This is a genomic window from Coprococcus hominis (ex Arizal et al. 2022) (assembly GCF_040094675.1).
In the GTDB taxonomy this organism is placed as follows: Bacteria; Bacillota; Clostridia; order Lachnospirales; family Lachnospiraceae; genus Coprococcus_C; species Coprococcus_C hominis.
The window spans coordinates 57,672-115,342 of sequence record NZ_JBBNHG010000024.1 but is presented as its reverse complement, the minus strand read 5'-3'; the positions used below and the strand labels follow the sequence as shown (position 1 = coordinate 115,342).

66 protein-coding genes (2 of these 66 cut by a window edge) are annotated in these 57,671 nt (G+C 43.1%); all 66 read left to right on the top strand.

Annotated features, from left to right (window positions below; translation table 11 throughout):
- A protein-coding gene (locus tag AAAT93_RS03015) for a hypothetical protein (RefSeq protein ID WP_196019762.1) crosses the window boundary here: on the top strand, positions 1-701 show its final stretch. It extends 703 nt beyond the left edge of the window; only the last 701 of its 1,404 coding nucleotides appear in the window; its start codon lies beyond the left edge, outside the window; it ends in the stop codon at positions 699-701.
- Positions 702-703: 2 nt separating this feature from the next.
- Positions 704-1,018: a hypothetical protein gene (locus AAAT93_RS03010; protein ID WP_227572733.1), complete on the top strand. Its 315-nt coding sequence runs from the start codon at positions 704-706 to the stop codon at positions 1,016-1,018.
- A 119-nt stretch (positions 1,019-1,137) separates the two neighbouring features.
- Entirely contained in the window at positions 1,138-2,151 is a 1,014-nt protein-coding gene (locus AAAT93_RS03005; protein ID WP_227572734.1) for a hypothetical protein, read from the top strand.
- Between the two features lie 29 nt (positions 2,152-2,180).
- Positions 2,181-2,588, top strand: a complete 408-nt coding sequence (locus tag AAAT93_RS03000; RefSeq protein WP_021984460.1) for a GerW family sporulation protein — start codon at positions 2,181-2,183, stop codon at positions 2,586-2,588.
- A gap of 77 nt (positions 2,589-2,665) precedes the next feature.
- Positions 2,666-2,806 carry a hypothetical protein gene (locus AAAT93_RS02995; RefSeq protein WP_178017149.1) on the top strand — a complete coding sequence of 47 codons (141 nt, stop codon included), beginning with the start codon at positions 2,666-2,668 and terminating at the stop codon, positions 2,804-2,806.
- A gap of 12 nt (positions 2,807-2,818) precedes the next feature.
- A complete protein-coding gene (locus AAAT93_RS02990) occupies positions 2,819-3,805 on the top strand; it encodes a DHH family phosphoesterase (protein WP_021984461.1) in 987 nt (328 codons plus the stop codon).
- A gap of 1 nt (position 3,806) precedes the next feature.
- Complete coding sequence (locus tag AAAT93_RS02985) at positions 3,807-4,472, top strand: GTP pyrophosphokinase (protein WP_021984462.1); 666 nt, start codon at positions 3,807-3,809, stop codon at positions 4,470-4,472.
- 54 nt (positions 4,473-4,526) lie between these two features.
- A complete protein-coding gene (locus tag AAAT93_RS02980; protein ID WP_117781389.1) occupies positions 4,527-5,093 on the top strand; it encodes a flavin reductase family protein in 567 nt (188 codons plus the stop codon).
- Positions 5,094-5,233: 140 nt separating this feature from the next.
- Positions 5,234-6,778 carry a YifB family Mg chelatase-like AAA ATPase gene (locus tag AAAT93_RS02975; RefSeq protein ID WP_227572735.1) on the top strand — a complete coding sequence of 515 codons (1,545 nt, stop codon included), beginning with the start codon at positions 5,234-5,236 and terminating at the stop codon, positions 6,776-6,778.
- A complete protein-coding gene (dprA, locus tag AAAT93_RS02970; RefSeq protein ID WP_227572736.1) occupies positions 6,768-7,910 on the top strand; it encodes a DNA-processing protein DprA in 1,143 nt (380 codons plus the stop codon). Before AAAT93_RS02975 ends, dprA begins: the two co-directional genes overlap by 11 nt.
- Positions 7,911-8,154: 244 nt before the next feature.
- Positions 8,155-9,090, top strand: coding sequence for a hypothetical protein (locus tag AAAT93_RS02965; RefSeq protein ID WP_021984466.1), 936 nt, complete (start codon positions 8,155-8,157; stop codon positions 9,088-9,090).
- Entirely contained in the window at positions 9,071-9,271 is a 201-nt protein-coding gene (locus AAAT93_RS02960; RefSeq protein WP_432705874.1) for a hypothetical protein, read from the top strand. Before AAAT93_RS02965 ends, AAAT93_RS02960 begins: the two co-directional genes overlap by 20 nt.
- A 51-nt stretch (positions 9,272-9,322) precedes the next feature.
- Positions 9,323-10,012, top strand: a complete 690-nt coding sequence (locus AAAT93_RS02955) for a response regulator transcription factor (protein ID WP_227572741.1) — start codon at positions 9,323-9,325, stop codon at positions 10,010-10,012.
- On the top strand, positions 9,988-11,253 hold the full coding sequence (locus tag AAAT93_RS02950) for a sensor histidine kinase (protein WP_255669570.1): 1,266 nt from the start codon (positions 9,988-9,990) through the stop codon (positions 11,251-11,253). The genes AAAT93_RS02955 and AAAT93_RS02950 overlap by 25 nt, the downstream gene beginning before the upstream one ends.
- A 172-nt stretch (positions 11,254-11,425) precedes the next feature.
- Positions 11,426-12,100, top strand: coding sequence for an ABC transporter ATP-binding protein (locus tag AAAT93_RS02945; protein ID WP_118371786.1), 675 nt, complete (start codon positions 11,426-11,428; stop codon positions 12,098-12,100).
- On the top strand, positions 12,097-14,541 hold the full coding sequence (locus AAAT93_RS02940; RefSeq protein WP_227572743.1) for an ABC transporter permease: 2,445 nt from the start codon (positions 12,097-12,099) through the stop codon (positions 14,539-14,541). Before AAAT93_RS02945 ends, AAAT93_RS02940 begins: the two co-directional genes overlap by 4 nt.
- Positions 14,542-14,814: 273 nt before the next feature.
- Positions 14,815-15,558 (top strand): hypothetical protein, encoded by a 744-nt coding sequence (locus AAAT93_RS02935; protein ID WP_227572745.1) that lies wholly within the window; start codon positions 14,815-14,817, stop codon positions 15,556-15,558.
- A 96-nt stretch (positions 15,559-15,654) separates the two neighbouring features.
- Complete coding sequence (locus AAAT93_RS02930; RefSeq protein WP_118016915.1) at positions 15,655-16,071, top strand: GNAT family N-acetyltransferase; 417 nt, start codon at positions 15,655-15,657, stop codon at positions 16,069-16,071.
- 32 nt (positions 16,072-16,103) lie between these two features.
- Positions 16,104-16,730, top strand: coding sequence for an alpha/beta fold hydrolase (locus AAAT93_RS02925; protein ID WP_195540625.1), 627 nt, complete (start codon positions 16,104-16,106; stop codon positions 16,728-16,730).
- A gap of 160 nt (positions 16,731-16,890) precedes the next feature.
- Positions 16,891-17,406 carry a helix-turn-helix domain-containing protein gene (locus AAAT93_RS02920; RefSeq protein ID WP_227572747.1) on the top strand — a complete coding sequence of 172 codons (516 nt, stop codon included), beginning with the start codon at positions 16,891-16,893 and terminating at the stop codon, positions 17,404-17,406.
- A gap of 231 nt (positions 17,407-17,637) precedes the next feature.
- Positions 17,638-17,802, top strand: a complete 165-nt coding sequence (locus tag AAAT93_RS02915) for a hypothetical protein (protein ID WP_021985355.1) — start codon at positions 17,638-17,640, stop codon at positions 17,800-17,802.
- 234 nt (positions 17,803-18,036) lie between these two features.
- Positions 18,037-20,091, top strand: a complete 2,055-nt coding sequence (gene topA / locus AAAT93_RS02910) for a type I DNA topoisomerase (protein WP_227572748.1) — start codon at positions 18,037-18,039, stop codon at positions 20,089-20,091.
- 118 nt (positions 20,092-20,209) lie between these two features.
- The gene (gene flgB / locus AAAT93_RS02905) at positions 20,210-20,608 is read left to right on the top strand and encodes a flagellar basal body rod protein FlgB (protein WP_021985357.1); all 399 of its coding nucleotides are present in this window, start codon (positions 20,210-20,212) and stop codon (positions 20,606-20,608) included.
- Positions 20,609-20,665: 57 nt separating this feature from the next.
- Entirely contained in the window at positions 20,666-21,106 is a 441-nt protein-coding gene (gene flgC, locus AAAT93_RS02900) for a flagellar basal body rod protein FlgC (protein WP_021985358.1), read from the top strand.
- 21 nt (positions 21,107-21,127) lie between these two features.
- Positions 21,128-21,475 carry a flagellar hook-basal body complex protein FliE gene (gene fliE, locus AAAT93_RS02895; protein ID WP_021985359.1) on the top strand — a complete coding sequence of 116 codons (348 nt, stop codon included), beginning with the start codon at positions 21,128-21,130 and terminating at the stop codon, positions 21,473-21,475.
- A gap of 26 nt (positions 21,476-21,501) precedes the next feature.
- Positions 21,502-23,103 carry a flagellar M-ring protein FliF C-terminal domain-containing protein gene (locus tag AAAT93_RS02890; protein WP_021985360.1) on the top strand — a complete coding sequence of 534 codons (1,602 nt, stop codon included), beginning with the start codon at positions 21,502-21,504 and terminating at the stop codon, positions 23,101-23,103.
- A gap of 4 nt (positions 23,104-23,107) precedes the next feature.
- A complete protein-coding gene (gene fliG / locus AAAT93_RS02885) occupies positions 23,108-24,127 on the top strand; it encodes a flagellar motor switch protein FliG (protein WP_021985361.1) in 1,020 nt (339 codons plus the stop codon).
- On the top strand, positions 24,120-24,947 hold the full coding sequence (locus AAAT93_RS02880; protein ID WP_147341787.1) for a FliH/SctL family protein: 828 nt from the start codon (positions 24,120-24,122) through the stop codon (positions 24,945-24,947). Before fliG ends, AAAT93_RS02880 begins: the two co-directional genes overlap by 8 nt.
- 63 nt (positions 24,948-25,010) lie before the next feature.
- Positions 25,011-26,321 carry a flagellar protein export ATPase FliI gene (gene fliI, locus AAAT93_RS02875; protein WP_195540644.1) on the top strand — a complete coding sequence of 437 codons (1,311 nt, stop codon included), beginning with the start codon at positions 25,011-25,013 and terminating at the stop codon, positions 26,319-26,321.
- 17 nt (positions 26,322-26,338) lie between these two features.
- Positions 26,339-26,809, top strand: coding sequence for a flagellar export protein FliJ (gene fliJ / locus AAAT93_RS02870; protein ID WP_021985364.1), 471 nt, complete (start codon positions 26,339-26,341; stop codon positions 26,807-26,809).
- On the top strand, positions 26,796-27,533 hold the full coding sequence (locus tag AAAT93_RS02865; RefSeq protein ID WP_021985365.1) for a MotE family protein: 738 nt from the start codon (positions 26,796-26,798) through the stop codon (positions 27,531-27,533). Before fliJ ends, AAAT93_RS02865 begins: the two co-directional genes overlap by 14 nt.
- Before the next feature lie 43 nt (positions 27,534-27,576).
- Complete coding sequence (locus AAAT93_RS02860) at positions 27,577-28,980, top strand: flagellar hook-length control protein FliK (protein ID WP_227572752.1); 1,404 nt, start codon at positions 27,577-27,579, stop codon at positions 28,978-28,980.
- Between the two features lie 25 nt (positions 28,981-29,005).
- Positions 29,006-29,575, top strand: coding sequence for a flagellar hook capping FlgD N-terminal domain-containing protein (locus AAAT93_RS02855; protein ID WP_021985367.1), 570 nt, complete (start codon positions 29,006-29,008; stop codon positions 29,573-29,575).
- 37 nt (positions 29,576-29,612) lie between these two features.
- Positions 29,613-30,002, top strand: a complete 390-nt coding sequence (locus AAAT93_RS02850) for a TIGR02530 family flagellar biosynthesis protein (RefSeq protein WP_196019783.1) — start codon at positions 29,613-29,615, stop codon at positions 30,000-30,002.
- A gap of 83 nt (positions 30,003-30,085) precedes the next feature.
- Positions 30,086-31,492, top strand: coding sequence for a flagellar hook protein FlgE (locus AAAT93_RS02845; protein ID WP_227572758.1), 1,407 nt, complete (start codon positions 30,086-30,088; stop codon positions 31,490-31,492).
- Between the two features lie 153 nt (positions 31,493-31,645).
- On the top strand, positions 31,646-31,864 hold the full coding sequence (locus AAAT93_RS02840; RefSeq protein ID WP_021985370.1) for a flagellar FlbD family protein: 219 nt from the start codon (positions 31,646-31,648) through the stop codon (positions 31,862-31,864).
- 11 nt (positions 31,865-31,875) lie between these two features.
- Positions 31,876-32,667: a motility protein A gene (locus tag AAAT93_RS02835; protein ID WP_021985371.1), complete on the top strand. Its 792-nt coding sequence runs from the start codon at positions 31,876-31,878 to the stop codon at positions 32,665-32,667.
- A complete protein-coding gene (locus AAAT93_RS02830) occupies positions 32,667-33,515 on the top strand; it encodes an OmpA/MotB family protein (protein WP_021985372.1) in 849 nt (282 codons plus the stop codon). The genes AAAT93_RS02835 and AAAT93_RS02830 overlap by 1 nt, the downstream gene beginning before the upstream one ends.
- A gap of 12 nt (positions 33,516-33,527) precedes the next feature.
- On the top strand, positions 33,528-34,046 hold the full coding sequence (locus tag AAAT93_RS02825) for a flagellar basal body-associated FliL family protein (RefSeq protein WP_021985373.1): 519 nt from the start codon (positions 33,528-33,530) through the stop codon (positions 34,044-34,046).
- A gap of 27 nt (positions 34,047-34,073) precedes the next feature.
- Positions 34,074-35,054, top strand: coding sequence for a flagellar motor switch protein FliM (gene fliM, locus AAAT93_RS02820; RefSeq protein ID WP_021985374.1), 981 nt, complete (start codon positions 34,074-34,076; stop codon positions 35,052-35,054).
- A 6-nt stretch (positions 35,055-35,060) separates the two neighbouring features.
- Positions 35,061-36,197, top strand: a complete 1,137-nt coding sequence (fliY, locus tag AAAT93_RS02815) for a flagellar motor switch phosphatase FliY (RefSeq protein ID WP_117781249.1) — start codon at positions 35,061-35,063, stop codon at positions 36,195-36,197.
- 18 nt (positions 36,198-36,215) lie between these two features.
- Positions 36,216-36,578 carry a response regulator gene (locus tag AAAT93_RS02810; protein ID WP_021985376.1) on the top strand — a complete coding sequence of 121 codons (363 nt, stop codon included), beginning with the start codon at positions 36,216-36,218 and terminating at the stop codon, positions 36,576-36,578.
- 1 nt (position 36,579) lies between these two features.
- Positions 36,580-36,978 carry a flagellar biosynthetic protein FliO gene (locus AAAT93_RS02805; RefSeq protein ID WP_021985377.1) on the top strand — a complete coding sequence of 133 codons (399 nt, stop codon included), beginning with the start codon at positions 36,580-36,582 and terminating at the stop codon, positions 36,976-36,978.
- Positions 36,979-36,986: 8 nt separating this feature from the next.
- Positions 36,987-37,823 carry a flagellar type III secretion system pore protein FliP gene (gene fliP, locus AAAT93_RS02800; RefSeq protein WP_021985378.1) on the top strand — a complete coding sequence of 279 codons (837 nt, stop codon included), beginning with the start codon at positions 36,987-36,989 and terminating at the stop codon, positions 37,821-37,823.
- 23 nt (positions 37,824-37,846) lie between these two features.
- The gene (fliQ, locus tag AAAT93_RS02795; protein ID WP_021985379.1) at positions 37,847-38,116 is read left to right on the top strand and encodes a flagellar biosynthesis protein FliQ; all 270 of its coding nucleotides are present in this window, start codon (positions 37,847-37,849) and stop codon (positions 38,114-38,116) included.
- A 6-nt stretch (positions 38,117-38,122) separates the two neighbouring features.
- The gene (gene fliR, locus AAAT93_RS02790) at positions 38,123-38,893 is read left to right on the top strand and encodes a flagellar biosynthetic protein FliR (protein WP_021985380.1); all 771 of its coding nucleotides are present in this window, start codon (positions 38,123-38,125) and stop codon (positions 38,891-38,893) included.
- 1 nt (position 38,894) lies between these two features.
- Positions 38,895-40,028, top strand: a complete 1,134-nt coding sequence (flhB, locus tag AAAT93_RS02785) for a flagellar biosynthesis protein FlhB (protein ID WP_021985381.1) — start codon at positions 38,895-38,897, stop codon at positions 40,026-40,028.
- A gap of 44 nt (positions 40,029-40,072) precedes the next feature.
- Positions 40,073-42,115: a flagellar biosynthesis protein FlhA gene (flhA, locus tag AAAT93_RS02780; RefSeq protein ID WP_117781248.1), complete on the top strand. Its 2,043-nt coding sequence runs from the start codon at positions 40,073-40,075 to the stop codon at positions 42,113-42,115.
- Positions 42,105-43,397: a flagellar biosynthesis protein FlhF gene (flhF, locus tag AAAT93_RS02775; protein ID WP_021985383.1), complete on the top strand. Its 1,293-nt coding sequence runs from the start codon at positions 42,105-42,107 to the stop codon at positions 43,395-43,397. The genes flhA and flhF overlap by 11 nt, the downstream gene beginning before the upstream one ends.
- A complete protein-coding gene (locus tag AAAT93_RS02770) occupies positions 43,397-44,278 on the top strand; it encodes a MinD/ParA family protein (RefSeq protein ID WP_021985384.1) in 882 nt (293 codons plus the stop codon). Before flhF ends, AAAT93_RS02770 begins: the two co-directional genes overlap by 1 nt.
- Before the next feature lie 45 nt (positions 44,279-44,323).
- A complete protein-coding gene (locus tag AAAT93_RS02765) occupies positions 44,324-45,037 on the top strand; it encodes a flagellar brake protein (RefSeq protein WP_021985385.1) in 714 nt (237 codons plus the stop codon).
- On the top strand, positions 45,021-46,103 hold the full coding sequence (gene cheB, locus AAAT93_RS02760; RefSeq protein WP_021985386.1) for a chemotaxis-specific protein-glutamate methyltransferase CheB: 1,083 nt from the start codon (positions 45,021-45,023) through the stop codon (positions 46,101-46,103). Before AAAT93_RS02765 ends, cheB begins: the two co-directional genes overlap by 17 nt.
- Entirely contained in the window at positions 46,094-48,181 is a 2,088-nt protein-coding gene (locus AAAT93_RS02755) for a chemotaxis protein CheA (RefSeq protein WP_021985387.1), read from the top strand. Before cheB ends, AAAT93_RS02755 begins: the two co-directional genes overlap by 10 nt.
- 15 nt (positions 48,182-48,196) lie before the next feature.
- Complete coding sequence (locus AAAT93_RS02750) at positions 48,197-48,652, top strand: chemotaxis protein CheW (RefSeq protein ID WP_021985388.1); 456 nt, start codon at positions 48,197-48,199, stop codon at positions 48,650-48,652.
- Positions 48,653-48,667: 15 nt separating this feature from the next.
- Positions 48,668-49,291 (top strand): chemotaxis protein CheC, encoded by a 624-nt coding sequence (locus tag AAAT93_RS02745; RefSeq protein WP_021985389.1) that lies wholly within the window; start codon positions 48,668-48,670, stop codon positions 49,289-49,291.
- Positions 49,284-49,769, top strand: a complete 486-nt coding sequence (locus AAAT93_RS02740; RefSeq protein WP_021985390.1) for a chemotaxis protein CheD — start codon at positions 49,284-49,286, stop codon at positions 49,767-49,769. Before AAAT93_RS02745 ends, AAAT93_RS02740 begins: the two co-directional genes overlap by 8 nt.
- A gap of 16 nt (positions 49,770-49,785) precedes the next feature.
- A complete protein-coding gene (locus AAAT93_RS02735) occupies positions 49,786-50,052 on the top strand; it encodes a hypothetical protein (RefSeq protein WP_021985391.1) in 267 nt (88 codons plus the stop codon).
- Positions 50,053-50,077: 25 nt separating this feature from the next.
- Positions 50,078-50,842 (top strand): FliA/WhiG family RNA polymerase sigma factor, encoded by a 765-nt coding sequence (locus tag AAAT93_RS02730; protein WP_117781246.1) that lies wholly within the window; start codon positions 50,078-50,080, stop codon positions 50,840-50,842.
- Between the two features lie 10 nt (positions 50,843-50,852).
- A complete protein-coding gene (locus tag AAAT93_RS02725) occupies positions 50,853-52,457 on the top strand; it encodes a DUF342 domain-containing protein (protein WP_227572761.1) in 1,605 nt (534 codons plus the stop codon).
- 27 nt (positions 52,458-52,484) lie between these two features.
- Positions 52,485-52,790: a hypothetical protein gene (locus AAAT93_RS02720; protein WP_021985394.1), complete on the top strand. Its 306-nt coding sequence runs from the start codon at positions 52,485-52,487 to the stop codon at positions 52,788-52,790.
- Positions 52,791-52,806: 16 nt separating this feature from the next.
- Entirely contained in the window at positions 52,807-53,529 is a 723-nt protein-coding gene (locus tag AAAT93_RS02715; protein WP_021985395.1) for a DUF6115 domain-containing protein, read from the top strand.
- Entirely contained in the window at positions 53,529-54,089 is a 561-nt protein-coding gene (locus AAAT93_RS02710; protein ID WP_117781244.1) for an endolytic transglycosylase MltG, read from the top strand. The genes AAAT93_RS02715 and AAAT93_RS02710 overlap by 1 nt, the downstream gene beginning before the upstream one ends.
- A 202-nt stretch (positions 54,090-54,291) precedes the next feature.
- Entirely contained in the window at positions 54,292-55,032 is a 741-nt protein-coding gene (gene rpsB / locus AAAT93_RS02705) for a 30S ribosomal protein S2 (RefSeq protein ID WP_021985397.1), read from the top strand.
- 27 nt (positions 55,033-55,059) lie between these two features.
- Complete coding sequence (gene tsf, locus AAAT93_RS02700) at positions 55,060-55,998, top strand: translation elongation factor Ts (RefSeq protein WP_118373327.1); 939 nt, start codon at positions 55,060-55,062, stop codon at positions 55,996-55,998.
- A gap of 78 nt (positions 55,999-56,076) precedes the next feature.
- A complete protein-coding gene (locus AAAT93_RS02695) occupies positions 56,077-56,727 on the top strand; it encodes an HAD family hydrolase (RefSeq protein ID WP_021985399.1) in 651 nt (216 codons plus the stop codon).
- A gap of 121 nt (positions 56,728-56,848) precedes the next feature.
- Positions 56,849-57,671, top strand: partial view of an ABC transporter ATP-binding protein gene (locus tag AAAT93_RS02690; RefSeq protein WP_118544952.1) — the beginning only. 938 nt of this gene lie beyond the right edge of the window; 823 of the gene's 1,761 nt are visible here — the first part of the coding sequence; its start codon is at positions 56,849-56,851; its stop codon lies beyond the right edge, outside the window.

Sequence of the window (57,671 nt, the reverse complement as noted above, 5' to 3'; positions counted from 1 at the left end):
TCACGCTGCCGGAGTTTGAAGATTTGACGAAGCGTCTGAATCAGGCTGCGACGATCATCAACAACGAAGTGTCAGCGTTTATGCTGTTACAGGAAGTCATAAATGATGTGTATACGATCCTACTTACGATTGATGCAGCATATGAGAAGAACGAAGAAGATGTACCGGGGTATGCAGCAGCACTTCGCATTATCAAGGCGTGTGTAAAGGCAGAGACGATCGATCAGTTACCGGATGAGGTGATGGATGAGTTTTTCACAATCGAAGGTGTGCAGGAGCGCGTGTATGAATCTATCGTGATATTGGAAGCAGTGCTGGATGAGATTCGCGTTGGAAAAGCCGAGCAGATTGAAAGCCTTGCACTGACAGAGACATTTGACCGTCTGGATAAGGTAAGCAAGCTGCTTTCTACAAGCTTGTTTATTGATCTTGACAAGGTTTCTAGAAAGACAGAAACCGCAGATCATGCGTATATCACAGCAAAGAAGGAAGCACTTGTAAAGGAACTTGGCGATTTGTTTTCGAGTGTGAAGAGACCGGTTTACCGTAGTATGATGTGTAAGCTTCTTGCTGCAATGCCGATCTTCATGAATACACAACAGGAGATCCGGGATTATTTTGATTATGTAATTGAGAATTGTAAGGATGACAGCGAACTTATGGCATGTAATAAGCTGATTTCAGAGATGATAGAGGAGTAATCGTGATTTTTGCTGATAAATGTTATACATACAATCTTACAGAGCGAAAACAGGCACGGATCAGGAAAAGGATCAGGCGGCATAAGCCTGTCAGGAATCTGTATGTGATCGTGTTGCCGTTATTGCAGGATGGATTGCTGGAGATTTATCCATATAATCAGTTGTTACAAAAACCATACAGGAAGATAGATTCCCGGATACGGGTTGTCGGCTTTGCAAGAGGCAAAGAAGTGGCAGAACAGCTCGTATTGCAGATCATACAGGATATGTATGATGAAACCGGGGAAGAATGGAAGGTAGAGGATTTTTTCTTTTGATTGAAGTGAAAGAACCACAGGTAGGAGTAAGGTAAGGAATGCTGCATGTATTGTTACTTATTTTAAAAATAATCGGATGGATCCTCCTTGGTATCATAGGATTGCTTCTCTTGCTTGTGATGCTGATTTTATTTTGCCCGATCCGGTATCAGGCAGATATCTCGTATCAGGGTGGGAAGACATTACAGGCAAAAGCAAAGGTACGGTATCTGATCTTAAGTGTCCGGGTGTTGTATGACCAGAGCCGGGAGAAGGATAAACTGAAACAGGAGATACGGCTGTTATGGTTTAGGCTTGGAAAGAAGAAGGCAGAAGAAGCAGAGCGTGAGGTGGAACATCTCGCTGATGAGGGATTCGACGACGCGTGGGATGATATCGACGTGGATGAGGACGATGATGCAATCTGTGAGAAGCCGGTAAAGCGAAAGGATAGTATAGAAAATAGTTCACAGAAGATAATAAGTGAATCGGAGAAAACGGATGAGTCAGATGGGACTATTACAGAGATTCCGACGATACCACTTCCAGAGACAGACATAAATGAGGATGATATAGAAACAAAGACAGAGGAAGCACCAGAGCATGAAATCTTTGATCTGGACGAACCGGACGATCTGTCGGAAGAAGAAAAGAAGCAATCGGGCAGATTGAAGATATTGTGCCGGAAGGTGTGGGAGAAGATTAAGAAAGTCTGGACATTTGTGATAAATCACACACCAGGAAAGGTCGCAGAGCGTGTGACTGACAAGATCGAGAAAAAGACAGCGACTGCGAAGAAAAAGCTCCGGCGATTGCAGAAGTTCTGGAATCTGTCGTGTACGGTAAAGACACGTGAATATCTGAAAAAATATATTCCGCGGACATTGAAACATATTTTGCCACGCAAGGTAAAGGGCTATGTGCATTACGGCATGGATGAGCCATACAAGACCGGGCAGGTGACCGGATATTTGAGCTTACTGCCGTTTGTATATCAAAAAGGGCTGTCAATGCAGCCGGATTTTGAACAGAAGGTGTTGGAACTGGATGTGAAGCTGAAAGGCCGAATCCGGCTTGGATATCTGCTCCGGATTGTCTTGAATATCAATATCTGGAGGACACTAAAAGTTGCAAAGAAAGTAATGAATCAGTAAGATAATATAGAAATTGGAGGTAATGAGTGATGGCAAATGATTTTAATCAGACAGTTGGTTCTTTATTTCAGGGGATGGATTCCCTGCTTACAACGAAGACAGTTGTTGGCGAGCCAACGAAGGTAGGCGATACAATTATTTTACCATTGGTGGATGTGAATTTTGGTGTAGCTGCCGGTGCATTTGGCAAAAACGGCGGTTCCAACTCTGCTGGAGGCGGAATGGGCGGTAAGATGTCTCCAACTGCGGTACTTGTGATCCAGAACGGACATGCGAAGATGATTCCAGTCAAGCAGGGTGACACGGTAAGCAAGGTGATCGACATGATTCCAGAGGTTGTCGATAAGATTGCAACAGCCATGGGTAAGAAAGCAGATGTGGATATTGACAGCCCAGAAATCAAAGAAGCGATTGATCAGGCAAGTGAGAATAACTAGGATTTGAACGAAATTACGTCTTTTCACTCCGTTTGTCTCATAGTATGTAGTAGAACAAATATGATGAAGAGGCGGCATTGAAGGCATTATTTGGATATTCGATTTTATTTATGGCGATTGGCATGATACTTTCGTATTTTGTCAGTGGGTTTTGCGAGTTTGTTTTAGTGACGGCAATGCTTATCTTAGCGTATGTATTGCTGTGCTTTGATTGTTAACAGGAGGCGCAAGTGGCAGAAGAAAAACAGAAGGCGTTGATTGAACTTCTGAGAGGACATAAGGTATATTTACAGACACATAATTTCCCGGACCCGGATGCGATATCGAGTGCATTTGGCTTGAAGCGATATCTGGAATATTATGGAATTACATCGACCATCTGTTATGTCGGCAGTATTGACCGGTTTAATACAAGAAAGATGATGGATACGTTTGGCATCGAGATTTATTCGTATGATGACATCCCGGACATGCAGGCGGAGGACTATATCGTGCATGTCGATTGTCAGAAACCGAATGCAAATACGACAGATCTTCTGGGCAATGAGGTGGCATGTGTCGATCATCATCCGGTGTTTGTGAAGACAGAGGATTACAAGTTCGAGGATATCCGTATTGTTGGTGCCTGTGCCAGCATTGTTGCGTCGTATTTTCAGACAAGCGGTGTGCCGATGGATGAGGATGTTGCGACCGCACTTGCTTATGGAATCAAGATGGATACGGCAGATTTTGTGCGTGGAACAACCGCGTTTGATATGGATATGATGGCATATCTGTTCGATTATATCAGTACGGAAAAACTGAACAGTATGTATAATTCCACGATAGAATTTCAGGATCTGAAGGCGTATGGTGCGGCAATCGAGCATATCGAAGTGTTTGATTATGTTGGATTCACCTACATTCCATTTGAGTGCCCGAATTCCCTTGTTGCGATCATATCGGATTTTATTTTGTCCTTGGATGTGGTCGATGTAGCCGTTGTCTACTCTATCAATTCGGATGGCATTAAATTCTCTGTGCGCAGTGAGCGGGCAGATGTGGATGCAGGAAAACTAATCTATCAGGCGTTGGATGGAATTGGTTCCGGTGGTGGACATGCTGCGATGGCAGGTGGATTTGTCAGCCATGAAGCACTGAATAAGATCGGCAGAGATTATGACCGGAAATTAAAGGAATTATTTATGAAAACGATTCGTAAGAATAGAGGTGTGTAACATGAACGGGAGTACAGATATGAGTATGGAGCTTCTGATGAACTCCGACAACCCGGAAAAGGTGCTGCAGACGATGCAGCCATTTATAGAATCTATGATGCACTATGAGTGTGCGTTGATGGAGATTGAGACAAAGCTGAAGGTGTTGAATACTGAGTTTGCATCACAGTATAATCGAAATCCGTTTGAGTCAATCCGGTGCAGATTGAAAAAACCACTCAGCATCGTGGAGAAGATGAAACGAAAAGGTCTGGAAATCTCGATAGAAAATATCGAGGAGAACCTGACGGATATCGCAGGTGTACGTGTGATCTGTTCGTTCCCGGAGGATATATATACGGTATCAGAGCTTTTGACAAAACAGGACGATATCCGGGTTGTATGTGTGAAGGATTACATACGGAATCCAAAGCCAAACGGATACCGAAGTCTGCATCTGATTGTGGAGATTCCGATTTTCTTGTCAAATGAGAAAAAATATATGAAAGTCGAAGTGCAGTTTCGGACAATCGCGATGGATTTCTGGGCGAGTCTTGATCATAAGCTCAAGTATAAGAAGGACAATCTGAAGCATCCGGAGATTATTGCGAAGGAGTTAAAAAAGTGCGCGGATACGATTACGGCGATGGACTACAAGATGCAGGAGATCCGGAGTCTGCTGGAATAACGGAATGATTGTATTTTGATTTACCTGAATAGATAAAAAAACAGGAGGCAGAAAATGGCAAAACAGGTTTGGAAACCGGGAAATATGTTGTATCCGGTACCGGCGGTTATGGTGACAACCGGTGATGGAAATGGAATCGATGACATTATCACGATCGCATGGACGGGAACCATCAATTCCGATCCACCGATGGTATCGATCTCTGTACGAAAGTCAAGATATTCACATGAATTACTTACGAAAAACGGAGAGTTCGTCATCAATTTAGTGACGAAGGATCTGTGCTATGCGATGGATTATTGTGGTGTGAAATCAGGCAGAGATGTAGATAAATTCGCGGAGATGAAGATGACGAAGGGCAAGGCACAGACAGTGTCGGTACCTGTCATTGAAGAAAGCCCGGTCAATATTGAGTGTAAGGTCACACAGGTAATTGAGCTTGGCTCCCATGATATGTTCTTAGCTGAGGTAACAGCCGTACTTGCGGATGAGAAATATATGGATGAGACAGGAAAGTTTGACCTGAATAAGACAGATTTGATTGCATATTCCCACGGACAGTATTTTACGCTTGGTGATTATGTTGGCAAATTCGGATACAGTGTACAGAAAAAGAAATAAGTATTGATAAATAGTGGTACCTATCATAGAAAAGAACATTTGCAACGTTCACAAAAGTTTCAGACTTTGTTCGTTGACAGATGTTCTTTTCTTTTATACTATAAACTTGGTCAGCGCCCTTGGAGAAGAAGGGAGCGAATATGTTTAGTAAAGTAAAAAGCTGTGCGGTTCACGGTGTGGACGGACGGATGATCGATGTGGAGGCAGATGTGAATGATGGTCTGCCTGTATTTACCATGGTTGGATATCTGTCATCGTCTGTCAGGGAGTCATCGGAACGCGTGCGGACTGCGCTTAAGAATTCAGGCTTTCATTTGCCACCGAAGCGCATCACAATCAATTTATCCCCGGCAGATATGAGAAAAGATGGTTCCGGATATGACCTTGCGATTGCAACAGCCGTGCTGCTGTCACTTGGCGTAACAGCAGAATTACCGATGGAACAGACGTTGGTGCTCGGAGAACTGAGCCTGGACGGATCGATAAAAGCGATTCCGGGCGTTCTTCCGATGGTTATCTGCGCCAGAGAAGAAGGTATGACAAGCTGCATTGTTCCAAAAGAAAATGTGCAGGAGGCTGCTTTGGTGCAAGGGATATCCGTTATAGGTGTTTCAAGCCTGCAGGAGACCATGGAGTATATCCAGGGAATAAAAGAATATGACAATACGAATGTCAGGAAACCGGCTGTGGATACATCGGAATATCTGTATGATATTGATTTTTCTGATGTAGTAGGACAGGAAAGCATCAAGCGGGGGATGGAGATTGCTGCGGCTGGATTTCATAATGTGTTGTTAACCGGTGCAGCCGGCGCAGGGAAATCCATGCTCGCGAAGCGTCTGCCGACGATCCTGCCGCAGATGAGCTTCGAAGAAAGTCTGGAAGTGACAAAGATATACAGTGTCGGAGGGATGTTACCGCCGGAAGGGGGATTGATCCACAGGCGTCCGTTCCGGGCACCACATCACACGATCTCGGAATATGCACTGATCGGTGGCGGCAGGGTTCCGACACCGGGGGAGGTGAGCTTTGCGCATTACGGTGTGCTGTTTTTAGATGAACTTCCGGAGTTTTCCAAACCTGTGTTGGAGGTGCTGCGCCAGCCGTTAGAAGACCGGAGAATCCGAATATCGAGAGTACAGGCATCGTATGAATTCCCAGCGGATTTTATGTTTGTGGCGGCGATGAATCCATGTCCATGTGGAAACTACCCGGATTATAGGAGGTGCAGCTGCACGGAACAGCAGATCCGCCGCTATCAAAGTAAGGTAAGCGGACCATTGCTTGACCGGATCGATATCCGGATGGAGGTTAAAGGCGTAAAGCAGGAGGCACTTTTCTCCAAACAGAAAACAGAAGCTTCGAAGACAATCCGGGCACGAGTGGAACAGGCAAGACAGATGCAGAAGGATCGGTTTGCCGGAACCGGACTGTTGTTTAATTCACAGCTTGATGGAAAAAATCTGGAGGAATATATCAAGTTGTCTGCGGAAGGAAAAAGGCTGGTGCTTCAGCTGTTTGAAGAACAGGAATTATCTGTGCGAGGTGTGCACCGCGTCTTGAAGCTTGCCCGCACAATCGCGGATCTGGCTGGCAGTGAAGAGATTGAAAATGCACATCTGCAGGAAGCGGCATTTTACCGCAATCAGGATGTATTTGCAAAGGAGGTTCTGTATGGAAACTAGAAGTGAGATGGCAAGGCTTTGGCTATATGGAAATCATGAGATATCATCAAAAGTAAAATATTATCTGATTCTACGGTACGGTACGGCCGAGCAGGCTATGGAGCAATCGGTACCGGAGCTTGAGAAGGAGCTGGCGAAGCAATTTGAACCGGCGGAATATCAGACGCTTTTACTTCGCAAAAATACAAATTATCTGGATGAAGTATACGGACGATTAAAGGAACGAAACATCCGAATCTTATATCCGGGGCATCCGTTATACCCGGAGAAGCTTACAAATATCTACGATAAACCGGAGATTTTATTTGCGCGTGGCAAAATTCGGGAGAGCATCAATTATTATAATCAGTCGGTTGCGATTGTGGGTGCACGCAATGCAGATACATACTGTAAAGAAACGACACGTATCTTCGCGAGGGAGCTTGCGAAGGCAGGAATCCAGATTGTGAGTGGACTGGCCAGGGGTATCGATGGTCAGGCACATCGCGGCTGTCTGGAAGCAGGCGGCTATACGATCGCAGTGCTTGGCTGTGGAATCAATGTCACATATCCGCGCGAGAATATCGAGTTATTTGCACAGATCGAAGAACGTGGATTGATTCTGTCCGAATATTGTCTGGATGTACCGCCGCTTGCATTTCAATTTCCGCTCAGGAATCGGATCATAAGCGGACTGTCGGATGGTGTATTAGTATCCTGTGCCAAGAAGAAAAGCGGTTCTCTGATTACAGCAGATCTGGCACTTGATCAGGGAAAACAGGTGTACGCTCTGCCGGGCAGAGTATTAGATGCATTCAGTGAGGGTACAAACCACCTGATTCAGATGGGTGCGATGTGCGTGACAAGACCGAAGGATATCCTGCTTGATCTGTGGGGAGAGGAACGCCTGAATATGGATGATGTTAGCGGTGCTGCATCCGGTAGTGCTGAAAAACAAAGTGAAACGCGGGATAACCTGACAGCCGCAGAACGGACCGTATATGACCTTCTAGGCTTAGATCCCGTGCATGTGGATGATGTGATCGCACAGGCAAGACTCGGTGTATCGACGACAATCAGTGTGCTGTATGAGCTGGAGCGGCGAAACTTGATCAAGCAGCCGGTGCGAGGGTATTATATATGGAGTTTATGAAGAATGATAGCTGTATTTAATATGCTAGATTTATGAAAACGCGCAACACTGTCGCACGTTTTCATAAATTAGTTCTTTTGTATCGCAGAAATATGACATAAGATATGGGTATGCAAAGCTGCCGATATAAGGTATAATAAATGAATTAAGTTTAACAATCGAAGTTTGAAGGAGCGACAATATATGAAGTATTTATAATTCCGTTTTGCCGGACTGAAAAATCAAGTGTAGGAGGATACATGACATGAAATATACGAATAAGCATATAAAAGAAGAATACAAATTAAATCAAATAGGGCGGACAATTGGAATGATCCTCTTAGTGATAGGAATATTATTGGTGGGATTTGGAATGATTCAGACAAAGAGAAAGATGGATTATGTCCGACCATTTGAACTGGTATTACAGGAAGAATCCAATCCTGCGAATCAGACAGCATATATTGATATTATCCGGGTACCGGAGAAGTTGGCGGAAAATAAATATGAAGGATATTACCTTGTAACAACCGCTGAGGAAAGCTATATTGTAGAGATGCAACCGGAACAGTTCGTAGATTTGAAGCAGAGAGTGGAAGAGAACGGTACGGCAAGAGTGGAAGGCATGACGAAAGTTGTGATTGATGAGAATGTAAAAACAATCGTAAGTGCGTATATCAATCACAAATTTATTGCTATACGTATGACGAAGCTTACCTATGGAAAAATACTCAAGGAAGGATATTTTGTGAATCTGGATATCGGCGGCATCTTAATATTGATTGGAATTTCGATGGTATTCATACAGGTGCGTGCGATAAAAAAATACAGACATCCATTGGCAGAGCAGATTGACGAAGAATGTAATCAGCCGGAAGCTCTCTGGTTTAATGATTTTAGAATATATTTGACAAAGAGCTTTCTTGTATCTGTATATGGTGGAAAGTTGACTGCGCTGGATCTGGCAAAGGTACAAATGATAAGACTGTTCGAAACAGGGAAGGGGAGTTTGAGTGTTATCACCTTGGAGGTGACGACAACAGAACAGGAGAAAATAACTGTCAGCGAGAATGAATGGTCATTTTTTACAATGAATGAAGAAGAGATTACTTATCTGACAGATGTATTCGGCAAAAGAAATATTGAATTTGTTTGTGAGATTCAACCGGATGAAGAAATCGATGAAGACGAAGAGTTTTGAAATGGAAAACATGCATAGGAATTATGCAAAGGATAAAAGGAATAAGTTGCTCTTGAACGTATACCAAAAGAACGCACGGGCAATATCCTTTTATAAGAGAGAAGGATTTGAGATTCAGCATAGTGGCTTAGATGAGGCTACCGGAGAAAAGGATTATGTAATGACATGGCAACACAAATAGACGAAGCTTACCGATGGAAATATATAGTTAATAAAGAGAGGTGCATATGCTATGCCCGGTATACTCGTGGTTGAAGATGATGAAAATTTAAATCGTGGGATTACATTTTCACTGAAAAAATCCGGATATGAGGTATTTTCAGCAGAATCAGTGAAGAAAGCGAAAAGAATTGCAAGTGATAATCATGTGGATGTTACCATTTGTGATGTGAATCTTCCGGATGGGAATGGACTGGAATTGGTAAGGTGGATGAGATGCAATTATAATACATACATTATCTGCCTTACAGCACTAGATCAGGAGATGGATCAGGTCATGGGATATGAAGCAGGGGCAGATGATTATATTACAAAGCCGTTTAGTCTTTCGGTACTTCTTTTGAAAATAGAAGCACATTTCCGCCGCAGACAGGAGAAGACGGAAGCTGGAAAGATGATTTCGGGAGATATCGTATTTATCGCAGGAGAAATGAAAGTCCTGATAAAGAGTCGTGAAATCAGTCTGACAAAAACGGAGTTGAAAATGCTGACTTTTTTTCTTCAGAATCCGAAACAGATTCTTTCAAAAACACAAATATTGGAAAATGTGTTTGATCTGGAAGGGGATTTTGTGGATGAAAATACAATCGCTGTCAATATCAGAAGACTCCGTGAGAAAATTGAAGACAATCCGGCTGCACCGGTCTATATAAAGAATATCAGAGGTCTTGGGTATATATGGAATCAGGAGGTACGGCGGTGACAAAGAGATATCGCAAGAAAATCTCAGTAGTGCCTTCCTTGGTATTGCCTGTCATAGTATTGTTTGCAATATTAAATTGCTTTACCACGTATGTGTTTTATGAAGATTATAAATATAAAATGAATCTTATGACAGAGATTGCTGCAAAGGAAGAATGTTCCGGGCTGGATGCTGTTTCAGAATTGCTTAAGGATAAAGATATTGAAACCAACGAACGGGGACGGCGATTATTGGAGCAATATGGATACTGGGGAAATAAAGGGAATGCATGTTATTTGCAATTCCGGCATCAGGTTATGGTGACCGGTGCTGTAAGCACTGTGATATGCATGCTTTTTTTGACTTTTTTACTTTATTGGAAGAAAAAAGAAGATGCGTGTCATCAGAAAATTTTAGACCAGTTGGAAGAAATTCTGATCAGATTCCGTGAAAATAAATTTGATGATTTACTGAAAACGGAAAATCACGCTGAACTGGAAAAATTGAATGACCAGCTTGAAGCAATCGGACATCATATTCGGTTGCTAAAGGAAGAAGCGCGGGCAGAAAAAGAGAGTACGAAAGAAATGGTTTCTGATATCTCTCACCAGTTAAAGACACCGGTTGCAGCTTTGGATACATGTTTTAGTGTGTTGATGCAGAATGACTTAAGTGCCACAGAACAGGAGGAGTTTCGTATCCGTTGTCGGAGTGCTCTGGATGGAGTGGAGACATTATTGCAGTCGCTTCTTGAAATATCCAAGATGAAAACTGGACTGATTCAGATGAATAAGAAAAATCTTCCGCTTATGGATACTGTCATATCTGCTGTGAACCGTACTTATCCCAAAGCGGATGAGAAAGAAATTGAATTCGTTTTTGACTATGCAAAAGAACTGGAAACATGCATGGTTATGCAGGATAAAAGATGGCTTGGTGAAGCTTTTATCAACGTTCTGGATAATGCGGTCAAGTACAGTCCGGGTGGTTCAAAAATATTTATCCGGTTACAAAAAAGAAACGATCTTGTAAGAATGGAAATTGAGGATCAGGGAATTGGTATTCCGCAGAATGAGTATCACAAAATTTTTCAACGATTTTACAGAGGAAGTTCCAGGGAGGTCATGGAAAAGAGTGGTACAGGAATCGGACTATTTCTATCGAGAGAAATTATCGAAAAACACGGAGGTATGATCACGGTAACCTCCGGCAAAAAGAAAAAAGGAAGCACGTTTGTGATCCAATTACCATATGTTGGTTAAATTTTAATTGGGCAGAAATCTTACAATTCTGTAAGACTTCTGCCCACTTTTTGAAAGTGAAATGAAAGATTATATTGCTACAATCAGCATGTAGGTTGAAAAATGATATATAAACAGGCAAAGAAAGCGTGCTGAAAAGGTACGCTTTACAGAATTGAAAAGGAGGCAACACATGAGTGTGATATTAGAAACCAAACAGCTTTGTAAGTTTTATGGCGCAGGTGAGAATCAGGTCAAAGCGGTCAATCAGGTGGACATTCAGATTGAGCAGGGAGAATTTGTCGCAATTGTTGGAAAGTCAGGATCCGGTAAAAGTACATTACTTCATATGCTTGGAGGGCTTGATACCCCGACAAAAGGCAGTGTTACTTTAGCAGGGAAAGATTTATACAGGATGAAGGAAGATGCCCTTGCTGTTTTCCGCAGAAGAAAAATCGGCTTTGTTTTTCAGGCATTTAATCTGGTTTCATCTATTAATGTCTGGGAAAATATTGTACTGCCACTGGGGCTAGATGGAAGAAAAGTGGATGAAGCGTATGTAAATGATATCATTGCAACTTTGGGAATTGAAAAGAGGATTTACAATCTGCCAAATCAGTTGTCCGGAGGACAGCAACAGAGAGTAGCAATTGCAAGAGCACTGGTGAATCGTCCGGAAATTATATTTGCAGATGAGCCGACAGGAAATCTTGATTCCAAGACCAGTGATGAGGTGATTGCCCTGCTTAAGATGACAGCAAAAAAATATGGACAGACAATTGTAATGATTACCCATGATGACGAAATTGCACAGGTCGCTGATCGTATTCTGGTAATTGAGGATGGACAGGTGGTGGATTTTAGATGAAGACAATAAGCAGGATTGCATATAGCAATGACAAAAAGAACAAGACAAGAAGTATACTGATTATGATGTCCATATGTCTGACTACGATGCTGCTTGTGATTATCAGTACTGTGGGAAATGGAATGATCCGTTTACAGAAAAGTCAGGCGGCAGGCTCATATGGAAGCAATTATGGTTTGTTTGTCGCAGCAGATGCCTCGCAGTTAAAGGAAGTAAGCCGCCGTGCAGAAATAGATGCAATAGGAATTATGTGTACAGAAGGCATAATTAAAGGCAACGAAAACGGTGGTTTTGTCTGCATGGATGAGACTGCAAGAAAAATGCTTCCCTATAATAATGAATATGAGTTAAAGGAAGGAAAGTATCCGGGAGGAACGCAGGAAATTGCCGCAGGAAGAGCATTTTTTCGTGCAATGGGATATGATGATGTAAAGGTCGGAGATACGGTTACACTGGATTACCGTGCAGGGATGCGGTCAGAATATAAGCCGGAAGAATTTGTTGTCAGCGGAATCCTATATGACCGGGATGAGTATACCATCGAGGCATCTTATGTTGCTTTCGGGTCACAGGAGTTTTACGATGAGCATATCGCAGAGAATGACAGACAGTATAATATTTATTTTTCTTTAAATGATTCTGCAAATGTATCTATGAATAATATTGAACCGGTTATAAAACAGATTGCAGCATCTTGTGGGATCGAAGAAAAAAACGTTATAATCAATGATTTCTATCTGCAATGGGTCTTGCAGCCGAGTTATGAAACGATTGCGGTATGTGGAATGCTGATTCTTGCAATTGTACTTTTCTCTGTTGTGGTCATTTATAATATTTTTCAGGTCGGTATTGCCAACAAGATACAGGAGTATGGAAAAATCAAGGCTCTGGGAGCGACAAAAAAGCAGATGAAACAACTGATCTTCAGAGAGGGCATTTTTTTGACAATTTTTTCAATACCGGTTGGATTGCTTCTTGGCTTTCTGATTGCAAAATACGGTTTTAACTGGCTGGTAGAACAGGGAAAACTTGTATCAACCGGAACTGGCTCTATGAGTGTCCAAAATCAGCAGGTGCCACTGTTTTCCCTGCCTGTTATGCTTCTATGTATTTTCGTATCATTTCTTACCGTTGCTTTGGCGCTGCGTAAACCAATGAAAATTGTTTCACGGATTTCGCCTATCGAAGCAACACGGTATTTAGAAAATGCAGAAACACAAAGAAAAGGAAAACGAAATGGCAGAAAAAATGTTACCGTGTTTTCTATGGCAATGGCAAATGTAACGGGTAATCCCAAAAGAACCATTGGTACCATCCTTACGATGGGGCTTTCCTGCACATTGTTTGTGATTATCTCTAATTATGTGGGAAATATTGACACGGAGCATGAAGCACGTCTTTCCGTTAATCATGGACAATTTGAACTGCAGCTTGACTATTCTGCTGAGTATGATGAAAGATATCCGGAGAATAATCTGGATACGATTCTGACGGATGATCCATTGAATGATTCGCTGATTGAAGAAATCAAAAGCATTCCGGGAGTGACGGATGTCATGACAAGAGAGATTGTCTCTGTAAATCTGAACGGAACAAGATTTCCGGCTACTATTGTGAGTAAAAGGGATTTTGATTTTATGCGTCAAGAAGGGGATATTGGCTCTATGGACTATGATCAGGCAGTAAAGAATGGTGATATTTTCTTTGGCTGGTCGACGTGGATGGAACAAGATGGATATGCTCCGGGTGAATCCATTGCATTTGACTTTGAGAATGGAAGTGGAACCTATACCTATCAGGGAAAGATTGCAGGATCCTTTGTAAGTGCGGACACTTATCTTGTCATTCCGGAAGGCGTATACCGTTCCATGAATCCGAGAGGAACAGCCTATGGCTATCTGTGGGTGGACTGTGATAAAAAAGATGTGGCATCTGTGGAGCAAAATCTGAATACATTGATTTCTAATACTTCGCATATAAAAATGGATACTTATCATGCGCAGTTACAATCTGCAGAATTTGCAGCCCGCATGATGAAGCTTGGCTGTTATCTGTTTATGGCTATTGTAGGACTCATCGGGTTTATGAATATGGCGAATACCATGATCATGAATATTACGACAAAAAAGCAGGAATATGGTATATTACAGGCTGTGGGTATGACAAATAAACAATTAAATTTATGCCTGCAGTTGCAGGGACTGATTTTTACGGTTGGCACCATATGTGTAGCACTTGTTGTTGGTCTGCCACTTGGCTACGCGCTCTTTGCCTATGCAAAGCATAATGGAATATTTGGAATAAATATCTATCATGTTCCAATCGTACCAATTTTTATTATGATTTTTTTGGTCGGTCTGTTGCAGATTGTGCTTTCCTGCGTTTTAAGCAGTAATCTGAAAAAGGAAACGCTGGTTGAAAGAATAAGGTATCAGGGATAGCAAGTAACCAAGCTGTCACTCGGGCAATGAGTGACAGCTTGGTTTTTTTCTGCTTTTCAGCAGTCAATGCGTAGCATGTAGACAGCACTTGTATAAACATCAATCAGCAGTTACAAAATCAGAAGCATTTCAATTAGTTCACCATGTCACTTTTATTTTGTGTTATACTGTTTTATATAATTTTTTTGGTCTCCGCAACCTCAAGCAAAGATGCTTGCGTGCACATTGGAGGTTGAAGAGTCAGAAATTTTAAAATACGAGGAGAAAATATAGATGAATGAAGAAAAAGTAAAAAAATATTCAAAGGATGGAATGATTTGTTGTGGGATTATTACAATTATAAGCATTGTAGGATTTATTTTCATAACAATATTTGATCGCAACATTTCAGATATTGCTGTGTTTGGTGGACTCTTTGTATTATTAATTATTACATGTGTATTTGGATTCGTGAAATTTTATAAACAATTTAATAATCCGAATAATAAAAAAGTTAATAACAATGCAAAAACTTATAGAGGTTATTTGTACAATTCAGAATGGAATTGGGATATTGCAGAGGCAAATTATCGCATACAGTATAATAAAAAAGATACAGATTTGAATGAAAAAGATGAGGAGATAATATGGAAATATTGTTGCACTGAAATTGCTTTTTATCTTGCTTGGCTTGTAGAAAATGAATTTTTAACTTTAGATCCAGTCATAAATGAAACCATAGAAAAGGTTAAAAAAAGACAAACAATGCTAGATGATTTATTTGAATGTATTGATTTGAAACTATCAGAAGAGGATGTTAGTGATAAAATATTGCCATTTATAGACTACTGTTTAAATGATGGATTTGAAAGTATTGATAATTTTTATAATAAAGTGTCGCAAAAATATGCGAATGTTTTTACAGACAAGTATGGTGAAAGAGATAGTAGAAGATGCGGCTTTACATTTAAATGGGATGATTATGATGAATTTAAGAAACTTTTAGATAAAGAATATAAAGATTATTTAAGTGTATAACCAGTATTATGAGCAAATTGTAATTCGGAAACTTGATAAATCGTAATTTGTAAATTTGATTGATTTTATATACAAAGTATTGGAGAGAAATAATATATGTTAGATTTAAAAATCAAATACAACGAACTAACAGCAGAGCAATTTATTGAATTATGGGAAACAGTATGGGGAGATGGACCATCTCTTGAGCAAACAAGACTAGCAATGAAACATACCATATTTAGGGTTTCTATATGGGACGGAGATTGCATTGTTGCTATGGCAAGAATGAATGGTGATATGGGACTTAATTATTATATTAAAGATGTTGTTGTCAGACCTGAATATCAGGGAAAAGGTATTGGAAGAATATTAATAGATGAATTAAGAAGGTTTATAAATAACAATGGAGTAAAAGGAACAGATATTTTTGTGGAGCTATGTGCGGTTCCAGATAAGATACCTTTTTATGAAAAATTTGGATTTGAAGCAAATGAGGCACAAAGATTAAAAATTTTTCATCATGTCGAGTAATATTAAAATTCCAGTTTGAAGGAGGATAATATATGAAGTATCTATATTTGCATGGACTAGGACAAAATCCAGACAGTTGGAATAGGACAATAAAAGAAACGAAAGTATCGGAAAGTAGTGTCGGTCTGAGTTTATCAGAGATGTTAGAAGGGAAATCTGCTACATATAAGGAGTTATATTCATCATTCTCAGGAGAATGCGACAAGGAGAACGAAGAAATTGTCTTATGTGGGCTTTCTCTGGGAGCTGTTTTGGCACTTAATTATGCGATAGACCACCCGGATAAAGTAAAGGCGCTCGTATTAATTGCAGCACAATATAAAATGCCAAAAAAATTATTGGAAGTTCAGAATATGTTGTTTCACCTTATGCCGAATTCGGCATTCAATAAAATGGGCTTCAAAAAAGCAGATGTTATCAGCCTATGCGGCACGATGGCTGAATTAGATTTCAGTGACTCGCTGCATAAGGTGTCTTGTCCTGTATTGATCGTTTGTGGAGAGAAGGACAAGGCAAACAAAAAAACTTCAAAAGAACTTTGCCATTATTTGAACAATTCTTACTTCCATGAACTTATGAAAACAGGTCATGAAGCAAATATAGAAGCTCCGGAAGAGTTGGCAATCGTGTTGCAGAGATTTTATGATAGTATCAGATAATTGCTTATACTGACTGCAGAAATGATAATGGAATAAGAAACACAGTGCAAATATCACTGGACAGATTTGTCTGATAGCAAAAATACGGCATTTTCTCGTTTTATGTCGTGTTATATATTTGTTCATTAAGTTAGTCTGTTGATGAAAGGAGGAAATTTTCATGGACCTAAAAAAGATAGGAAGTTTTTTGAAAGAACTTCGGAAAGAGAAAGGAATTACACAAGAAGAACTTGCTGAAATGCTATATGTATCTGGAAGAACCGTATCACGTTGGGAAACAGGAACTAATATGCCGGATATTAGTTTATTAGTTGACATTGCGGAAATTTTTGATGTAAGTATTCCTGAAATCATCAATGGAGAGAGGAAAAACGAGATTATGGAAAAAGAAGTTAAAGAAACCGTATTAAATCTAACTGATTATTCAGAAGCGATGAATCAGAAAATAAAAGGAAGGTTATTGGTACTTACAATTATTGCGATAATAGGAATGATTGCGTTTTTGATTATTGAAATTACAGGACTGGATACACCTGGAAGTGTCTATGAAAGAGTTGCAGGTGCAGGTCTTGGGTTAGATTGTGGTATTCTAATAGTCCTTGCATTGTATCTTTCTGGGATTTTAGGTAAAATTAAAGCTAAGCGAGGGATGAGAAGAAGCTCTAATCAAAAATAATACAGCTTATTTTATAATTAAGTAATGAGAGTGGTAAATTTCTAAAGGAAAACGAGATATAGAAAACTATATAAGAATAATCAACAGGCAGGCGGTCTTATAGCGAGACTTCCTGCTTTTATATTGTATAAATATGATTTCTTTTGCTGTAGCAAATATTGATTAAAATATTAGTAATCATCAAAAATCCCCCCAATAACAAGTAGAGGTATAGCAAGGAATTGGGTGAAAATGACAAATAAGAAAAAATCACCCAACAAAATGGAAGAAAGTACAAAAAATGATGGGGAAATTATCGAAATATGCAAAAAATCCCCAATGACAGACAAATATGTAAGGAATGATTTGGGGGAATATTTGAATTATCCGAAAATTCCCCAATATTGGAAACTGTGAAAATCCTGTGGCAAGATAAAGCTGTTAATAAGAAAGAATTCCCGGAAGAATGTGCTAGAGAACGTGAAATTATGGGGCAGGAATGCATAAAGTGGATAGAAGAAGTGTGGTAAAAATGTGGCAGAAGATGGATTAAAAAATGGGATAGAAAAGAATTTAACCTTGCACCTCCACCGAAAATAGTGTATAGTTTGCTTGTTTTTGAATACTAGAAAAGTATTGGAGGAATGGGAAATGGCAAAAAATCTGGTAATTGTCGAGTCACCGGCAAAGGCAAAGACAATTAAAAAATTCCTGGGTGCATCCTATGATGTTATCGCATCGAACGGACATGTACGGGATATGCCGAAAAGCCAGATGGGTATTGATATTGAACATGATTACGAACCGCATTACATCACAATTCGGGGGAAAGGTGAATTATTGGCGCAGCTTCGTAAGGCAGTCAAAAAAGCAGATAAGATCTATCTCGCGACTGACCCTGACCGTGAAGGAGAAGCAATCTCATATCATCTGATTGCAGCCCTGAAACTGGAAGGCAAAAATTATAAGAGAATCACTTTCAATGAGATTACGAAAAATGCAGTCAAATCTTCTATAAAAAATGCCAGGGAAATTGACATGGATCTGGTAGATGCACAACAGGCAAGACGTGTGCTTGACCGTCTGGTTGGATACTCGATCAGCCCTCTTTTGTGGGAGAAGATCAAGAGAGGTTTGAGCGCCGGCCGTGTGCAGTCAGCCGCTTTGAAGCTGATCTGTGACCGGGAAGATGAGATCAATGCATTTATTCCGGAAGAATACTGGAGCTTAGATGCGTATCTGTCAGCGAATCCGGCACTGAAGCCGGTTTGCTTTCATTATGCGAAGGATAAAGTCAAAAAAGAAGAACTTGATCAGGTAAAGAAAGAAATCGACGGAAAGCCATTTACGGTTTCAGAGATAAAGGTAAGCGAGAAGACGAAGAAACAGCCGCTTCCGTTTACAACAAGTACGTTGCAGCAGGAAGCTGGAAAGAAGCTGAATTTCGCAACAAATAAGACGATGCGTATCGCGCAGCAGTTGTATGAAGGTGTGGAGATCAAGGGCATGGGCTCGATCGGTCTGATTACATATCTGCGTACAGATTCGACGCGAATCTCTGAGGAAGCAGACAAAAATGCGAAGGAATACATCAAGCAGCAGTTTGGTGAAAACTATGTCGGTGAGGCAAAGGATGTAAAGACCGGCAAGAAGATTCAGGATGCGCACGAGGCGATCCGTCCAACAAATGTGGAGTTATCTCCGGTGAAATTAAAGGAGCAGCTTCCACGTGACCAGTTCCGTTTATACCAGCTTATCTATAACCGCTTTTTAGCAAGCCGTATGGCACCGGCAGTTTATGAGAACAAGACAGTATATGCCACGGCAGAGGAACATAAGTTTAAGGCTTCTACATCGAAGGTTGTGTTCGATGGATTCATGTCTGTATATTCGTTAGATGAAGAGAAGGAAGAAAAGACAAGACTGACCGGACTGGAAAAAGGTACAACACTTACCTGTGCAGAGCTTGAGGAAAAGCAGCATTTCACACAGCCGCCGGCACATTATACAGAGGCGCTTCTTGTAAAGACGATGGAGGAGCTTGGAATCGGGCGTCCGTCTACGTATGCATCGACGATCACAACGATTTTAAACCGGCGTTATGTGATCCGGGAGAACAAGAATCTGTATGTGACAGAGCTTGGTGCGGCAGTCAATAAAATGATGTCGGATGCATTCCCGGCAATTGTGGATACCGAGTTTACAGCAAATATTGAGTCGCTTCTGGACAGCATTGAGGAAGGAAAATTAGAGTGGAAGGTTGTTATCCGGAATTTTTATCCGGATCTTGCAGAGTCTGTGGAGAAAGCAAAGGAATCGCTGGAATCGGTCAAGATTGCAGATGAGGTATCGGATGTGCCTTGCGATCAGTGTGGACGTATGATGGTAGTCAAATATGGTCCGCATGGAAAGTTCCTTGCGTGCCCGGGATTCCCGGAGTGTCGGAACACAAAGACATACTACGAGAAGATCGGTGTTGCATGCCCGAAATGCGGCAAGGATATTATTTTGCGCAAGACGAAAAAGGGCAGACTTTACTATGGCTGTATTGGATATCCAGATTGTGATTTCATGTCCTGGTCGAAGCCGTCGGATAAGAAATGTCCGAAATGTGGCGGTTACATGGTAGAGAAAGGAAATAAGCTTCTGTGTGCCTCTGAGACATGCGGTTACACCTGTGAGCGCGAAAAAAAGGAAAACGAGTAAATATTTAGTGGTCAGAAAAGATTTTTGTTGAAGCATACCACAAAATATGGTAGGATAGTTACTGTATGGGAATCTGTACAGTAACTATTTTTTTAGTTTGAAAATAAGGAGGAAGTCGATGATCACATCCGGTATTTATAACTATGTGAATATTTTGGACAAAGCGGCAGATGCTGCGAATCTGCGAAACGAGCTTCTGACGAACAATATTGCGAATGTAAGCACGCCGAATTACAAGCGGAAAGATCTGGATTTTGAGTCGGTTCTGCAGGGAGAACTTGCAGGGGAAAAGAATCTGAGCAAGGCAGTGAAAAAGGCAAATCAGAATCTTGAGACATTGGATGCACAGGTTTACACGGATAATGCATCGCTTTCATATCGTCTGGATGGAAACAATGTCGATATCAATACTGAAGAGGCAAGACTGGCGGAAAACCAGATCAAGTATCAGGCTCTGGTTGATCTGATGAATCAGGAGTTTGCCAGATACAATACCGTACTTAGTTCTGGTAATTAATGTGGAAGTATTCTGATGGATATTTCCGTCGGATGACAGATTAGGGAGGTAACAGCGATGGGTGTATTTTCAGCGATGAATGTATCTGCAACCGGCATGACGGCGCAGCAGATGCGAATGGATGTAATTGCACAGAACATTGCGAATGCGAACACCACACGTACAGAGAATGGTGGTGCATACCGCAGAAAGACAGTGGTGTTTGAAGAACAGGATACAACATCCTTTGACCATATGTTAAACGGCTATATGTCAAACTATGAACCAAATGGTGTTAAAGTGACAAAGATCGTGGAAGATCCATCAGATCTGCGTCTTGTATATGAGCCGGACAATCCGGATGCAAATGCAGATGGATATGTGGAATATCCAAATGTGGACACAGTAACCGAAATGACGAATCTGATTGATTCAAGCCGTTCTTATGAAGCAAGCGCAACGGCATTTAATGCTGCGAAAAATATCGCGGCAAAAGGATTGGAATTATTTAATAGCTAATTGGTATCAGGAGATAGATAAATGGCAATTACACCAGTGAGTTTGTTCAGTGATGAATGGACAACCTTAAACAGTATTCAATCTGCAAATTCTGCAAGCTCTGCAGAACGTGCAGATAAAAAAGCGTCCAGCTCGCAGGGTACAGCGTTCGATACGTTTTTAAATGCGGCAGTGGATATGTATAAGGAAGCAGATTCTTTACAGAAATCAGCAGAGTCTGCGGAGATGAGCTATGCACTTGGGTATTCGGACAATATCCATGATGTGGCAGCTGCTGCACGGAAGGCAAGTATTTCCCTGCAGTATACAGTGAAGGTTACAAATGCGGTGGTATCCGCATACAAAGAATTGATGAACATGCAACTATAAATTTATGCATATAGAGTAGGTATCGTATGAGAGAATGGTTTAGTCAGCTACCATCGAAGATAGTTGAGTTTTGGAAAAAGTATACAAAGAGACAGAAGGCGTTATTCTTCTCGGTATTGGCGGCAGTTCTGGTTGCTGTGATCGCATTGGTTGCAATTTTAAACCGGACTTCATATGTGGTATTGTCCACCTTTGAGGATACGGCGACAGCTGCTCAGGCAGCGAATCTGCTGGAAGATAATTCGATTACATACAAGGTCAGTGACGATGCGTTAAAGATTGAGGTTGATGAGAACCAGGTGTCACAGGCACGTCTGCTCCTTGGCGAAAATGGCATTGGAACGAATAATGGACAGTCAGATTATGACAGTCTGTTTAACAATAGCTTCAATACGACAGATTCGGAGAAAAAGCTCAAGGCAAAGCTTTACAAGCAGTCTGAGATGGAACGGGATATTGCATCCATGCAGGGTGTGACGAAGGCTTCGGTTACAATCAATCTGCCGGAAAGCACAAACACGGTTTATGCGAGTGACCAGACTGCTTCAGTCAGCATTATGCTTACCATAAATGGTGACTACAATCAGGAAAGCACAAATGCAATCGTAGAGTATGCGAAAACCTGTGTTGGTAATTCGGATACAAAGGCAATTACAATCGTTGACAACAAGGGCGAATTGTTGTTCTCCGGTCAGAACTCTACCACGAGTGCATCCCCGGTTATCATGGTACAGCAGCAGGTGGAGGAGTATTACAACAGCAAGCTTTGGAACCTGATGGTAAATTCGGGCGTGTATGACGAGGTATCTGTATCGGCAAATCTGGATGTGAATATTTCCCAGCAGGAGATTGAAGATATCAAATATTACTCGAATGACGAGGATGATACCGGTCCGAAATCCTCCCATTATTACTATCTGGCGGAAAATACTGATGGTACCGGTGGCGTGGTTGGTACGGATGCAAATGGTGAGGAAATCACAGATTATAACCTGCTCGATAATGCAAATGCAGGCTCGACTTTGAGCGTTCTGCGTGAAGATTACGAGACGAGCAGTACGACAACCCGTACTGTGACGCCAGTTGGTGATGTCAATATGCAGAATTCCAGCATGGCATTGTATCTGACCCGGTATGAGAACTACTATGAAGATCAGATGAAGGAACAGGGATTGCTGGATGGTACGACGTTTGCGGAGTATCAGGCAGCAAATTCGACACCGACAGAGAATATTAACCCACAGGAAATGGTCGACATGCTTGCCAGTGCAACCGGTATGAAGGCGGCAAATATCTATGTGGTAGAGCGGATCGTTCCAGTCTTTTACCCGGCTGAGACGAAGTCCGTACCGGTACAGAGCATTTTGTCAATCGTACTGGCTGTGATTATTGGTGGATTGTTGTTATTTGTTGTATTCCGCAGCATGAAACCGCATGAGGTTGTCGAGACAGAACCGGAGCTTTCGGTAGAGGCTCTGCTTGCGACAACGAAGGAGAACCAGACTTTGGATGATATTGAGTTTAGTGATAAATCCGCTTCCAAGCAGCAGATTGAGAAATTTGTGGATGAAAACCCGGAAGCAGTGGTGGCATTGTTACGAAATTGGCTAAACGACGATTGGGAGTGATACTATGGCGACAACATTACATTCATCGGATATTACAGGCGTGCAGAAGGCTGCAATTTTGCTGATCGCGCTTGGACCGGAACGTTCCTCTAAGATTTTTCAGCATCTGAAGGATGATGAGATAGAGGCGTTGACATTGGAGATCGCCAATACAAAAAGTGTATCGGCAGAATTAAAGGATGAGGTGCTGGATGAATTCTATGAGGTTTGTCTGGCACAGCAATACATTGCAGAGGGTGGTATTGCTTATGCGAAGGAACTTCTGGACAAGGCACTTGGCGAGGATCGTGCAAGAGATGTCATCGGCAGACTGACCGCATCTTTGCAGGTACGTCCATTTGAGTTCGTACGAAAGGCAGATGCAAGCCAACTTTTAAACTTTATTCAGGACGAGCATCCGCAGACAATCGCGTTGATTCTTGCATATCTTCCGGCATCGCAGGCGGCAGCCGTGGTCAGCGCGCTGGCACCGGAGAAGCAGGCAGACGTTGCAAAGCGTATCGCAATGATGGATCGAACCAGCCCGGATGTAATCAAAGAAGTGGAAAAGATATTGGAGAAGAAACTGGCGTCTCTGGTCAATCAGGATTACACGATTGTCGGTGGTGTGGATTCCATCGTCAATATCCTGAATACGGTCGACCGGAGTACCGAGAAACATATTATGGAAAACCTCGAAATCGAGGAACCGGAATTGGCAGACGAGATCCGCAGAAAGATGTTTGTATTCGAGGATATTCTGCTGCTTGATAACCGTGCAATCCAGACTGTACTCCGTGAGGTGGAGAACAACGAGCTGGCAGTGGCTTTGAAGAATGCAAACGAAGACGTACAGAAGGTGATCTTCGATAACTTGTCATCCCGTCTGGCATCTATGATCAAAGAGGACATGGAGTTTATGGGTCCTGTCCGTCTGAAGGATGTCGAGGATGCACAGCAGAAGATCGTAAATATTATCCGAAAACTGGAGGATGCCGGCGAGATCGTAATTTCCCGTGGTGGAGGTGACGAGATTGTTGTCTAATATTTTTAAATCCGGGATACCAGGCGTGCGTACGGTGTCACAGGAACCGTTTGTGATCGATGCAAACAGCCGTGTGATCGAACCGCCCAAACCGCGTGTGATCCGTCCGAAGAATGATGTACCAGAAGGTTCAGCGGAAGCAGGAGATACTTTCGAGGCAGGCATTACAGAGATGGCTGCGACGATCAATCTGGAAGAGCATAAAGAGCTTTTGGATGACGCGATGGAGAAGGCAAAACTTTTACAGGATGATGCGCGTGAACGGGCACAGAAGATTTTGGAGGATGCCAAGGCGGATGCAGAGGCAATTCGCAAAGCTGCACAGGAAGAGGGTTTTGCAAAAGGGCTCGAAGATGGCAACATGGAAGCGATGCGCCGGGCGGATGAGTATCTGGAGAAGATCAGTCGGGAACGCGATCAGGCACTTGCGCAGGCGCGGGAAGAAATGATGGAGAATATCACAGATACTGAGGAACAGATCGTGGATGTTGCGTGCAAGCTGATCCAGAAGCTGACAGGTATACTGGTCGATGATTATAAGCCAGTGATGATCTACATGATCAATCAGGTGTTAAATGAGGATGAGGATTCCAGAAAGTTCGTCATCCGGGTATCAGAAGAGAATTATACATATATTGCAGATAATGCGGATCGATTGTCCGGAGCTGCGAATCCGGGAATAACCATAGAGATATTCAGCGATACAAAACTACAAAAGGGGCAATGTCAGATCGAGAGTGACACGGGTATCGTGGATCTGTCCATGGACGTGCAGGTGCGGAATTTGATTACCGCTATCAAATTATTATCTACGCAATAAAGGCATAATCGCAGATAGGAATATCTGCGATTCTCTATATATAGCCATAAATGGAGCAATGAAATGTTGAAGAAATTTGACCGAGCAAGATACGATGCACTGTTATATCGTGATTTCAGTGTGCATTACGGAAAAGTAAATAAAGTTGTCGGACTGACGGTAGAATCGGTAGGACCACCGGCAAAGCTGAATGACCTGTGCGAGATCATCTCGAAGGATGGTCTGACAAAGGTCATGGCAGAGGTCGTCGGTTTCCGCGAGAATAAGGTACTACTGATGCCGTATGATTCGGTCGATGGAATCGGACTGGGGGCAACGGTTCGGAATACAGAAGGTGTCCTGCAGGTTCCGGTTGGTGAGGAATTGCTTGGCAAGGTGTTGGATGGCATCGGACGACCGATGGACGGCAGTACGCTCACGACGACGGAGACGTATCCGATTGATGCGCCGCCACCGGATCCACTCAAACGAAAGTTGATTGATGAAGTACTTCCACTTGGGGTAAAAGCGGTGGATGGACTTTTAACGATCGGAAAAGGACAGCGTATCGGCATCTTTGCTGGTAGTGGTGTTGGAAAAAGTACTTTGCTGGGTATGTTTGCCAGAAATACGAAAGCAGATATTAATGTGATCGCACTGATCGGAGAGCGAGGTCGTGAGGTCGGTGAGTTTATCGAGCGAGATCTGGGGGCGGAAGGTCTGAAGCGTTCTGTGCTTGTAATCGCAACCTCGGATAAACCGGCACTGATCCGTAATAAGGCGGCAAAAACAGCAACCGCAATTGCAGAATATTTCCGGGATCAGGGCAAGGATGTCCTGTTGATGATGGATTCCCTGACCCGTTTTTCGATGGCACAACGGGAGATTGGACTGGCATCTGGAGAGCCTCCGGTTACAAGAGGATATCCGCCATCAGTATATGCGGAGCTTCCAAAGGTATTAGAGCGTGCAGGCAATACGCATCAGGGTTCGATTACCGGACTTTATACGGTGCTTGTCGATGGCGATGATTTCAACGAGCCGATCACCGATACGGCGCGAGGTATCTTAGATGGACACATTGTGCTGTCGCGAAATCTGGCACATAAAAACCATTATCCGGCGATTGATATTATGGCGAGTATCTCGCGATGCATGAGTGCGATTGCATCGAAAGAACATAAGCAGGCGGCTGGCAGATTGAAAAATGTACTCGCAACCTACAACGACGCAGAGGATCTGATCAACATAGGTGCCTACAAATCCGGCTCCAACCCGGAGATTGACTATGCAATCACGAAGATCAATCAGGTCAATGCGTATCTGATGCAGGATGTGGACAGTAAGTTTTTGCTGGAGGATGAGCTGAAGCAGTTGTATGCGATTTTTGAATAAGACAGGATGAAGAATGTATGGCGAAGTTTATATATCGAATGCAGAATATCTTGAATATCAAATATAAGCTGGAGGAGTCTGCCAAGCAGGAGTACGCCGAAGCAAGGCAGGCACTTGCGGCAGAGGAACAGAAGCTTGATGCATTAAAAAAACGCAAACAGGGATATTATGAAGCGTATCAGGCATCCATACAGGGAAGGCTGGATTTCCTTGAGATTGAAGAAAATGCAAACAGTATGGATATCTTAGATATGATGATCGAGGAGCAGAATGCAGTGATCCGGCAGAAGAGCAAAGAACTGGAACTTGCCAGACAGAAGATGGCACGCGAGATGCAGGAACGGAAAATGCATGAGAAGCTGAAAGAAAAGAAGTTCGATGAATTTAAACAGGAGTTGAATGCGACCGAGAAACGGGAGACCGATGAGGTGGCGGGATATCAGTTTACAAGTGCAAAGAAAGAGGTGGAAGACAATGGCAAAAAATAAGAGAGAAAAAGGAGAAAACTCCGGTAGCAATAAAGGTGTAGGTATCCTGATCGGTGTTTTGATCGTAATTACATGGCTGAGTGTGATGTGTCTGCTCATAAAATGTGATGTAGGTGGATTTGGAAGCCGTGTGCTCCGCCCAGTATTTAAGGATGTTCCAGTGATCAATAAAATATTGCCGGATGCTTCGGATGAGGAAGTTGCGATTGAGAGTGATTATCCATATACGAATCTGGAGGATGCTTTAAAGCATATTGCAGACCAGGATGCAGCGATTGGCAGCAAGGATGCAGAAATCTCCGAATTAAACGACAAAGTGACGGAATTACAGGCAGAAGTCGATCGCCTGACGACCATTGCAAAGGATCAAAGTGACTTTGAAGATGAAAAAAAGAAATTTTATGACGAAATAGTCTATGGAGATTCGGCTCCAGATACCGATACATATAAAGAGTGGTACAATGAGCTTGATGCGGAATCCGCTGCTGAGATCTATCAGCAGGTATTAGAACAGGATCAGGCAGATGACAGTATCAAGAAAATGGCACAGTCGTACGAAGAAATGAATGCGTCGGAAGCTGCAAAGATTTTGGAGACGATGGGCAATGATCTCGATACAGTTGCACTGATCATGAACAATATGGATGCGCAGTCAAGGGGAAAGGTGCTCGCGGCGATGGATCCGGATTTTGCGGCTGCGGTAACGAAGAAGCTTTTGCCATAGAGCCATTGTATAACTCCAAATAAGAAAAAAAGGAGGAACGCAAATGATTGTAGGAATTCAATCAGGTGGAATCGGAAAAGTCGATATGAGCCAGACGGGCGGAACCACAGACAAATCAAAGTCGAAGGACAAAGCCTCTGGAACATTTGAAGATCTGATGAATCTGGCAGCAACCAATCCGAATACCACCACGCAGACAGCGAATTCTGCAACGATGAAAAACGATGTAGATGCGGTAAAACAGGCAGACACAACGGTTTCTGGCGAGAAAAAGCAGTCAGATCTGAACAAGTATACAAGATCAGATGCGAAGACAGAAACAACGCGTACTACCGGTGCAGAAAAAGCAAAGCGAAACGAAGCACCACAGGAAGTAGAAGGCGACGATTTAAAAGCGGAATTACTTTCGAATAAGCTGAAAAAGCTTCTGAATGTGGACGATGAGACATTGCAGAATCTCTTGCAGACAGCGGGACTTACAATGCAGGATCTGCTTGATCCGGCTGTGATGAAGGATTTTATTTTGCAGATCAATGATGCAACATCTGTGGATCTGCTGATTGACGAATCCCTGAATAATCTTATGCAGCAGGCAATGCAGCTTCTGGATGAGGTTTTGAATGTGGTGGATGAGACAGTGATTTCAACAGAAGTGCCAGTTGAGGAACTGCTTCCAGAGGAGTCGTCATCTGCACAGACAGAGCCACAGGAGACGGTTGTGGATGCAGAAAAGCCACAGACAGTGGAAGCAAAAACAGAGACGGTTGCACAGACGACACCGGAGGAGGATGTTACCCGGACGGATGGTAAAAGTGTTGAAACCCAGACTGTTGACACAGAAGTACAGGTGACTGTGCAGACAGAGGATGCTGGAGATTCGGATGCTTCTGCAGATATGATGAAACAGAATGCAGAGGGTGTGATTTCCAATCTGAATCAGGCGATGGCACAGGCGACAGGCGAAGAGATTGCAGCAACACCGTTTGATACGTCGGTAACACAGACGGATATTGTCCGTCAGGTAGTGGATGAGATCAGAGTGAACTTATCGAAAGATGTCACATCGATGACCTTACAGCTGAATCCGGAACAGCTGGGAAAAGTACAGATTCATGTATCCACGAAAAATGGTGTGATGCAGGCACAGATCATTGCAGAAACAGAGGCGGCAAAGGCAGCCGTGGAGTCAGGGCTGGCAGTTCTGAAGGAAGCTTTTGAAAATCAGGATCTCAAAGTAGATGCCATTGAGGTAATGGTTGGAACACCGGATTATTTCATGGAAGAAAGCGGTGCGGAAGCACAGATGGAACAAAAAGAGCAAAAGTCAGGAAATTCGACTGGCCCGGTTAATTTCACAGGCAATTCAGACGATGATATAATTGAGGATGTGTCTTTGGAGACAGAAATGATGAAGGCACAGGGAAATCAAGTAAATTATATGGCGTGATAAGACCTAAGAAAGGAGGCAGAACATGGCAGTTGATTCAGCAATTAGCAGTATCGCAAACAGCTCAAGCAGTTATTCCGCAACATCCAAGGGAAAGACATCCGGAAGCGATCTGGACAAGGAAGCGTTTTTGAATCTGCTTGTAACACAGATGCAGTATCAGGATCCTTTAAATCCAAGTGATAATACAGAGTATATGTCACAGCTTGCACAGTATTCTGCTTTGGAGGCGCAGCTTAATATCAGTGATACACTGGATAAGGGAAACAACCTGAATCTGGTCGGCAAATATGTAATTATGAACACGACCGATTCATCCGGTAAACAGGCAATGATCAGTGGACTGGTAGAGTATGCGACAGTTAAGGATGGCGATGTGTATCTGTCGGTCAATAACACATATTATCCGGCAGAGGATCTGGATTCTGTGATTGACTATGATTATTATCTGTATTTGAAACAGCATGCAAACAGTGATGGAACGATTAACAAGGATAATAATACAGGCGACAGTACGAACGGTACGGATAATGTCGGTGGCAAGACAGATGATTTGGATAAAACAGATGCTGCGGACAAGACGAAAGAAGCTTAGGGAATGACAGTTTATGCAGAACAAGGAGGGAATGCATATGCGATCTTTCGATGTCGATTTTCTTTCCATGGGACAGGCTGCAAATCTGTATTTCCAGAATGTGAAGCCGGAAAAAACGACAGAACCAAACAAAGAAGTTGTCAGCTTTCAGGATGTACTAAATGCAAAAGTAGAACAGGAAGTGAAATTTTCCAAGCATGCAAATCAGCGGCTGGAAAACCGGAATATTGAATTGTCCAAGGATCAGCTTGAACGTCTGAATCAGGGCGTTGGACAGGCACGGACAAAGCAGATTCAGGAATCACTCGTGATGATGGACAATCTTGCATTTATCGTAAATGTTAAAAACAATACCGTAGTCACTGCGATGGAGCAGGGAGAAAGCGGACAGGTGTTTACCAATATTGACGGAGCCGTCATTGTATAAGAAAAAGCCGGACCGATAAGGAGGCTTTTGGTTTTCCGAATGACAGAGGAAAAACTAAAACAAGATTATGGAGGTCAAAAATTATGATGAGATCACTTTATTCCGGTGTTGCCGGACTTAAGACACATCAGACAAAAATGGACGTTATCGGTAATAATATCGCGAACGTTAATACAACAGGATTCAAATCTTCATCGGTGTTATTCAGCGATGTTTTATATCAGACAAGTGCCAATGCGACCGGTGCGACAGCTACCACAGGTGGTACAAACGCATCTCAGATCGGTCTTGGTGCCAAGACATCATCCATTCAAACATCAATCACACAGAATGGTAGTGCACAGACAACAAACAATACATATGATATGATGCTTTCCGGTTCTGCGTTCTTTGTAGTCAGCCGTGGTGGAACAAATTATTTTACTAAGGTAGGTTCTTTTGGCGTTGATGGAAGTGGTTGCCTTGTAAACGGAAGTGGATATCAGGTTATGGGATGGCAGGTTGATCCGGATAATCCGAATCAGATCAAGAAGGATACGGTATCGGCACTTTATCCGGAGTCTGAAGATAACAAGGTGTCATCTCCACAGATGACAACCGATGCACATCTGACCGGAAATATTGATATGACAGATCCTGAACTTACATCTGTGGATGGACGCGCAATTTCAGTATCCATCTATGATGCACTTGGTTATAATTATACAGTAAAATTCAAGTTAACGCAGGATCAGAACCAGGCGGATAAGTCTTTGTATAATCTTGAGATTGTGTCCATCAAGGATTCAAATAATATTGAGATAACAGGAACGGACGATCCGACAACGGCTACTGTTGAAGGCGGTTATAAAGCTACAATCGGAGGCGCCAATTCCATTCAGGTTAAATTCGATGCGGATACAGGTAACTTTGAATATGTTGGAGCAGCGGGACAAAAGAATGCGATGCTTGAGATTAAACCGAATAATCCGAACGAGAAGGGCGATGTGTTCCAGTCTGTAATCAATGGTGAGGCTGTCGATGGAATTGATGTCAATTTCTCGTATCTGACAAGATTTGAATCAAACGGTAAGTCTACAGTAAAGGCAGTACGTGGAGCTGCGGATTCTACCGGAGGCGGTCGCTCCATGGGTAAGTTAAATGATGTCAGAATTGATGAGACAGGTAAGCTTTATGGCGTTTATACGAATGGTGAGACAAAACTGCTTGGACAGATATCTGTTGCAACCTTTGCAAACCCGATGGCGCTTGAAGCACTTGGAAACAGCGTGTACACAACTACACAGAACTCTGGTTACTTTGATGGTATCGGAACATCTGTTGATGAGGATGGTGGAAAAATCTCGCAGGGCGTTTTGGAAATGTCAAATGTTGATTTGTCGGCAGAGTTCACTGATATGATTACAACCCAGAGAGGATTTCAGGCAAATTCAAGAATTATCACAACCTCAGATTCCATGCTTGAAGAGCTTGTAAACCTGAAGCGGTAATTTATAAATAAAAGGGCAGGTATTTTCTACTTTTGACGATGTGAAAAAGTGGAAAATGCCTGCCTTATTTTGTAGACATAAAAATCGAACTGTGCTATAATTAGCCTAATTGTAATGTCGGAAAATGTGTAATCTTTCAGGGAGTACAGAGATATGATTGAAGTAACCAGATTAAAAGGGAAAAAGATGATGATCAATGCCGAACTGATTGAGACGGTGGAGGAGACTCCGGATACTGTAATTACACTGACTAACGGCAAGAAATTCGTCGTGAGTGAGTCTGCCGAGGAAGTAACCTCACTTGTGATCGGCTATAAGAGAAAAATATTCGCTTTATTCTTAGATAGTGGGAACAAGGCAGAAAATGTATAGGGGATAACAACATGGATTTTACATCAATCATAGGAATGGTGGCTGCATTTGGCTTGATGATTTACGGAATGGTAAATGGTCATGATTTCAGTGTAATTGTAGATAACTTTGTCGATATACCATCTGTATATATTGTATTTGGTGGTGTTTTGGGTTGTGCGTTTGCCGGAAATTCTTTAAAGGGATTTTTATCTGGTTTAAAGTCCATTAGTCTGATTTTCAAGAATCCAAAGTCGGATGAGGCAGGTACAATCAAATCAATTATTGAGCTTTCCAACCTTGCGAGAAGAGAAGGCTTACTTGCATTGGAAGAATCGGCAAATAATTTGGAAGATGAATTTATGAAAAAAGGAATCATGCTGATTGTCGATGGTACGGATCCGGAGCTTGTACGAAGCATTTTGGAAGCAGAACTTGTGAATGTAGATTCCCGGCATCAGGGGAATATTACATTTTGGAAAAATATTGCATCTGCAGGTCCTGCCTGGGGTATGATTGGTACGTTGCTTGGATTGATTAATATGTTGAAGAATCTGTCAGATCCGGATTCCATCGGACCGAATATGTCGGTCGCACTTGTAACAACGTTGTATGGTTCTATCATAGCCAACTGGTTATGTGCGCCGATTGTTGCGAAGCTGTCGCTTCAGAATGAGACTGAAATTAAATTAAAAGAAGTTATGATTGAGGGTATTTTGTCGATTCAGGCAGGTGAGAATCCTCGCGTCATAGAAGAAAAACTGAAGTCATTCCTGGCACCAAAGGATCGTCAGGAATTTGAAGAAGAGGGCGGTGGTCACTAATGGCAAAAAGAAAGCAACAGCCACCGGATGAAGGATCACCGGCATGGATGTCCACATTCAGTGATCTGATGAACCTGTTACTCTGCTTCTTCATATTACTTTTTGCAAGTTCTACAATGGATGAAGGCAAAATCCAAAAGATTGCCGCATCATTTGATAATCTGTCATTCAGTGTGATCAGCGAAGGAAGTGTTTCGCTTTTGACGGGAGAAATGTTATCTGGAGGTATGACACAGCTTGCAGATACTGACAGTGTGTTGTCGGAAGCAGGCAAGAACATCGACGGAAACACAGGGGACAAGTCAAGCAGTGCATCCCCGACGGATGCGGAGCATCTGTCAGATAACGACCTGCAGGCTGAAGTAGAACGCCGGGGCGAACAACAGTCAGAAGAAATGTATGAGGAAGTCATGCAGATGGCAGAGACCTATGCAATTGATGACCAGATTATCCTTGATTTTAACGATCAGTATGTGGAGCTGGATCTGAATGGTTCGATTCTGTTTGATTCCGGTAATGCGGAGATCAAAGATAATTCCAAGCTGTTTTTGCAGAAGATTGCACAAATCCTTGTCAAGTACAAATACAATGTAATCGAGATTGAGGGACACACGGATAATATCCCAATCTCAAATTCAAAGTATGAAGATAATCGCTCACTTTCCTCAGAACGTGCGCGCAGTGTTTATGAATATGTTGTGTCGCAGGAGCATTTCATAGACAGCAACATCAAGATTGCCGGCTATGGAGACAGCCGTCCGGTTGCGTCAAACGAGACAGAAGAGGGAAGAGCGAAGAATCGTAGAGTTGCGATTAAAATCTACAACAAGCAGAATTCAAATAATTAAGGAGTCAGAAACATGAAGAAAAATCTTATAACCGTTGTTATATTAGCAATTAGTATTATAAACCTTGTGTTTAATATTTTGCTTGTGTTTGTGTTTATGCCTTCCACATCGAAGACAAACAAACTGATTACCGATATTGCAGAGGTTCTTGATATTGAGATCGCTTCGCAGACAAAGGACGACAGTACATTTGATGTTAGCAATCTGGCACATTACCAGTTGGAACAGGGAAATCCAATCAACCTGAAAAATGATGGTTCGGGTGACCTGCATGTTGTACAGTATGGTTTGACAATCAATATGGACAAGACAGCCAGTGATTACTCCAAGGTATCTGCCAACATCGAAGCATCTACCGCGATGATCTACGATATGGCGAGAAACATCATTGGAAGCTATACATATACCGAAGTGATTGACGGAGAGACAACCACGAACAAGATCAAAGAGGAATTGTTGAAACAGCTCAAGGAAACATTTAATACTGAATGTATTTATTCTGTAAGCTTTTACAATTGGGTTGCACAGTAGATTATTGCCAGCAGGAGGTGAGAAAACGTGGCTGACGTACTCTCACAAAACGAAATAGATGCGCTCTTGAAGCAATTATCCACTGGAGAGCTTGATGCGGACGACTTTACAGAGACTAAAAGTGTAAAAGTCAAGGAGTACGATTTTTCAAGACCAGCCAAGTTTTCAAAAGAGCATCTGCGTACATTAGAGATTATATTTGAACATTACGGAAGATTATTGAGTAGTAACCTGCCAGCGTATCTGCGGAAGAATGTGCAGGTTGAGGTAATGAACTCAGAGGCAGTTACATATTCAGAATTTTCCAACGCCTTATCCAATCCGGTATTGCTTGGTGTTGTCAATATGGCACCGTTATCGGGCAATATCATTATCGAGATTGCGACCAATCTTGGATACGCGATTATCGACCGTCTGCTTGGCGGAGTTGGAGAACCGTTAGAGAAGAAAAGAGAATTTTCTGAGATTGAGCTTTCCATCTTGGAAAAAATATTTACCATATTGATCGATCTGTTGCGGGAACCGTGGACAAATGTTGTAGAGATTCATCCATATCTGGAACGAATCGAGACGAATCCGCAGTTTGCACAGATCATTTCGCCGACAGAGATGATTGCGATTGTAACGGTCAACATCAATATCGGCGGAGTTGAGGGTTTGATGAATATCTGTCTGCCATATCTGACACTCGAAGATGTTATGGACAAGCTGAATACCAAATACTGGTTTTCAACGATGCAGGATCGAGACGAGACGAGTTATGCTGATGTTATCGAGACTGCAATCAACCGGGCACTGATCCCGGTATCCGCAGAGCTGGGAAAAAGCTCACTCACCGTTATGGATTTCATTAATCTGCAGGTGGGAGATGTGATCAAGCTGAATCGAAAGATTGAAGACGAGCTTGATATTTATGTGGGCAATATAGTAAAATTTAAAGCGTTGCCCGGATCGTTTAACGATGATTACGCAGTGAAAGTAACTGAAATTATAAGAGAGGAGGAATAACAGAACATGGACGGAATGTTATCTCAGGAAGAGATTAACGCATTGCTTGGGAATATGAATACAGGTTCTTCCTCTACCCAGACAAGTAACGATGCCATACTTTCCGATGAGGAAAAAGATGCGATCGGAGAAATCTCCAATATTTGTATGGGTACGGCGGCAACAACGCTGTACTCACTGGTAAACCAGAAGGTTGTGATCACAACACCGGTTGTTGAGATTACGAACTGGGATAAGCTTACAGCAGAGTACGCAAAACCATGTGTATTTATCAATATCCTGTATAAAGATGGTATTGATGGAAATAATGTACTGATTTTAAAAGAAGATGATGTAAAGGTCATTACAGATCTGATGATGGGGGGCGATGGATTAAATCCTGCACCAGAGCTGACAGAGCTGCATTTCTCAGCCATCTGTGAGGCGATGAACCAGATGATGGGAAGTTCCGCAACTTCATTATCTTCGATGCTGAATTGTAAGATTGATATCAGCCCACCGGAAGCAGAGCTGGTGGATATGGCTGGCAATATCGATGTTGCAAAGGCCAGTGACTTTTTAGATAAGGATTTTGTGCGTGTCACGTTCCGGATGACGATCGGAGATCTCGTAGACAGCACGATTATGCAGTTATACCCGATTCAGTTCGCAAGAGATCTTTATAAGAAATTTAGCGGGGAATCGGAAGAAAAGGAGGAAACACCACCGCCGGCTCCACAACCGGAACCACAGCCACAACCGGTTCCACAGCCACAGCCGCAGCCGCAACCTGCGACGGGAATGCCGATGGGGCAGCCGATGATGGGACAATCTATGATGCCACAGATGATGCAGCCGGATGTCAATGTACAGAATGTACAGTTCCAGGCATTTAACCCGGTTATGAATCCTGCGTTGCAGCAGGAAAATATTGACTTGATTATGGATGTTCCTTTGGAAGTGTCGGTCGTTTTGGGACGGACGAGAAAATCCATCAAGGAGATTCTGGAGTTTGCACCGGGAACGATCATTGAGTTGGATAAGCTTGCCGGTGAACCGATCGATGTGATGGTAAACCAGAAGCTGGTTGCAAAGGGAGAAGTTGTTGTAATCGAAGAAAGTTTTGGTATCAGAATTACTGAAATAATAAAAGAAAAAATCTAAGTTTTAAGGAGTAATGATATGGCAAAGAGTATACTTATTTGTGATGATGCTGCATTTATGAGAATGATGATCAAGGACATTCTGGTAAAGAATGGATACAACATTGCTGGTGAAGCAGAAAACGGCGTAAAGGCTGTTGAGAAATATCAAGAGACAAAACCGGATTTGGTATTGATGGATATCACAATGCCAGAGATGGATGGTATTCAGGCATTGAAGAAGATTAAGGCAATCGATGCAAACGCAAGTGTTGTAATGTGTTCTGCAATGGGACAGCAGGCGATGGTTATTGAATCCATTCAGTCTGGTGCCAGAGATTTCATTGTAAAGCCATTCCAGCCGGATCGTGTCATTGAAGCAGTGAAAAAGGCAGTGGAATAGTATGTTTTTTGGCGCAATTCTTACGAGTGGTTTTTCTGCTGGCTGGAGTATTGTCAAACTGATATTGATCACGGTCTTAGTTTTGGTTTTAGCATTTTATTCTACGAGACTGATCGCGAAATATCAGAACAATGCATGGTCAGCGAAGAATAATATTCAGTTTATTGAATCTTATCGTGTCGGTGGCAACAAGATGGTTGCCATTGCAAAGATAGGAGAGAAATATTTTGCCTTGGGAATTGGGAAAGAAGAGATTCATGTGATCGCGGAATTAAAGAAAGACGATCTAAAGCTTCCAGATCAGATGGTGGATGCCACAGTCGAAAAGACACCGAAGATGAGCTTCAAAGAAGTTCTGGCGAACATGAAGGGAAACGCAAAAGACGATAACGAAAAGTAGGTATAGAAATGAAATTCAGTAAATTACGAAAATTTTTAGTGCTATTTCTTATACCGCTTGCGTTTGTTGTTATTTTTTCCGGTACAGGTGCTGTTCATGCAACGACTGTGACACCGGATACCGGAGCAGAAGAGGGACAGGTCGACAGTGTGACATCGGATAATAACGATGCGACGACACTTGGTTTATCTTTGAGTACGAACTCAGATGAGACGTCTCTTTCCGGTACACTTCAGATTTTATTGATCATAACAGTAATTTCGTTAGCTCCATCAATTCTGGTTATGGTGACCTCATTTACACGAATCATTATCGTGTTACATTTTGTGCGGACGGCAATCGGTACGCAGAGTTCACCACCTAATAACGTTTTGATAGGGCTCTCGTTATTTTTAACCCTTTTTATTATGAGCCCGGTAATTGCTCAGATAAAGACGGAAGCGTATGATCCGCTGGTAGCTGAAGAGATAACGCAGCAGGAGGCATTGGAACGAGGAATACAGCCGTTGCGGGAGTTTATGCTGAAACAGACACGGCAGGATGATCTGCGTTTGTTTATGGATATCGCAAAGATAGAGCCGGTAGAAAGTGTAGATGAGCTTTCCATCACGATTATTATTCCTGCATTTATCATCAGTGAATTGCGGGCAGCGTTTATCATAGGATTTTTGATTTATGTTCCGTTTATCGTGATTGATATGGTAGTATCTTCTGTGCTTATGTCTATGGGTATGATGATGCTGCCGCCGACGACAATCTCCATGCCGTTCAAGATTCTGCTGTTTATTCTTGCAGATGGATGGAATCTGGTTATCGGACAACTTGTAAATTCGTTTAATTTTTGACAGTAGAGTAACGAGGTGATTGTATGAGTACAGGCGATGTCGTAGCTATCACGGTGGAGGCTGTGTGGCTTGTAATCAAATGTAGTGCGCCGATGTTAATTACATCTTTGGTAATTGGTTTGATCATCAGTATCTTCCAGACAGTGACTTCTATTCAGGAGCAGACGCTGACGTTTGTACCGAAGATGATCTGTGTATTTTTGTCACTCATCATCTGTGGAGACTGGATCTTGAATAACATCCTGTCCTTTATACAGGATTTGTATAGTCGGTTTGGAGAGTTTGTGGGGTAATAAACGATGTCCTTTACGATATCGACGCTGACACTGGAAGCATTTCTGCTAGTGCTTGTCCGTGTCGCTTGTTTTACATCAATTGCACCTATTTTTGGACATAATTCTCTGAATGCGAGAATGAAGATATCCATTGCGTTTTTTGTATCCCTGATCCTGTATCAGGTAGTCGATGTATCCCTACCGGAATATACAAACGTACTTGGGTATACGACGCTTGTGTTAGAAGAAGCACTGGTTGGTCTGTTGCTTGGATTTGTAGCGGGACTTTCAATGAAAGCACTGGCAATCGCAGGAGAATTTATCGACCGGGAAATCGGATTTTCGATGGCAACGACCTTTGATCCGAATCAGGGTATGGTGACGATCACAGGTGAATTATACGATAAGATTGTGTGTCTGGTTATCATGATATCCAATCTGCATTATTATATATTGTCTGCGGCAGCACAGTCGTTTGAACTGGTGCCGGTCGGAAGAATCGTGCTAAGCCCGGATGTGATCTACACATCCCTGATTCAGTTTATCGTGCAGATGTTTATGATTGGATTCCGTATCGCGATGCCAGTATTTTTGGGCGCGACCATGTTGAATGTCATTTTGGGGGTGCTTGCAAAGAGTTCTCCGCAGATGAACATGTTCGCGATTGGTATGCAGTTGAAAGTATTTGTTGGTTTATTTTTGCTTGCTGTTTGTATTATGTTCGTTCCGAACATTGCAAATTATATTATGGAACGTATGCGTGATATGATCCAGACGATATTAGGAGGGTTGTGACGTGTTTTCTCTGGAAGAAAAACGGACACCGCTTTTGCTTGCCTATGATCTGCAGTTGTTTGCAAACGATGAGGGCGGGGAGAAGACGGAAGAACCAACCGCAAAGAAAATCGAAGATTCCCGAAAAGAAGGTCAGGTGGCAAAGAGCAAAGAACTCACATCTGCGGCTATGCTTCTGGCATTTTTTTTGTGCTTGCGGATATTTATGTCGTTTATCGGAGAACGTCTCGTCAATGTATTTCCTTATTTTTGGCGTGATATCGCAAATGAAACAGGAGATGGATTTACGCATGTGCGTGCATGGCAGATCGTGCTTGATACGGTACAGTATATTGCGATTACGATTGCACCGTTTGTTATATTTGCATTTGTGATTGCGTTTTTATCACAGCGAATCCAGATCACGTGGAAGGTGACATCAAAACCGATGGAACCGAAACTTAACAAGCTGAGTCCAATCAGTGGATTTAAGCGTATGTTTTCCAAACAGTCACTGTTCGAGCTGGTGCTGTCAATCTTTAAAATCGTTGTTTTTTCGGCAGTGGCATATTCGGTTGTCAAGGATAATGTCGGAATTTTTGTGACGGCGTATGATCTGACGATACAGGATTGTCTTGGAATCCTGTTTGACATGGTGATGGAGCTTGGCATCAAGATATCGGTGACATATCTGGCACTTGCGCTTGGAGACTGGGTGTTCCAGAAATGGAAACATAAAAAAGACCTGCGTATGACAAAGCAGGAAGTCAAAGATGAGTATAAGAATCAGGAAGGAGATCCAAAGGTCAAGTCACAGCAGCGACAGCGGATGCAGCAGGCGGCACGGCGGAGAATGATGCAGAGCGTGCCGGAGGCGGATGTTGTTATTACGAACCCGACGCATTTTGCCGTTGCCTTAAAATACGATAATACGGTCAGCATGGCTCCGGTTGTCGTAGCCAAGGGTGCCGATTATCTGGCATTTAAGATCAAAGATCTCGCAAAAGAAAATGACATCGAGATTGTCGAAGATAAGCCGCTCGCGCGGATGTTATATGCAAATGTTGAGGTTGGAAATGAGATTCCACCAGAATTGTATCAGGCGGTCGCAGAAGTGCTTGCCTATGTATATAAATTAAAGAATAAAGTAAGTTAGCAAATGAATGAAAATAAGATCACACAGGAAAGGATGGTGATGGTATGAAGAAAAATGATATATTTTTAGGAATCTATCTGCTTGCAGCAGTTGTATTTCTGATTATCCCGATTCCGAGTACCATGCTGGACTGGCTGATCTTATTCAATATCTCCATGTCACTGATCATTGTATTTAACTGTCTGTTTACGAGCGAGACACTGAATATGTCTGGATTTCCGACACTGTTGCTTTTTACGACAGTGTTCCGTATATCCTTAAATGTATCTTCCACACGATTGATCTTGTCGACCGGTAATCCAGGTAAAGTCGTTCAGGTGTTTGGTTCGTTTGTTGGTGGTGGAAACCTCGTCATTGGTGCAATCGTCTTTATCGTGTTGATCATCGTCCAGATGATGGTAATCAACAAAGGTTCCGAGCGAGTATCTGAGGTAACGGCACGATTCACATTGGATGCAATGCCGGGAAAACAGATGGCGATTGATGCGGATCTTTCATCCGGAGCCATTGATGACAAAGAGGCAATCCGCAGGAGAGATAAGATCCAGCAGGAATCCGCATTCTTCGGAGCCATGGATGGTGCGTCCAAGTACGTTAAAGGAGATGCAACCGCAGGTCTGATTATTACTCTGATCAATATCGTGGGTGGTCTGATTATGGGCATGACACAGCAGGGACTTAGCTTTTCCGATGCGATCAGTAAGTACACAATTCTTACGATTGGTGATGGTCTGGTATCCCAGATACCGTCGATGATGATCTCGCTTTCGACAGGTATTCTCGTTACAAAGGCATCGAAGGAGGAGAATATTGGAGATATCCTGATCGGACAGTTATTCAGTATTCCAAAGGTATTGTTGCTCGTTGGTATCACAATGCTTCTGTTCGGTATATTCACACCACTGAATTTCTTCTTCTGCGCGGTCTATGGCGTACTGTTTATCGTGCTTTCCTTCTCCGTCAAGGGCAAGGAAGAGGCACAGGCAATCAAGGAGGAAGTCGAAGAAGAGGAAGTCCAGGCAGAAGAGGTTCGAAGGCACGAAAATGTCAATTCTCTGCTGCAGGTAGATCCTATTGAACTCGAATTTGGATATGGTATAATACCGTTAGCAGATGTCAATCAGGGCGGTGATCTGCTTGACCGTGTCGTTATGATACGACGACAGATCGCACTGGAGCTTGGCGCTGTTGTGCCAATCATCCGTCTGCGTGATAATATCCAGCTTAATCCAAACCAGTATATTATTAAAATCAAGGGAATTCAGGTCAGTGAGGGTGAGATCTTATTTGACCATTATATGGCGATGAATCCAGGGTACGTCGAGGATGAGATTGTTGGTATTCCGACATTAGAGCCGGCATTCCATCTGGAGGCAATGTGGATTACGGAATCCCAGCGGGAACGCGCAGAATCACTTGGCTATACCGTTGTTGATCCACCATCGATCATTGCAACACATCTGACAGAGGTTATCAAGCAGCACCTTGATGAGCTTCTGACGAGACAAGATGTACAGAACCTGATTGATAATATCAAGGACAACAATAAGACACTGGTAGATGAACTTGTACCGAAGCTGCTCAGTGTCGGTGATATCCAGAAGGTATTGCAGAATCTGCTTCGGGAAGGTATCTCCATCCGGGATCTTGTCACGATCTTCGAGACGCTCGCGGATTATGCGGCAACGAGCCGGGATACCGATATTCTGACCGAGTATGTCCGGCAGAGTTTAAAACGTGCGATCTCCAACAAATATTTTGGCGATGGAGAATCCGGCACCGTAGTGACGCTGGATCCACAGATCGAGCAGATGATCATGGGTTCTGTGAAGCAAACCGAACAGGGCGCATTTATCTCATTAGATCCGGCAGTAACGAAGAGCATCTTAAAGGCGACGGAGGACGAGGTCAAGAAGCTGGAGAGCAAGGGCGATGCACCGATTGTTGTTACATCACCGATTGTTCGTATGTATTTTAAGAAATTAACAAGTGACTACTTGAAAGACCTGATTGTTATCTCATATAATGAGATTGATTCGGAAGTGGAATTAAAATCCGTGGGAGTGATAACGATTCATGATAATTAAGAAGTATAAAGCACTAACTGAAAAAGAAGCAATCCTGCTCGCCAAGGAGGATCTGGGACCGGATGCGATCGTAATGAATGTGAAAAAAATCAAGCCGGGAGGAATCATGCGTCTCTTTAAAAAGTCGCGCGTGGAGCTGACGGCAGCGATCGATGATGATATGGAGGAACAGGCGGCGACTACTGCACCAGCAGCGGCGCCATCTGTCAAATCGGATGAACAGACAATTGATCTCAGGCAGGAACGCCGGGGTGAGTCCGCCGAGGAACCGTTCCTGTTTGGCAAGGCGTTTGGAGAGAACAAGGATTCCTACAGCGAGGAAGCACAGAACGCGATTGAGGAGAAAATTAACAGTATCGCGAAGCTTCTCGAACAGCAGATGCAGACACAGAAGTCAGCGGAAGCCTCGATTAAGGAAGCCGCCAATCAGGCGATTTCTTCAGGTGAGGCGACTGTAAAGGCGGAAGAAAAGAAAACGGAACCAGAGCAGTCGGGCAATAAGGTTGTGGATCTTGTAATCAAACAGTTGATGGACAGCGAGGTTTCGGAGGCACATGCAAAGGAAATCATTGACGAGCTGACTGTGAAGGATGATAAACAGCCGATCGACAACATACTGGCAAACGTATACCAGAAGATCGTTCTGAAGCTCGGCGAAATCCAGCCGTTAACTGCCGGTGAGAAGAAACCGAAGGTTGTATTTTTTGTCGGAAATACCGGCGTTGGAAAGACAACCACGATGGCAAAGCTGGCGTCGCTCTGTACGCTGGATATGAAATTAAAATGTGCGATGTTTTCTATCGACACATATCGTATTGCAGCAATTGAGCAGTTAAAGACGTATGCAAATATTTTGTCTGCGCCAATGGAGGTTGTGTATACTCCGGAGGAGATGGCGCAGAGTGTAGAAAAGTTTAAAAACTATGATCTGATCTTAGTTGACACAGCCGGACGCTCCCATAAGAGCGAAGAGCAGAAGGAAGACTTAAAGCAGATCATTGATTCCGTGAAGGAGTACGAGACAGAAGTGTTCCTCGTTGTATCTGCCACGGTAAAATATGCGGATCTGCTTTCCATTGCCAACACGTATGGCGAACTGTTTGATTATAATCTTATTTTCACAAAACTGGATGAGACAAATGGTCTGGGAAGCATATTGAATCTGAAACTGGATACAGGAAAACCGCTTTCTTATGTGACATGGGGACAGAATGTGCCGGATGATATCGGCGTTCTGGATCCACAGATTATTGCTAAGAAATTGTTAGGAGGTGGAAAGTGATGGATCAGGCAACGAAATTACGGGAACGCGTGCAGACCAATCAGGAAATCTCCAATGCAAGGGTAATTGCAATTACAAGTGGAAAGGGCGGTGTCGGCAAGACGACATTGTCAGTCAATATTGCGCTGGAGCTTGCGCGGCGCGGCAAAAAAGTGGTTGTATTTGACGCGGACTTCGGATTGGCAAATGTCGAGGTCATGCTTGGAATCCGCCCACAATATAACTTATTGGATCTGATACATAATAATAAATCTATGACAGAGATCATTACGCAGGGACCGGAAGGAATTGGATTTATCTCCGGTGGTTCGGGGGTGTCCGAGCTTGCGACACTCGATAATGCGAGTATCAAACTTTTGATTTCCGAATTAGTGAAGCTCGACCAGATGTATGATGTTGTAATTATTGATACAGGTGCGGGGATTACGGATTCCGTTATGGAGTTCGTCATGATGAGCCCGGAGGTCGTTCTGGTTGTGACACCGGAACCGACATCCATTACAGATTCTTACTCATTGCTTAAAGTACTGCGTAGAAAGAACAGCTTCAATCCGCTCTATAAGACAATCCATGTTGTAGCCAACCGTGTGGAAAATGAGGCGGAAGGGGCAGAAATCTTCCACAAGATCGATACGGTGTCTTCAAAGTTTTTGAATACAAAGCTTTCATTTCTGGGCGCTGTGCTGCAGGATAAGAATGCTTCCATGGCGGTTATTGAGCAGAAACCACTTGTGCAGGCATATCCGGGAACGACAGCCACAAAGGGAATCTGCCAGCTTGTCAATCGTCTGAGTGACGATACGGTTGAGGAGAGTAAGAAAAAAGAAGGAATTGCACGGGTATTTATTGATTTCTTCCGTTCAAAGAAGAGAATCCGTTAATTGTTAGATATAGACAGCAGAAAAAGGAAAAGATGGTACGTATGAATGGGAATAGCGATAGGTAATAAAATTGAATTGGTGCGACTCGATCAGGTTATTCGTAACGAGCAGAATAAAAAGGTCTATGTGAGCAAAATCTATGATATTCTGGATCAGGATAAATTACAGATTGCGATGCCGATTTTTGAGGGACGGATCGTACCTTTGGATTTAGATGAGCGTTATACGGCATGCTTTTATACAGAGCGTGGCTTGCTGCAATGCAATGTACAGGTAACTTCGCGTTATAAGAGCGGAAATCTGTTTTTCCTTGATATCAAGCTGCTTGGTGCCTTGGAGAAGGTGCAGCGGCGGCAGTTTTACCGGTATGACTGCCTGATCGATGCGCAGATCAGAGTGGTTTCGGATGAAGAATATGATACGGGAATTCCAGATGATATCTCTGTCCCGGAGGATGCCCTGCCGTGGCAGCCGGCACGAATTGTAGATATCAGTGGTGGTGGTCTCAGACTGAACCAGAGAACCAACATTGAGCGCAACGAAGTGGTAAAGGTAAAATTCATGGTCTCTATTGTCGGAGAAATTTTACAGTTTAATTTATTTGCGCGTATATTATCAAGTACACCTGTACGCGAACGTTCGGATATGTTTGAACAGCGTATGGAATTTTTGAAAATAACACAGGACGAGCGTGATAAGATTGTTCGTTTTATTTTTGAAAGTGAAAGAATGGAAATAGCGAATGGAAAACGATCCTAAAAAAATATTACTAATAGATGACTCTGCACTCATGAGAAGAGTCATGTCTGATATAATAAACCATATTGATGGATTTACAGTTGCATATCTTGCGGCGGATGGAGAGGAAGGTTATGCATATCTGTCGAAGCAGAACGATATTGACGTTGTTATGACGGATATCGATATGCCAAAGATGGATGGTCTGACCTTGATCAAAAAGTCGAAGGAAGCAGGTGTTGTTGCTCCATTTATTGTATTCAGTGCAAGAGAGGATTCCTATGCAGTCTTTACAGCACTGGATCTGGGCGCGATTGAGTTTATCCGGAAACCGGAACATATCTTTCAAAAGGATGTGCAGAGGTATGCTGAGAAGATCAAAAAAGCGCTCTGTATGGCAGTGGAGGTAAAGGAACGCACTCTGCATAAGGCGGAGGCTGCTTGTACCATGGAGCCGGAAAAACCTGTAATCATCAAAAAAAAGCATAGACAGAAAAACGGAAAAAAACTGGTGGCACTTGTGTGTTCCACTGGTGGACCACGGGCACTGCAGTCTGTGATACCAAAGCTTCCGAAAAATCTTGCTGCACCGGTTGTTTTAGTACAGCATATGCCAGAGGGATTTACGAAGACACTTGCGATGCGATTAAACGAGCAGAGCGCGGTATCTGTGAAGGAGGCTGCAGAGGGCGATGTATTAAAGAATGGTCATGTCTACATTGCCAAGGGTGGAACCCATCTGGCACTGCATGAAACAGCGAAGGGCTGTGAAGTGTTTTTCGATGAGACACCGCCAATCGGGGGCTTGAAACCGTGTGGAAATGTCATGCTTTCAAGTTTAAGTCATGTATCATATGACGAGATCATATGTGTCATTTTAACCGGAATGGGTGCAGATGGAACGAAGGGCACACAGGAACTTGCAAAGCACAAGCCGGTCTATGTGATCGCGCAGGATGAGGCAAGTAGTACCGTATATGGAATGCCGAAGGCAATCCGTGATGCCGGACTTTGTGACTGTGTGTGTGATCTGCAGCAGATTGCGGAAGAGATAACAAAGAAAGTAGGGGTGCAAGAATGGATTTAAGTCAATATCTGGAGATTTTTATTGATGAATCAAAAGAACATTTACAGACACTCAATGATCAGGTGCTGATATTGGAGTCAGAGCCGGAGAACGTTGATACGGTAAATGAGATTTTCAGAGCTGCCCATTCATTAAAGGGAATGGCAGGAACGATGGGATATAAGCGTATGCAGCGCTTGACACATGATATGGAGAATGTGTTCTCTGAGATCCGGAACGGAAAGATGAACGTCAATGCGGATCTGGTTGATATCGTATTCAAATGTCTGGATGCATTAGAGGGATATCTGACCAACATCATTGAAACCTCGGATGAAGGTACGGAGGACAATGATGAGCTGATTGCACAGTTAAATGCTGTTTTGCAGAATGGTCTGGCAGGAAGTGGTGAAGCACAGGCGGCAGCGACAAAAGAAGAGACCAAAGAGGAGAAAAAGCCAGAGGGCGGTGACCGTAGAAAATATCTGTCTATCCCATTGGCTGATTTCGAGAAGAATGCAATCAGTGAGGCGAAGGCACAGGGCATGCATGTATATGCCACAACGGTATATATTCAGGAAACCTGTCTGCTGAAGGCTGCACGTGCATTCCTTGTATTTAAGGGGTTGGAGAACAAGGGCGAGATTATCAAATCCGTACCAAGTGTACAGGATATCGAGGATGAAAAGTTTGACCTTGATTTTTCCATGTTTATCATCTCTGACAAATCGTTGGAGGAAGTAAAGAAAGCAATCGAGAATGTCTCTGAGATCGAGGAGGCAGTAATTGAGGAATATGAACTGAAGGAAGAAGAACCAGCGCAGACAGAGGCAAAGGAAGAAGAAAAAAAGCCAGAGGAGACAGTTGCCAAGGCGGCTGCACCTGAAAAGAAGGAAGAGAAGAAGCCAGCTGGCAAGTCTGGAAAGCCGGTTGTCAATCGTTCGGTGCGTGTCGATATCGAGAAGCTGGATGATCTGATGAATCAGGTGTCCGAGCTTATTATTGCGAAGAATGGACTTGTCTCTGTGACAGGAACCCTTTCCTCCCAGGATCAGTCTTTCAACGAACAGATTGAATACTTAGAGCGTATCACAACGAATCTGCATGAATCGGTTATGAAGGTTCGAATGGTTCCAATCGAGAGCGTAGTGAACCGGTTCCCACGTATGATCCGTGATCTCTCCAAGAAGCTCAACAAGGAGATGGAGTTGATCATGACTGGTGAGGATACCGAACTTGACCGTACGGTTATCGATGAGATTGGTGATCCATTGATGCATATGCTTCGAAATGCCGCCGATCATGGACTGGAGTCCACGATTGACCGTCTGAAGTTAGGAAAGCCACAGGTTGGTACGATTCGTCTGGATGCTTACCAGGATGGAAATAATGTTACCATTGAGGTCAGCGATGATGGTGCGGGCATCGATGTAGAAAAGATCAAGCGCAAGGCACTGGAGAAGGGACAGATCACAGAGGAACAGGCAGAATATATGACAGAAAAAGATGCAATTGATCTGTTGTTTATGCCTGCTTTCTCAACCGCAGAGAAGATCTCCGATGTATCCGGCCGAGGCGTTGGTCTGGATGTTGTAAAGAACAAGATTGAGGGACTTGGCGGTGATGTCGAGGTTGTATCAAAGCTTGGTGAGGGAACAACCTTTATTGTAAGACTGCCTCTGACACTTGCAATCATTCAGGCATTGATGGTAGAGGTATCCGGCGAGAAGTATGCACTCCCATTAAATTCTATTGTGACGGTTGAGGAGATTTTGCCGGAGGATATCCGTTATGTACATACAAAAGAGGTTATCAACCTGCGTGGTTCGGTAATCCCACTTGTACGTCTGAACGAGGTTCTGGATATTGATCCGATTGAAAAGGACGAGGATGCCATCGAGGATGAGGGCGAGATCGTTGTAATTGTAAAGAAGGGTGACAAACAGGCGGGTCTTGTGATCGACAAGCTGCTCGGTCAGCAGGAGATCGTTATCAAGTCACTTGGAAAATACATTCATGTGCCAAAGATGATCAGTGGTGCAACGATTCTTGGAAATGGTGAAGTTGCTTTGATTATTGATTCAAACACATTGGTGTAAGGGAGGTGCACATACATGGATGGAAATGCAGTAGCGAATAGCGCAAAGCAGTATATTATTTTAAAATTTGACAATGAACAGTACGGAATTGATATTACCTATATTGATAATATTGTCCGTCTGCAGAAGATTACAAGAGTTCCGCATGCACAGCCGTACTTCCTTGGCATCATCAATCTGCGTGGTGAGGTTGTTCCGGTTATGAGCCTCAGACGGAAATTTGAATTGCCGGATAAGGAAAATACGAATGCGTCCCGTATCCTGATCCTCAAGGTAGAGGGAAATGCAAAAATAGGTATTTTAGTGGATGAGGTGCGTGAGGTAGTTACCCTGACGGATGACGATATTGAGCAGATTGCAACAGAGAGTGGAGATACACGTACATATCTGACTGGTGTAGGAAAGTATAACGAATCCCTGATCTCACTTTTAAATATTGGTGCGCTGATTGCAGATATTGACAACGAATAAGAAAAGGTGTATGCCATGGAAAAACATACCGAACAGTTATCGGAGCAGGTAAAAGATGCCTTGACAGAGCTTGGAAATATTGGAGCGGGAAATGCGACGACATCACTTTCTGTACTGTTGTCTTCTAAACTCAGCATGAGTGCTCCAACGGTAAAATTATATGATTTTAACGAACTTGAGAATGCACTTGGCGGACCGGAGACATCTGTTGTCGGCGTATTAAGCCGGCTACATGGTTCGTTCAATGCGATGATCTTGTTTGTGCTTGGATTAGACGATGCCAGACATTTGTCCGAGGTGTTGCTTGGACAGACACAGGACTGGCACAGCGAGATGGGAATGTCTGCGATTGGAGAAATCGCGAACATCCTGATCGGTTCGTACGTTGCATCGTTAGAGAACCTGTCCGGGATGGAGCTAAGGTACTCCCAGCCGCAGATCTGTATTGATATGGCAGGCGCGATTCTGAGTGTACCATGTATCGAATATGGCATGGTAAGTGACAAGGCACTGCTGATCAATTCTGGATTTAAAGCAGGCAATCAGGAGATTGATGGATACATCATGTTGATCTCAGAGATGCATTCCTTCGATCAGTTGCTTTTGAAGCTTGGAATTGGAGGTGCAGGCGTTGAATGATGTTATCCGGGTTGGGATAGCAGATATGAACACTTGCATGGCGGGGGATACGATTACAACCATTGGACTTGGGTCCTGTGTAGGGATTGTATTATATGAGCGTACGAAAAATATTGCAGGATTGGTTCACATTATGCTTCCTGACAGTACAAAGATCAGACAGAACCAGAATAAATTAAAATTCGCAGATACCGGAATACAGGCACTGGTGGAGGAACTGGAAAAACAGGGACTCAGCCGGAAGAATATGATTGCCAAGATTGCCGGTGGCGCGAAGATGTTCCAGTTTTCTTCTGATACCGCAATGGGGAATATCGGAGAGAAAAACGTGGAAGCCGTGCGGGAAGTCCTGAAGCAGTATGGAATCAAAATCGTGTCGGAGGATGTTGGATTAAATTATGGACGTACCATTGTATTTGATCCGGTAACCAAAGATTTGACCGTAGTGACTGCCGGAAAGCAGACACACATTATATAGGTTGGAGACGATATAGTTGGAGACGAAAGACAAATATAAAAATGCAAGAGCGTTTATTGTTTTGTTGGCGGCACTTATTACATGGCTGCTCAATATGAAATATGAACGGAGTCTTGTACGCTCTCTGATCATATTGCTGATCGTGATCATCGTATTTTACGTGATTGCGACGATTGCACTAAAGCTGATCGATAAGATCCGCAATATGGAAGAGGTAAAAGAAGTGGATATGGAGGAGGCACCGCCGGAGGAAGAAGGTACGGATGCGCAAAACCACGTATAACGGAAAATAAGGGGTGTTGCTGTACATGGCAATCTTGGATAAAAAAGAACGATTATGGATCGAATATAGTCATTCCAAATCCACAGCCGTTCGGGAAGAACTGATAATGGAATATGTTTCTCTGGTGAAGCTGGTTGCAGGAAGACTTGCCATCTACCTTGGGGCAAACGTGGAATACGATGATCTGGTAAGCTATGGAATATTCGGACTGATTGACGCCATCGATAAATTCGATTATGGAAAAGGCATTAAGTTCGAGACGTATGCAAGCCTTCGTATCCGTGGCTCAATTCTTGACCAGATCCGGAAGATGGACTGGATTCCACGTTCGGTTCGCCAGAAACAAAAATCAATCACGGAGGCGTCCAAGAAGCTCGAAGCATTGAAAGGACCGAATTATTCTGACGCAGATATGGCAAAAGAGCTAGGAATCTCGGAGGAAGAATATGATACATGGATGCAGCAGACGAATGTGACAAACATTTCGTCGCTGGATGATTTTATGGAGCAGGGGAATGACGTGAAGGCACCTGCTTATCACGGTACGGGTGTAAATCCGGAGAACCGGATTTTGAAAGAGGAATTGAAGACACAGTTGACCGAAGCACTTTCGATGCTGACTGAAAAAGAGAAAACTGTGGTACTTTTATATTATTATGAAGATCTTACCTTGAAGGAGATCAGCCGGGTGATGGAAGTGTCCGAATCCCGCATTTCACAGTTACATTCCAAGGCGCTGACGAAGATGCGCCGATGTATGAACGATAATTTTGCACTGATGATGGGTTGAGGAAATGCCTATGAAATATAAAAACTCTTTTTTTAAAATCCGCATCAAAGAGGACGGAACTTATCTGGACGTGTTTCCGCCGAAGGAAGATGGAAAACGATTGGATATCCGCGAGGTCGTTTCTTTTTTAGAACAGAAAGGATTTGCAGGATTTTCGATTGATGCACTGCGTAAAACACTGGATCTGCTGCAGGAGAAACCTCTGCAGATCAAGATCAGTGATACTTGTGCAAAGGCGTTTGATGAGAGTGCAACGATTATCACTGGAAAAGATAACATGATTGCATATATCCGTTTTTATCCGCCGTCAACAGGCGGAAAACTGATGACAGGGCGGGAAATCCGCGCGGAATTAGAACGGGAGAAAATTCTGTACGGGATATTGGAACCGGTCATGGAGAAGCTGAAGACGACGCGTACTTATTGTACGAATATCCCGATCGCGAAGGGCATGGCACCGATGCCGGCGAAAGATACGGTGATTGAATATTTCTTCAACACAAAACCGCTTGCAAAACCGAAAGTATTAGAAGATGGAAGCGTGGATTTCCATGCACTGAATCTTTTTTCAGCGGTAAATGAGGGCGATAAACTTGCGAAGCTGACACCACATGATCCGGGTAAACCAGGAATGAATATCTATGGAAAAACAATTCCGCAGAATCGACCGAAGATCCGGAAATTAAAATATGGACGGAATATTACATTGTCCGAGGATGGTACCTTGCTCACAAGCAACGTCAATGGAAATGTCACGCTGGCGGAAGGCACGGTGTTTGTGTCAGATACCTATAAGGTCGCTGCGGATGTTGATGCATCAACCGGGGATATTGAGTACGAAGGAAATGTAATGGTACCAGGTACGGTGCGAACCGGATTTACGATTCGTGCAAAGGGTGATATCGAGATTAACGGCGTTGTGGAAGGGGCAACCCTGATTGCCGGTGGTAACATTGTGATCAAACGAGGCGTACAGGGCATGGGCAAAGGCAAGCTATGTGCCGGAGGCGATATCTGTGCACAGTTCTTTGAAAGTGCCAATGTATTTGCAGATGGTGATGTGCTTGCAGGTTCTATCCTGCACAGTCATATCCAGTCAGGTGGAAAGGTTGTTATTCACGGCAGAAAAGGCTTTATTGTGGGCGGTGAACTGATCTGCGAGACGTATGTGGAAGCAAACAGTATTGGCAACCGTATGGAGACACAGACGATAGTCAAGGTTGGTGTCAAACCGGAGTTGTATGAACAGATAAAAGCATTGGTCCCACAGGTCATGGATCTGAAGACAGCCATAGAGGAGACAACCTCGTATCTGAATGTCTATAAAGAAAAGTTAAAACGAGGAATCAAGCTGACACCGGAGAACGTAAAGCAGATTAAGACGTATACAGAACGTGCCGAGGAGATGAAAGCAGAATATCAGCAGAAAAATGATACCCTGCAGGAGCTGCGTATCCAGTTGACGATGGGGAAAAAAGGCAGCGTCAAAGTGCTTGGAAATGCGTATCGCGGCGTTATGATTTATATATCCAACCAGTCCTATGCTGTGAAGGATGTGGATAAGCATAGCTGGTATAAAATTGCAGATGGCGTTGTAAAACCGACACTGTTTTAAAAAACGGCTGAAAAAGGAGGAATAGCAATGATTTCACCATTAGTTGCAACACAGGCATCGACACCGATTGCTTCTATTCAGCAGAATGCGGATGCACAGAGTATCCTGCATAGTCAGAATGCATTGCATGAGACGCAGGAGCAGGAACGCGAAGTGCGGGAAACGGTCGTGCAGAAGGAAGAAGCGGCATATTACGAGCAAAGTCCGGATGCAAAGGAAGAGGGAAAAAATAAATATCAAAATCTCTATTCCGGTAAAAAGAAGAAAACAAAAACGGAGGATACGGAAACACATACCGGTATCAACCGCGTAAATATTGATTTAAAAATATGAGATGAGGTAAGAGAAAATGTCAACAACAGTCATTGTTTTAATTGTAATCGGTTTAATCTTTATATTTGTCAGTTTTGCTCTTTCAGAAAAACTTTCTGAGGAAAAAGAGGAAAGCGCAGGGGTAGTGAAGATTCCAAAGGAACTGACACAGGAGCAGAAAGAGAAGATTGATACCCTGATCCGCGATTACATGGATCAACAGGTGGACGGGAAGCTTGCAGATATTGAGACACGTCTGGCAGAGATCGTAAACCAGAAGACGCTTGCACTTGGCGATTATGCAGTGTCTGTCAACGAGGAGATCGACCGCAATCACAAGGAGGTTGTTTTCCTGTATGATATGCTTTCCGACAAGCAGAAGGAGATCATGACTACGGTCAATATGATTGATGAATATAAGAAAGAAATCGCTTTGATGGTGCAGGAACAGGCGGCACAGAACATTGTCAGGGACAGCCAGAATGTACAGACGCCGGTTGCAGAACCAGAGACACAGGAACCGGTACAGCCAGAGGAACAGCCGGAAACGGATGCTGATCTGGACGATGCAATCCGGGATTTAGAGGAGACACCACTTCCAGAGGAAGCAAGAGAAGAACTGGAGAATGTCGACAATAAGGATATGATTTTAGAGATGCACAAGGCGGGACTCAGTATTCTGGAAATCGCAAAGCATCTGGGACTTGGTGTTGGTGAAGTAAAACTGGTAGTAGACTTATATCAAGGAGAGGCAAAGTAATGAAGAGAAAATATTTTGTACGCGGACTTGGCGTTGGTATTTTGTTTGGTGCATTGATTATGTTTGCTGCATATATGACTTCGGGTAAGAATCGCATGAGTGATGAAGATGTAATCAAACGGGCACAGGAGCTTGGCATGGTGAAACAATCGGAGTATGTTTTGGAGTCGGATGTCACATCGCAGGAGACAACGACGGAGGAAATCACGACGGAAGCTACGACCGAGAAGGCGACAACGGAAGCACCAACGACAACCGAGAAGGCAACTACAGAGGCAACAACGACAGAAAAAACAACAACGGAGAAAGCAACCACTGAGGCTTCAACTACAGAAAAGGCGGATACGTCAACGCAGACAACGGTTACAATCTCTAGTGGTATGAGTTCGGAGGCAATCGCTTCGGCACTTGCAAATGCCGGTCTGGTCGATGATGCGTCCAAGTTCAACAGCTTTCTTGTCGCAAACGGATACGATATGAAGCTTGAAACCGGTAATTTTTCTCTTGAAACCGGTATGTCTTATGAGGAGATTGCCAAGATATTGACAACAAAACAGTAAAATCATGGAAATTACCATAGAAAATAAAAAAAGTGCTTGTATGCACTTTTTTTTTATGTTATAATCGGCTTCGTGTGAAAAAACATGTGAGTGAATCGGTGAAAAGGGTGCCATATAACGCGATGGTTTTTCACTAGACAGCTTGACACACGGCTGTAAGAAGCTCACAGAAGAAAATATTTTATAACCCAGGAGGTAAGTTATGAGCGTTATTTCTATGAAACAGTTACTCGAGGCAGGTGTTCACTTTGGACATCAGACAAGAAGATGGAACCCTAAGATGGCTGAGTATATCTATACTGAGCGTAACGGTATCTACATTATCGATCTTCAGAAGTCTGTTGGCAAGGTAGACGAGGCTTACAAGGCAGTTCTTGACTGCGCAGCAAACGGCGGAAAGATTCTTTTCGTTGGTACAAAGAAGCAGGCACAGGATTCTATCAAGGCTGAGGCTGAGAGATGTGGTATGTACTATGTTAACCAGAGATGGTTAGGTGGTATGCTTACAAACTTCGAGACAATCAAGACAAGAATTGCAAAGCTTGAGAAGTACGAAGCAATGGAGCAGGATGGTACATTTGATGTATTACCTAAGAAGGAAGTTATCGAGATCAAGAAGGAGATGGAGAAGCTTCAGAAGAACCTTGGCGGTATCAAGGATATGAAGGACATTCCTGACATGATCTTTATCGTAGATCCTCGCAAAGAGAGAAACTGCGTACATGAGGCACACACACTTGGTATTCCACTTGTTGGTATCGCAGATACAAACTGTGATCCGGAAGAGCTGGATTATGTAATTCCAGGTAACGATGATGCTATCAGAGCTGTAAAACTGATCGTTTCTAAGATGGCAGATGCTGTTATCGAGGCAAACCAGGGTGCAGATGTTGAGTCAGCTGAGGAGGCTGAATCAGCAGAGGCAGACGCAGCAGAAGAGTAAGAAGTATCGGTTTAGGAGGACAAGAAAATGGCAGCTATTACAGCTAGTATGGTAAAAGAGTTAAGAGAGATGTCTGGCGCTGGTATGATGGATTGTAAGAAGGCTCTTACAGAGACTGACGGCGATTTTGACAAGGCAGTAGAGTTCCTTCGTGAGAAAGGACTTGCAACTGCTGTAAAGAAGGCAGGAAGAATCGCTGCAGAGGGTATCGTTATGACAACTGTTGTTGATGGCGGTAAGAAGGCAGCTATGGTTGAAGTAAATGCCGAGACAGACTTCGTTGCTAAGAATGAAGTATTCCAGACATATGTTAAGGAAGTTGTTGATCAGATCGTTTCTACAGACGTTCAGGATGTAGAGGCACTTAAGAATGAGAAGTGGGCACTGGATCCTTCTATGACAGTTGCTGAGAAGCATGCTGCTATGGTTGCTAAGATCGGTGAGAACATGAACATCCGTCGTTTTGCCAAGATCAGCACAGACGGACATATCGTTTCTTATATTCATGCAGGCGGAAAGATCGGTGTATTGGTTGAGGCTGATACAGATGCATCCGGTGAGGCTATTGACGAGTGCATGAAGAATATCGCTATGCAGGTTGCAGCTATGAATCCAAAGTATGTTTCTACAGATGAAGTATCTGAGGAGTACAAGGCTCACGAGCTTGAGATTCTTGTTGCACAGGCAAAGAATGATCCTAAGAATGCAAACAAGCCTGATAATATCATTGAGAAGATGGTTCAGGGACGTCTGAACAAGGAACTCAAGGAAGTTTGTCTGCTTGAGCAGGAGTATGTAAAGGCTGAGAACAAGGAAAGCGTTGCCCAGTACGTTGCAAACGTAGCAAAGGCGAATGGATGCAAGCTTGCAATCAAGAAGTTTGTTCGTTTTGAGACAGGTGAAGGTCTCGAGAAGAAGAACGAGGATTTCGCAGCAGAAGTAGCAGCTCAGATGGCTGGAAACTAAGCAATAAAAAAGATTAATAGAACGCCTGATATACCGCTTTGGCATGTCAGGCGTTTTTGTATTATGGAGATGAAGAATATGAAGAAATACAAGATGCTTATTTTTGACATGGATGGAACGATTCTGTATACGTTGGAGGATTTGAAGAATACAACCAATTATGCGCTTAGCGAGCATGGATTTCCGGAGCGGACATTGGAAGAGGTGCGTCAGTTCGTCGGAAATGGAATCCATAAGCTGATTGAACGTGCGGTTCCAGCCGGAACTTCAGATGCAGACATCGAAGCCGTGTTCACAACATTTGAAATCTATTATAAAGATCATTGCATGGATACGACAAGACCATACGATGGGATCAATGATCTGCTTACAAAGCTTCGTGCACAGGGCTATATGACAGCAGTTGTATCGAATAAAGTGGACTTTGCCGTGCAGGATCTGGTGAAGGATTTCTTTGTCGGACAGTTTGATGTTGCAATCGGTGAACGCGAAGGTGTGCGTAAGAAACCGGCACCGGATTCCGTATATGAGGTATTGAAGGAGTTTGATCTTAAAAAAGATGAGGTAATCTATATCGGCGATTCGGATGTGGATTATGCGACTGCAAAAAATGCTGGTGTAGATTGCATCTTAGTGGAATGGGGTTTCCGTGACCGGGCATTTCTGGAGTCGCTTGGTGCAACTGTCTTTGCGAAGAAGCCAGAGGATATTCTGGATATAGTCGAATAATGTGTGGAATATGTGAAAAGATTATGAATTGTTAGCACTTGGTATTGCTGAGTGCTAATTCGAGTGCTATAATGGCTTATGTTCATTAAAAGTTTTTACAGAAAATGGAAAGGAGCATGGAATGTTACGTATTTTTAAGAATTTCCGAAAACAGGAAGTAGTATTGGCTCTTTTCAGTGTGGTATTTGTAGTGGCACAGGTTTGGCTCGAATTAAAGCTGCCGGATTATATGCGGGAAATTACATCACTGATTACGACACAGGATAGTGCGATGCACGATATCCTGATTGCAGGTGGAAAAATGTTACTTTGTGCGTTTGGCAGTTTATTGGTAACGGTACTGGTAGCTGTCTGTGCATCACGGATTGCTTCGAATTTCAGTGCAATCGTACGTGGAAAGTTATTTGACAAGGTACAGTCTTTTTCAATGGAAGAGATCGGACGGTTTTCAACAGCGAGTCTGATCACGCGTTCTACAAACGATGTGACTCAGGTGCAGATGTTGATTGTAATGGGGCTGTCCATCATGTTGCGGGCACCAATCATGGCGGTGATGGCTATCTTGAAGATTGTTGATAAGAGTTGGCAGTGGACACTCTCCACGGGCGTTGCGGTTGTTGTATTATTGATTGTCGTTATTATCTGCGTCAGCTTATGTATGCCGAAGTTCAAACGCTTACAGAGTCTGACGGATGATATCAATCAAGTAACACGTGAGAATCTGACAGGCTTGAACGTTGTTCGCGCCTATAATGCGGAAGCATATCAGGAGGAGAAGTTTGAGAAGGTCAACAAGGATCTGACAGATACCCATTGGTTTACATCAAAGACTATGGCATTTATGATGCCGACGATTATGATGATCATGAATGGCCTTTCGCTTGCAATATATTGGATTGGCGCGGTTTTGATCAACGATGCACAGGATATGCAGGAAAAATTCA

What these genes read in the sequence shown, in the direction of transcription:
- AAAT93_RS03005 (WP_227572734.1), top strand. Translation starts at nt 1,138, where the DNA reads ATGCTGATTTTATTTTGCCCGATCCGGTATCAGGCAGATATCTCGTAT.
- AAAT93_RS03000 (WP_021984460.1), top strand. Translation starts at nt 2,181, where the DNA reads ATGGCAAATGATTTTAATCAGACAGTTGGTTCTTTATTTCAGGGGATG.
- AAAT93_RS02985 (WP_021984462.1), top strand. Translation starts at nt 3,807, where the DNA reads ATGAACGGGAGTACAGATATGAGTATGGAGCTTCTGATGAACTCCGAC.
- AAAT93_RS02980 (WP_117781389.1), top strand. Translation starts at nt 4,527, where the DNA reads ATGGCAAAACAGGTTTGGAAACCGGGAAATATGTTGTATCCGGTACCG.
- AAAT93_RS02975 (WP_227572735.1), top strand. Translation starts at nt 5,234, where the DNA reads ATGTTTAGTAAAGTAAAAAGCTGTGCGGTTCACGGTGTGGACGGACGG.
- dprA (WP_227572736.1), top strand. Translation starts at nt 6,768, where the DNA reads ATGGAAACTAGAAGTGAGATGGCAAGGCTTTGGCTATATGGAAATCAT.
- AAAT93_RS02965 (WP_021984466.1), top strand. Translation starts at nt 8,155, where the DNA reads ATGAAATATACGAATAAGCATATAAAAGAAGAATACAAATTAAATCAA.
- AAAT93_RS02960 (WP_432705874.1), top strand. Translation starts at nt 9,071, where the DNA reads ATGAAGACGAAGAGTTTTGAAATGGAAAACATGCATAGGAATTATGCA.
- AAAT93_RS02955 (WP_227572741.1), top strand. Translation starts at nt 9,323, where the DNA reads ATGCCCGGTATACTCGTGGTTGAAGATGATGAAAATTTAAATCGTGGG.
- AAAT93_RS02950 (WP_255669570.1), top strand. Translation starts at nt 9,988, where the DNA reads ATGGAATCAGGAGGTACGGCGGTGACAAAGAGATATCGCAAGAAAATC.
- AAAT93_RS02945 (WP_118371786.1), top strand. Translation starts at nt 11,426, where the DNA reads ATGAGTGTGATATTAGAAACCAAACAGCTTTGTAAGTTTTATGGCGCA.
- AAAT93_RS02940 (WP_227572743.1), top strand. Translation starts at nt 12,097, where the DNA reads ATGAAGACAATAAGCAGGATTGCATATAGCAATGACAAAAAGAACAAG.
- AAAT93_RS02935 (WP_227572745.1), top strand. Translation starts at nt 14,815, where the DNA reads ATGAATGAAGAAAAAGTAAAAAAATATTCAAAGGATGGAATGATTTGT.
- AAAT93_RS02930 (WP_118016915.1), top strand. Translation starts at nt 15,655, where the DNA reads ATGTTAGATTTAAAAATCAAATACAACGAACTAACAGCAGAGCAATTT.
- AAAT93_RS02925 (WP_195540625.1), top strand. Translation starts at nt 16,104, where the DNA reads ATGAAGTATCTATATTTGCATGGACTAGGACAAAATCCAGACAGTTGG.
- AAAT93_RS02920 (WP_227572747.1), top strand. Translation starts at nt 16,891, where the DNA reads ATGGACCTAAAAAAGATAGGAAGTTTTTTGAAAGAACTTCGGAAAGAG.
- AAAT93_RS02915 (WP_021985355.1), top strand. Translation starts at nt 17,638, where the DNA reads ATGACAAATAAGAAAAAATCACCCAACAAAATGGAAGAAAGTACAAAA.
- topA (WP_227572748.1), top strand. Translation starts at nt 18,037, where the DNA reads ATGGCAAAAAATCTGGTAATTGTCGAGTCACCGGCAAAGGCAAAGACA.
- flgB (WP_021985357.1), top strand. Translation starts at nt 20,210, where the DNA reads ATGATCACATCCGGTATTTATAACTATGTGAATATTTTGGACAAAGCG.
- flgC (WP_021985358.1), top strand. Translation starts at nt 20,666, where the DNA reads ATGGGTGTATTTTCAGCGATGAATGTATCTGCAACCGGCATGACGGCG.
- fliE (WP_021985359.1), top strand. Translation starts at nt 21,128, where the DNA reads ATGGCAATTACACCAGTGAGTTTGTTCAGTGATGAATGGACAACCTTA.
- AAAT93_RS02890 (WP_021985360.1), top strand. Translation starts at nt 21,502, where the DNA reads ATGAGAGAATGGTTTAGTCAGCTACCATCGAAGATAGTTGAGTTTTGG.
- fliG (WP_021985361.1), top strand. Translation starts at nt 23,108, where the DNA reads ATGGCGACAACATTACATTCATCGGATATTACAGGCGTGCAGAAGGCT.
- fliI (WP_195540644.1), top strand. Translation starts at nt 25,011, where the DNA reads ATGTTGAAGAAATTTGACCGAGCAAGATACGATGCACTGTTATATCGT.
- fliJ (WP_021985364.1), top strand. Translation starts at nt 26,339, where the DNA reads ATGGCGAAGTTTATATATCGAATGCAGAATATCTTGAATATCAAATAT.
- AAAT93_RS02865 (WP_021985365.1), top strand. Translation starts at nt 26,796, where the DNA reads ATGGCAAAAAATAAGAGAGAAAAAGGAGAAAACTCCGGTAGCAATAAA.
- AAAT93_RS02860 (WP_227572752.1), top strand. Translation starts at nt 27,577, where the DNA reads ATGATTGTAGGAATTCAATCAGGTGGAATCGGAAAAGTCGATATGAGC.
- AAAT93_RS02855 (WP_021985367.1), top strand. Translation starts at nt 29,006, where the DNA reads ATGGCAGTTGATTCAGCAATTAGCAGTATCGCAAACAGCTCAAGCAGT.
- AAAT93_RS02850 (WP_196019783.1), top strand. Translation starts at nt 29,613, where the DNA reads ATGCGATCTTTCGATGTCGATTTTCTTTCCATGGGACAGGCTGCAAAT.
- AAAT93_RS02845 (WP_227572758.1), top strand. Translation starts at nt 30,086, where the DNA reads ATGATGAGATCACTTTATTCCGGTGTTGCCGGACTTAAGACACATCAG.
- AAAT93_RS02840 (WP_021985370.1), top strand. Translation starts at nt 31,646, where the DNA reads ATGATTGAAGTAACCAGATTAAAAGGGAAAAAGATGATGATCAATGCC.
- AAAT93_RS02835 (WP_021985371.1), top strand. Translation starts at nt 31,876, where the DNA reads ATGGATTTTACATCAATCATAGGAATGGTGGCTGCATTTGGCTTGATG.
- AAAT93_RS02830 (WP_021985372.1), top strand. Translation starts at nt 32,667, where the DNA reads ATGGCAAAAAGAAAGCAACAGCCACCGGATGAAGGATCACCGGCATGG.
- AAAT93_RS02825 (WP_021985373.1), top strand. Translation starts at nt 33,528, where the DNA reads ATGAAGAAAAATCTTATAACCGTTGTTATATTAGCAATTAGTATTATA.
- fliY (WP_117781249.1), top strand. Translation starts at nt 35,061, where the DNA reads ATGGACGGAATGTTATCTCAGGAAGAGATTAACGCATTGCTTGGGAAT.
- AAAT93_RS02810 (WP_021985376.1), top strand. Translation starts at nt 36,216, where the DNA reads ATGGCAAAGAGTATACTTATTTGTGATGATGCTGCATTTATGAGAATG.
- AAAT93_RS02805 (WP_021985377.1), top strand. Translation starts at nt 36,580, where the DNA reads ATGTTTTTTGGCGCAATTCTTACGAGTGGTTTTTCTGCTGGCTGGAGT.
- fliP (WP_021985378.1), top strand. Translation starts at nt 36,987, where the DNA reads ATGAAATTCAGTAAATTACGAAAATTTTTAGTGCTATTTCTTATACCG.
- fliQ (WP_021985379.1), top strand. Translation starts at nt 37,847, where the DNA reads ATGAGTACAGGCGATGTCGTAGCTATCACGGTGGAGGCTGTGTGGCTT.
- fliR (WP_021985380.1), top strand. Translation starts at nt 38,123, where the DNA reads ATGTCCTTTACGATATCGACGCTGACACTGGAAGCATTTCTGCTAGTG.
- flhA (WP_117781248.1), top strand. Translation starts at nt 40,073, where the DNA reads ATGAAGAAAAATGATATATTTTTAGGAATCTATCTGCTTGCAGCAGTT.
- flhF (WP_021985383.1), top strand. Translation starts at nt 42,105, where the DNA reads ATGATAATTAAGAAGTATAAAGCACTAACTGAAAAAGAAGCAATCCTG.
- AAAT93_RS02770 (WP_021985384.1), top strand. Translation starts at nt 43,397, where the DNA reads ATGGATCAGGCAACGAAATTACGGGAACGCGTGCAGACCAATCAGGAA.
- AAAT93_RS02765 (WP_021985385.1), top strand. Translation starts at nt 44,324, where the DNA reads ATGGGAATAGCGATAGGTAATAAAATTGAATTGGTGCGACTCGATCAG.
- cheB (WP_021985386.1), top strand. Translation starts at nt 45,021, where the DNA reads ATGGAAAACGATCCTAAAAAAATATTACTAATAGATGACTCTGCACTC.
- AAAT93_RS02755 (WP_021985387.1), top strand. Translation starts at nt 46,094, where the DNA reads ATGGATTTAAGTCAATATCTGGAGATTTTTATTGATGAATCAAAAGAA.
- AAAT93_RS02750 (WP_021985388.1), top strand. Translation starts at nt 48,197, where the DNA reads ATGGATGGAAATGCAGTAGCGAATAGCGCAAAGCAGTATATTATTTTA.
- AAAT93_RS02745 (WP_021985389.1), top strand. Translation starts at nt 48,668, where the DNA reads ATGGAAAAACATACCGAACAGTTATCGGAGCAGGTAAAAGATGCCTTG.
- AAAT93_RS02730 (WP_117781246.1), top strand. Translation starts at nt 50,078, where the DNA reads ATGGCAATCTTGGATAAAAAAGAACGATTATGGATCGAATATAGTCAT.
- AAAT93_RS02725 (WP_227572761.1), top strand. Translation starts at nt 50,853, where the DNA reads ATGAAATATAAAAACTCTTTTTTTAAAATCCGCATCAAAGAGGACGGA.
- AAAT93_RS02720 (WP_021985394.1), top strand. Translation starts at nt 52,485, where the DNA reads ATGATTTCACCATTAGTTGCAACACAGGCATCGACACCGATTGCTTCT.
- AAAT93_RS02715 (WP_021985395.1), top strand. Translation starts at nt 52,807, where the DNA reads ATGTCAACAACAGTCATTGTTTTAATTGTAATCGGTTTAATCTTTATA.
- AAAT93_RS02710 (WP_117781244.1), top strand. Translation starts at nt 53,529, where the DNA reads ATGAAGAGAAAATATTTTGTACGCGGACTTGGCGTTGGTATTTTGTTT.
- rpsB (WP_021985397.1), top strand. Translation starts at nt 54,292, where the DNA reads ATGAGCGTTATTTCTATGAAACAGTTACTCGAGGCAGGTGTTCACTTT.
- tsf (WP_118373327.1), top strand. Translation starts at nt 55,060, where the DNA reads ATGGCAGCTATTACAGCTAGTATGGTAAAAGAGTTAAGAGAGATGTCT.
- AAAT93_RS02695 (WP_021985399.1), top strand. Translation starts at nt 56,077, where the DNA reads ATGAAGAAATACAAGATGCTTATTTTTGACATGGATGGAACGATTCTG.